This window comes from Spiroplasma endosymbiont of Atherix ibis, from assembly GCF_964020005.1.
Taxonomy (GTDB): Bacteria; Bacillota_I; Bacilli_A; order Mycoplasmatales; family Mycoplasmataceae; genus Spiroplasma_A.
The window spans coordinates 576,716-634,386 of sequence record NZ_OZ026474.1 but is presented as its reverse complement, the minus strand read 5'-3'; the positions used below and the strand labels follow the sequence as shown (position 1 = coordinate 634,386).

Here is a 57,671-nt window from a genome sequence, read left to right as displayed (position 1 = left end):
TTCTTTAAGATAATTTTTTCTAATAGTTTCTTTATATTTTTTAATTTCATGTTTAGTTTGTTTCTTAATATAATATGCAATATGATTAAATTTTTTAAATATACGTTCTAATTTTTTGTGATTTATCCTAAAAGGGTCAATATAATTCAATTTAAAATATAAAGATCATCTTTTAGCACTATAAGCACTAAGAAAATTATTTTTTTCAATTTCTGAAATCACTAAATTCATAATTCTTGTATCATTGAGGAAATTCATTAAAGTTTTATTTTCTTTATATGTTGATGTTCTATTGATATTTAAAATTTTGCAAATTATTGTTCGATTATATTTCGTATTTATTAATAATTCCTGAATTATTTCTTTTTGGTTTCGCCCTTGGAGGCTCATTGCTTTTTTAAAATATTATTCTCCTTAATTAATTCTTTATTATAGTCGAATAGAACTCCTATAAACAAATCATTTGCCTTTTGAGATATGCTGTAATCTATTTTATAAGGCAAGCGAGGTTTTGCTTCACTTATCTTTGCATTTTTATATTTGTTAATTATTGTTCCAATTGATCCAGTAGTTGAGTTAAATTTTAATGCTATTTCTTTTAGAGAATAGCAATTCAAACTTAATTCAATAATTTTTTCTTTTTCTTCTTTAGTTCATTTTCTAAACTTTTGTCCTTTTTTAGCCATATATTTTTTCCTTTCTATTATTATATAAAAGTGTCTCCTAAAATGGGGGAACCTTCCTTTTAAAAAAAGAAAAAAAACCTTGACTTTTTTTTTTTTTTTTAATATATAATGAATATGGGTTTTTCGATAAAGAATTGCTCACTTATTTGCCTTATCAAAAAATTTATAAAAAAGGAGAAAAATGAAAAAATTATTAAGTTTATTAGCAACTACAGGTCTAGTTGCAACAACAAGTTCAACAGTTGTTGCATGTGGAGATGGAGAGGCTGCAAAAAATAAAAATGTAACTTTAGATAAACAATCAATTGAAGTTACTCAGGGGGGAACTGGTGAAATTAGCATTACATCAACAAATGATCTAACAGGGGTTAAAATTGAAGGTCAAGTTGAAAATAAAGTAACAGCAACAGTTCAAGATAAAAAAATAAAAATTACAGTTTCAGAAACAGCTGAAGAAAAAGATTATATTTTAACAATTACTGGAGATAAAATAAATAGTAAACATTTTTTAGTTAAGGTTAAAGAAAAATCAGTTTCAAGTCTAACAACTGTTGTAAAAACTAATGTGATTTTATATTCAGAAATAGTAGAAGTTACTCAGGGGGGAACTGGTGAAATTAGCATTACATCAACAAATGATCTAACAGGGGTTAAAATTGAAGATCAAGTTGAAAATAAAGTAACAACAGCAATTAGTGGTAAAAAAATAATAATTACAGTTTCAGAAACAGCTGAAGAAAAAGATTATATTTTAAAAATTACTGGAAAAAACATAAATAGTAAAACTTTTAAAGTTATAGTTAAAGCAGAACCTGCTGTAAAAACTGATGTGATTTTAGATAAAGAAATAGTAGAAGTTACTAAAGGAGGAACTGGTGAAGTTAGCATTATATCAGAAAATGATTTAGCAGGTGTTAAAATCGGAATTCAAGTTGCAGGTAAAGTAACAACAGCAATTAGTGGTATAAAAATAACAATTACAGTTTCAAAAGCAGCTGAAGTAGGAGATTATACTTTAACAATTACTGGAAATAACATAAATAGTAAAACTTTTAAAGTTAGAGTTAAAGCAGAACCTGCTGTAAAAACTGATGTGATTTTAGATAAAGAAATAGTAGAAGTTACTAAAGGAGGAACTGGTGAAGTTAGCATTATATCAGAAAATGATTTAGCAGGTGTTAAAATCGGAATTCAAGTTGAAAATAAAGTAACAACAGCAATTAGTCGTAAAAAAATAATAATTACAGTTTCAGAAGAAGCTGAAGTAGGAGATTATACTTTAACAATTACTGGAAATAACATAAATAGTAAAACTTTTAAAGTTAAAGTTCTTGCAAAATAATAAATATAATTTTATTTAATAGAAACTAATTTATATTAAACTAATAATCATAATAAAATGTTTTTTTAAAAGTATTTTATTATGTAATTAATTTATAAATAGCTATTCATATATTAGTAAAAAATTTATAATGAATTTTATATAGAATTTAACCAAAATTTATTTTAATAAATCTATATAAAGAAATTTAAAAAATAAAAATAAGTGTATTTAGTACTTATTTTTATTTTTTAGAACAGGATCTGAAAATTTTAAAGTGAATAATTACCAATTTTAACTTCTATGAACTAAAGTGGGTTGAAGTGAGTAGGCGTACTTATGCTTATTTTTTTATTTATATAATTATTATTACAATTGATTCAATGATTAAGTTAAATTTTAATACTATTTCCTTTAGAGAATATCATTTTAAAGTTAATTAAATAATTTTTTATACTTTTTTAACCATATATTTTTTTGTTTCTATTATTATATAAAAGTGTCTCCTAAAATGGGGGAACCTTCCTTTTAAAAAAAGAAAAAAAACCTTGACTTTTTTTTTTTTTTTTATAATCATATATATCAATTTAAATTGTTTTATTTCCTTTTTAAAAGTTCTAAAAAGAAGCAAAATATGAAAACTTATTATGTGTATTGGTAAAAATTGATGTTGTTGCTTCATCAACTATTAGCGTAGTTTTATGTTGCTAAAAATATAGTATAAAAAAACTTTAAATCAAAAAGTGAATTAACTGAAGTTATTTAAGATTTTCAAAAGGATGTGATAAATTTATGAACATGACATTAAGAGGGCAAAAGGGGCGAGGGAAAAAGTAAGGGGGTAAGAAATACCCCAAGTAAATATTAAAAAACTGCTATAAAAAGCAGTTTTTATTTTGATTAAGAAAGTAAAGGTGATCTAAACTATCTGCAAATTCGCAGTTAATAAAATTTTTGCACATATATGTGCTCTAAACCTATATAAATAAAAATAAAAACGTCATGACAAAGCTAAAATTTAAAAAAGTTGCTAAAGCTATTAAATGCTTAACAAAATAAATGCAATTATTTTTTATAGTACCTAAATGACAAAAATAAATATAAATATCGAGATTATAATCTTAGATTGTATTCTAGAATTATTTATAAAAAATTATTTAAAAATAATCTTAATTAATTTAAACTTAAAAATTAACTTTAAATTAATTAATAATCTTTGATTATAATCGTTTGATTATAAAAAATTTAAAAACCAAATAAACAATAATAAATAAATTTTCCCCAGGGAAAAAATAGAAAGGACATCTATGGGGAGTGAAAATAAAAAAGTGTGGTTATTAAACCATTGATTTAAGGGTTGAAATAGTAATAAAACAGCATTTGCAATTCAAAGTCCTTGAAATAAAAATGGACTAATTTGAATTTACAAAAATTACTATTTATCTAGTAAATATAAGAATCGTTTTGGAATTGAAGTCAATATTATTAATTACAAAACTAAAGAAACTCATTTTTATCAAGAAATAATTTACTCTTTAGGAGAAAAACAAGTAAATCTGATTTCAGGAGAAATTTTAGCTAATTTCTTTGAAGAGTTAAATAATAAAAATTCTCAAGAGTATAGAGAATTTGTAACAAAATTTATGATTAAAACTAAATTCAATGTTGATCAAGATTTAGATTATATAAAATTTAATTCTTTATTTGAAAAAGTTAAACAAAAAGAAAATTTTAAAAATAATGTAATTTATATCTACGGTAAACCAGGAGTTGGTAAAACCACTTTTATTAATAAATTTGTTGAAAATTCAAAATCTAATTCTGAAATAGTTAATATCTCAAAGTGAATTAAATCACATCAACAAGCTTGATAAAATGGTTATGAAGGAATCTATGCACCAAGTCCTAGTCGCTTAGCTCAAAAACAAATTTTAATTATTGATGATTTAGGAAGTGAATTTATTCATAAATCAACACTTCCTTATATTTACAATTTATTAAATGAAAGATTTGAAAAGAGCGAACAAGATAATACTTTAATTACAATAATTACTTCAAATTATGATATAGATAAGTTAGAAAAAAACTATAGTACTAAATCTGATAATATATCTAGTTCAAGAATAATTTCTAGATTAAAAGGAATAATTAATTTAAATATAGAATTTGAAGGCATTGATAAAAGATACTCTAATGAAATTGAAAATAAAAATTTTGAATATATTGATTTTTAATTTTCCCCAGGGAAAAAAATGGATAAAATAATATTTTTAATTGGAGTAGGAGTCACTGGCGGTCTTCTTGCTGGAAAACTAGCAAAATTTTTATCAAATAATGATAATTTAGTATTAATTGATGGAGATAAAGTTGAATATAAAAACGTTATGCGACAATCTTTTCAAATTCATGATGTTTACAATTATAAAGCTGAAAGTTTAGCTAAAAAAATAAATAGTATAAGTAGATTTAAAAATTGTTATTCTATTAATAAATTTTTAAATAAAGAGAATTCTTTATTTAAAATAATTAAATCTTTTAACAATGCATTTAATAAAGCAATAATAATAAGTTGTGTTGATTATGACTTGGATGAAATCCAAAAGAAAACTTAGAACAAAGTAAATTAATTGAAAAAACTTTAGGAGATGGAAAACCCAACCCTGATTATGATTATTTAATTAATCCTCAAACAGGAATGAGAAATGAATATATCTACATTGAAAGAAATATGAAGTTTCCTTTCTATCAAAATCCACTTGATAAATATGGAAATAGAATAAAAGATTTTAAAGACTTAAATAAAGGAATTATTGCTGAAGCAATTGTCGCAAATAGTGGAGTTACACTTCTTGAGAAATTTGATATGTCAAAAGTTTATCAAGTTGACAGATTAAAATTAAATGAAAAACTTGAAACAATTGAAAGGCACGAAAATATAAGTTTAAATTTGAATGAACAATTGTCTATAGAAGGTTTATGACAGTATGTTATTTATTTAAAAGATTATGTTAAAAAAGAGGTAGATTCTTCTAATCCAGGTAATGAAAAATTTTTAGCTACAAAAGGAAGTACAATTCATAAACTCCTTTATATCTCTAATAAAGCAAAAGATTATACAAAATTTTCTAGTTTAGATTTTATTGCTAAAGATCAAAACATATTTAAATTTTGAGACTCATTACAAGGAGTTCATTTAAAAAATTATTTAATAGCTTATACAACAATTAATACTAGTCAAAAAATAGAGCAGTTAACTTATGAACAAGTAATTATGTATTGAAAAAAATATGTAAGTGATCAAATAAGTCAAAAAGTCGATGTTCCCCAAATTCCTGTAAGTTTTAAAGACTTAAATAATTTAAATATTAGTAGTTTAAAAATGAATGAAATAAATCCTATAGAAGTGAAGAATAAAATTATTGAACATGTTAAAAAATATATGAAAAAATTTAATGTAAATGTAGTTTCTTAGCAGATCCATATATGGAAATAGAAAAATATCAAAGAATATCATTTTCTTTAGAAAAAGAAATTCTTGAATCATTTAATAATGGTGAAAGTCATATTATAGTTTGAGAAAAAATTAAAAAATCAAATATTACAAAAAGAACAATATCAAATATTTTAAAACGAAATGCTAAATTTGATTTTAAAAATTTAGATGTATCTAATGAAGAATTTAAAAATGATTTACCTGTTTATGTGGATATTGATGATTGTTGAACAACAGTTAGATTTAAAAATAAAAAAAGATGATTTAGAGTTAGGGTTGCTGTTGCATATCAAGGAAAACAAAAAGAAGGTAAAAGAAATAAATTAATTAATAAAAAAGTATTTTTAAAAACTTTTTTAAAAGATAAGTCATGTAATACTTATGATTATTCATATTGATTAAAAAACGAAATAGAAAAAAATTATAGAAGTTTAACTAATAAAAAATTTGTAATTTGTGGAGATGGGGCAAATTGGATTTCAGAAATTGCAAATAATTTAGGAGCGGAATTTTTTTTAGATAAATTTCATTTATTTCAAAAAATATATTTTTGTTTTCCTTATAAAAGAAGTAAAAATAAAAGTAAATTAATGAAATTATATGAATTAGCTATTGATAAATATAAATCTAAAAATATTAAATCTTTAATTAATTTTTTATCTGAAAATATTGATTCAATTGGTTTAAAAAATGAAAGAATTAAGGAAACTATTAAATATATTTCAAATAATATTAAAGGAATTGAAAATCATTTTAAAGATTGATATATTGGATGTTTTGCTGAAAGTGCAGTAAGTCACCTAGTGAAATCCATTAAAGGTTATGGAGCTAAAATTTATAATAAAAAAACATTTGATTTACTTATTAATTTAAAAGCAACAAAAATTAATAATATTGATATTTTAGAAATAATTTATTTTAAGTTTAAAGAAAATTTAGAAGATCAAATATATTATAATTTAAAAATGTTTATTCCAAATAGGCATAATAATTTTGTAAAACGAAATTTAAAATTAGCTAAAATTCCTATTTTGGATTCTAAAAAATCTTCATATAATGAACTAATTAGAAAATTAATACATTAAATTTTTAAAATCTATTAAACTGCAAACTTGGCCTCCAAGTTCTTTTTGAGCTAGTATTTATGCTAGCACAAAAATTGCGAATGCTAGCATTTTTTTTGGTAAAAAACCCTTTAATAAAGGGTTTTCCAAAAAAAGTGATAGTATTCCTTATCCTGTTACCAAAAACTTCGTTTTTCGGTAAAAAAAGAAATTTATTTAGTTTTTTTAAATTATTTATGTTAATATTTTTGTGAAATAAAAAACTCGAAATTTGCAGTTTTTAAATATTTACTTGAATATGGTTTAAATTTGATTAATTCAAATTAATTAATATGGCCATCACCCCCTTAATATTTCCCACAGCCGGCAAAAGAAGAAAGTTGCAAAATATTTTTATTCTTTTATAATATACATATTGAGGATAAAAAAAATGAAGATAAGGGTTAAGAAAATAAAATGAGCAAATTGAATAATTTATAGTACAATTTTTATTTTATTTACAATTTTTTTCATTTTACCATCAATTAATTTTTTAAATGTAGAATTTCATAATTCATATGTTTTAATTTTTTTAAAATTATTAATTGGTCTTGCAGGAATTATAGCAATTTTAACAAAATATATTAAAGAATATACTCAATTTATTATAAATTTAGATATTAATAAAGATAATGTTATTTCTTTAAAATGAACTCTAAGAAAAAATAATTTAATAGCTTTTTTAAAAACAACTTTATCTATAACACCTTTTTTATTATTTGCAATTATTCAAGGTTCAAAATTAAATAGTAAAATTATAACTGAATTCATGGATAATATAAGTATTAATAGTGGAAAAACTTATACTACTATATCTGGATTAGCTCAAGAAGTATCAAAAACATTTATAGTTTTACTTTTTGAAAAAGTATTACATAATAGTCAGCAAATTTCTTTTATAGTTTCGTTATTTATAGTTGGTATGATTTTTTCATCATTTTTAATGGTTATTATTTATGGTATTTATAAAATATCAATGAATAATTATTTCAAAGAAATTAATAAACAATTTAATAAATTTTCAAAAAATTTAAATATTGAAAATAAAGATATAATAAAGCAAAATTTTGTTTTAATGGTTGAAGAAAAAGAAAATAAAGAAAAAACAATTCAAAATGAAAGATTAGTAAATTTGTATACAATTTTAAATAAAAAACAATCTGATTTTTGAAAAGAAGTTAAAAAATCAACTACACCTCCAAATTTTAACTAAAAAATATAATAATTTACTTAGTTAAAAACAAGTGTAGATACTTAATAAAATTTAAAACAAATATAAATAATAATACCTCTTAAAGGAGTCGGAATCTTTAAGAAACCAATAGCATTTTTATGCTATTTTTTTATTTGATTTGATATAATAATTTAGTAAATAACTTATAAGGAGTAAGCAAATGATATTTTTCAGAGATCTAGTGTTTGGTGTGAACTAGAATTTATCACTGTTGAATGTTGTATAAGCTAAAAAAATTAAAGATATTGAGTGGGCTTTATTTAAAAAGTCAATTAGGATGGTACCGCGTATTGTTAAACAATTCGTTCCTATTTTTTAATTTATTTATTAAAAAATAGGATTTTTTTTATTTAAAAAGGAGAAAAATATGAAAGAATTAGAAAAAAAATATAATCATTTGCAAGTTGAAAAAGATAAATATGAACTTTGATTAAAACAAGACTTATTTAAAGCTGAATTTAATAAAAATAAGCAACCATTTTCAATAGTAATTCCCCCTCCAAATGTTACAGGTAAATTACATTTAGGACATGCTTGAGATGGTGCTTTACAAGATATATTAATTAGATTTAAGAAATTAAATGGTTTTGATACTGTTTGAATTCCAGGAATGGATCATGCAGGTATTGCAACTCAAGCAAAGGTGGAAGAACGTTTAAGAGAACAAGGCATTTCAAGACATGATTTAGGAAGAGAAAAATTTATTGAAAAAGTTTGAGAGTGAAAAGAAGAGTATGCTAAAACTATTAGAAATCAATGAGCAAAATTAGGTCTTAGTTTAGACTATTCAAAAGAAAAATTTACATATTCAGAGCAGTTAAATGAAATTGTCAATTATGTTTTTGTCAATATGTATGAGAAGGGACTAATTTATAAAGGCAAAAGAATTATAAATTGAGATCCAAAGCAAAAAACAGCTATTTCAAATATTGAAGTAATTTATAAAGAAACAAAAGGGGCAATGTATCATTTTAAATATACATTAAGTAATGATGAATCACAGTTTTTACAAGTTGCAACAACTCGTCCAGAAACTATGTTTGGAGACGTTTGTTTAGTTGTTAATCCAAAAGACCAAAGATATATCAAGTATATTGGAAAAACAGTTGTAAACCCTTCAAATCAAGCTTTAATACCTGTTATAGCAGATGAATATGTGGAAATTGATTTTGGAACAGGGGTAATGAAATGTACTCCAGCTCATGATATTAATGATTTTGAACTTGGTTTAAAACATAACTTAGAACAAATTGTTGTTATGAACGATGATGCAACAATGAATGAAAAAGCATTAGAGTTTAGTGATTTAGATAGATTTAAAGCAAGAGAAAAACTTGTTGAAAAACTAATAAAAGAAGATAAATTTATTAAAAAAGAAGAAATAATTCATCAAGTTGGTTATTCTGAAAGAAGCAACACTATTGTTGAACCTTTTATTTCAGATCAGTGATTTGTTAAAATGGATCATTTAGCAAAACAAGTATTAAAATTACAAAGTTCAAAAGATGCAATTAACTTTTTTCCTAATAGATTTAATGAAACATTAAATAAATGAATGCAAAATAGTTATGATTGAACTATTTCTCGTCAATTGTGATGAGGACATCAAATTCCCGCTTGATATCATAATAAAACAAAAGAAATTTATGTAGGAGTTATTCCTCCTAGTGATGAAAGTAATTGAACAAGAGATTCAGATGTTTTAGATACTTGATTTTCAAGTGCTTTTTGACCATTTGCAACAATGGATTGAACAGCTAAGCAAGAATCAGAAATGATGAAAAGATATTTTCCAGTTTCAATAATGGTTACAGGTTATGATATTATTTTCTTTTGAGTAGCTAGAATGGTTTTTCAAAGTTTAGAATTTACAAAATCAAAACCATTTAAAGATGTTTTAATTCATGGACTTGTTCGTGATGCACAAGGAACAAAAATGTCAAAATCTCTTGGCAATGGTGTTGATCCAATGGATGTAATTGAAAAGTATGGTGCTGATTCATTACGTTATTTTTTATTGACTAATTCATCTCCAGGACAGGATTTAAGATACAATGAAGAGAAATTAACAAGTACATGAAATTTCATTAATAAAATTTGAAATGCTTCAAGATTTGTTATGATAAATATTGATAAAATTCCAACAAATAAGGAATTTGAAGAAAATTTTAAAAAAGTTGATGTAGCAAAAAATCAAATAGATTTATGAATTTTAAATAAATTAATTGAAACTCAAAAACAAGTTAAAGAAGCTATTGATAAATATGAGTTCACTATAGCAGGAAAAATTTTATATAACTTTATTTGAGATGATTATTGTTCTTGATATATTGAACTTGCAAAAGTTCAAATAGGAGAGAATGATTTATTAAATAAAGAACAAAAAGAATTTAGTAAATTAACTTTAGGATTTGTATTAAAAAATATTTTAATTATGTTACATCCTTTTGTGCCATTTGTTACAGAAGAAATTTATCAATCTTTTGATTTAGAATCATCTATTTTAAAAGAAAGATGATTAGAAAAAGAATTTAATATTAAAGTTGATTCAATTAAACATATTTTTGATATCATAACAGCTTTAAGAGAATTTAGAGCAAATCAAAATATTAAAAATTCAATCAATTTAAATGCTCATTTAAATATTGCAAAATCATCATTTAAAAATGTATTGGACAATGAAATTAATTATATTAAATTGTTTATTGAAAAAATAGTTAATTGTAGTTTAAAAATAAATGAAATTAATGATAAAGATTTTACTTCACTTCCAGTAAATGATTATTTTTTAGATATTCCAAATAAAGACTTTTTTGATAAAGAAAAAGTCTTAGAAGAAACTCAAGAAAAAGTAAATGAACTTTTAAAAGAAATTGAAAGAAGTGAAAAAATGCTTTCCAATGATAATTTCATTAAAAGAGCTGTTTTAGAAAAAGTTGAAGAAGAAAAAAGAAAATATGAAGATTATAAAAAACAATATACTCTATTATTGGAAAAACTTAAAGATTTAAAAAAATAAAAGTTGTAACTTTTATTTTTTTGTCGATAAATTTAATTGGGGTGTTATATGAAAAAAATTCGCTATATTTCAATATTAATGTTTTCTTTATTAATTGGTGCTAGTTTATTTTTTATAGTAAATACAAATTTTGAAAATAATTCAAATTATAAAGTAGCTTATGATAATTATGTTTACTTTAAAATGAAATTTGATATAACTTTACTAGATCAAGATATTTTACCTGTAAAAGTAAAAAATAAAAAAATACAAGTAAATCAAATGATTTTTTAAGAGAAAACAAGTTAATTTATTTGATATTGAAAATAATAAAAACTTGAAAAAAAATAATACTATTTTGTTTTATCCAAAACCTAATGTGGATGTTTTAAGAATTAGTAGATTTGAAGTTCAAAAAGATTTTTTTACATCTAGAGGTATAAGTGAAAATGTAGCAGAGAAAAGTGTAGATATATTTTTAAATACTAAAAATTCTTATGAACAGTGTATGATTAAACTGCAAGAAATTTATAAAGGAAGTTTTAATGCTTAATTTTATAAAAAAGCATTGCCTAAATTGATCTACTAAAATAAATTGATTTTTTTTAACATTTTTAACAGTTATATGTATTGCTATGACAAAAAATATAGACAATATTTATATATGTATTGTTTTTTATGTAATAATTTTGGCAGTATTTAGTTTTAATATTAAAAAATCTTATCCCTTTTTATTAGTTAATATTTTGTTTTTAACTTTATTTCTATTATTTTATAAATTTGATATTAATAAACTATTAAACTTTAGTTTTTATAAAGTAATTGAAGTAAAAGAAAATTATATTTTAATAAAACAATTGAATACTCTCTATTATTTAAAAGTAGGGGAGGTGAATATATCGATAGGGGAGTATATAACTTTAAAAGGCAACTTTGAGAAAATCAATGTTTATGGGAATTTTTGAGAATTTGACTTTAATGCTTATTTATTAAATAGAAATGTTAAATATAAAATAATTAATAGTTCAATTACCAAGTTAAATTTTTATTCAGTTCAATATTTTCTATTTAAAATAATAAACTCCTCTAATGATTTATCTAAATTATTACTTTTTCAACAAAAAAGCGATTATTCTATTTTTAATAATTTAAATTCTTATTCTCTTGGTTATTTAATTAATTTGAGTGGTTTAAATATTTATATTATTTCTAATTTTTTAAATAAAAAATTACTTGATAGATCTCAAATATATAGAAAATATAAAATAATTCTTATTATCTTATTTTTTTACTATAGTTATCTTTTGAATTTTAAATTATTTATACTAAAATCAGCTATTTTACTTATTGTTAATTGAATTGAGCTAAATTGAAAGTTTAAGTTTTCAAAAGTTACAAAGTTATCAATACTTTGAATTACATGTTTATTTATAAATCCTTTATTTATTTTTAATATAGGCTTTATTTTTACTATTATAGCTTTTTTATTTTTAAAAAAATATAAAGATAAAAAACCAATGACAAATATTTTATACAATTTTTTAATCATAAATGCTGTTTTTGCACCTGTTCAAATATTTTATTATTACAAAATATTTTGATTTAGTTCAATTTTTAAAATTCTTTTAATTCCCATGATAACTTTTAGTTTTATTAGTTCTTGCTTTTTTATGATTCCATTTGCAAAACCTATTCTTAATTTAATTTATGATCTACTTTACTTTTATTCCAAATCTTTAACATATATTAATGTAATAACAATTTGTGGAAGCTTTAGTTTTTTATTTTTAATAACTTATTTTATTTTACTTACTGTAATTATTTACTTTAAATTTAATAAAAGAGTCTTAAAAATATTCTTTTTGTTTTTATTTAGTTTAAATACATTTTTGATACTTGAATTAAATCAATTTTCACAAATAAGTCCTATTATTACAATGTTAAATGTTGGCAATGGAAATAGTTTTTTATTTCAATATAAGAAAAGAACTATTTTATTTGATGCTGGAAAAGGAACAGGGTTTAGTAAAAATAGCTTAGAACAATTTTTAGTTTATAAAGGTGTAAGAAAAATTAATGCAGTTTTTATAAGCCATAATCATAAAGATCACTATGATCAGCTTGAAAGTATAAAAAAACTTATAAATTAAATAATATATTTTTTAATTATAATTTAAAAACTAATTATAGTTTTAAAGACTTAAAAATTACAAATTTTATAGAATTAATCAACAATGATGAAAATGATAATTCTCAAATTTCTTTGGTTGAAATTCAAAAACATAAAATTTTATTTACAGGAGATACAACAAAGAAAAGAGAATATCGATTAATTAAAAATAAATTATTCTTAAATAAAATAAAAGAGGGTATAGATTTTTTACAAGTAGGACATCATGGAAGCAAAACAAGTACTTCTGAAAAATTTATAGAAATTATTAAACCTCAAACTTGTTATATATCTGGTCACAAATCTATGACTTTGGATTTTCCAAATAAAGAAACAATTGAAACACTAAATAAATATAACTGTAAAACTTATGTAACAAATGGTAAAACAAGTTATAAGTATATTATTAAAAATAAGCAAACAATTAAAATATAAAAAAACTCTTATTACTAAGAGTTTTTCTTATTATTTGTTTAATTAATTATTTCATTAATCTTGATTTTTCTCTTGCAGCTTTATTTGCTTTAAAAATTCCTTTAGTTACTGATTTGTCTAATAAACTTACAGCTTCATTAATTAAATCATCTTTTTCTTTTGATTCTTCTGCTTTTGCAAATAAAGCTTTTTTAACTGCAGTTTTAACTGAACTTCTAAAAGCTTTATTTGCTAGACGTGATTTTTCATTAGTTAAAATATGTTTTTCTTGTGACTTAATATTTGCCATTTTCAATTCACCCCTTTAAACAAGATATTTTATATACATATAGATTATATAGTAAAAAAATAAGTAATTCAAAATAAATTATTTTTTTTCTTTATTTTTAATGTTAAATTATATTATAAAGGTGATAAATATGTTCTTTGTATACTCAAATGATAATTTTTTAATAAAAAAACAAGTAGAAAAATTAATTCAAAAAATTAATACTAATAAAGAATATGAAATTTTTGATTATTCATTAATTGATGATTCAATTTCATCTATATTAGAAGAAATAAATACTTATTCAATATTTTCAACAAAAAAAATAATAATTATAAATGATTGTTGATTTGTTAGTGAAAGTAAAATTAAAATGCATAAAAATTATGACATAAAATTTGTTGAACAAATTTTAAACTCAGCAAATAAAGAAGTTCAAATAATTATGACTTTAAATTCAAATAAATTTTCAAAACGACTAAAAATTACTAAATTAGTTGAAGAAAAATGTAAACTTTTAAAATTAGAAGAACCAAATTCAGAGCAAAAAAAAGATATATTAGTCAAAAAACTTGAAAATGCTAAAATAGAGTATGAAAATGATGCTTTAGAATTGTTTATTGAAAAATTACCAAATGATATGCAAGTTTTTACAAATGAATTAGCAAAAATTATTTCTTTAAATAAAAAACTTACTTGTCAATTAGTAGAAGAAATAACTATGAAATATCATAATTTTGATACATTTCAAATTGCAAATTGTTTTCTTTCAAATGATGTAAAAATGTTTTTAAAACAATGATTAAGTTATTTAGAAATAAACAATGATATATTCTCATTTTTAATTTTATTGGCAAATAATTTAATTACTTTAAGAAATATATTAATTTATAAAGAAAAAAACATGAATAATTCAAAAATTGCTTCAATTTTATCAATAAATTTTTACAGAATTTCAAAACTATTAGAGCAAAATAAACTCAATATTGATAAAATAAATGATAAAATTAAAATATTATATGTTCTTGAAAAAAACATAAAAAATGGAATTTATGATAGTAAAATAATTCCAGAGATTGAACTATTAAAAATGTTTGATTTTTAGTAAGAATAGAGGTTAAAAAATGGAAGCTAAAAAGATATATCAAGATTCGATATTTTTATTAGCAAATTTAATTAAAAATGAGCAATTAAGAGTGGAATTATTAAATGATTCTGAATTAAAAAACCAGGCAATTGAATTAATTAATGATCTGTTAGTTTTAGAAATTAATGAAAAATGTACTTTTAAAGATCAAAAATGAAGTGCAGTTTTTGGAAAAGCTTTAGTAAATATTACAAAAGAAAAATTAAAATTTATAAAACCAGAAGATAAAAAAAATGATGATATTTTAAGTGATATTGCTTATCTTCAAACATATTTGTATAATAACTTACAAATATCAAGAGATTCATTAACTGATCAAAATTTTGAATTAAATGAACAATTTGTTAAAGAAAACTCAAAAATTACTGATGAAATTAAAGAAAAGTTTTTAAAAGTATCAGAAAAAAAACCAGAACCTGAAGTAGTAGACAAATCAAAAGAAGAGCCAAATACAAATAGTCAACAACAAAGTGGTTTTGGAGCAGGAGCATCAACTACACAAGGCAATCCGTTTATGGGTATGGGTGCAGGAATGAATTCAATTCCTCCAAGTCCACTACAAGATATAAGATTTTATCCTTATAATACAAAACCTAAATATACTAAATGATTAAAATTAGCTTTAGGTATAGTTTTAGGAATATCAGCTATATTTTTTATTTTAATATCTATTTTATTTCAAGTATTAAAGCCATATACAATTGATGAAAATTTAAATGGCTTAAATGGCTTAAATGGTTTTAGTGATCAATTTAAAACTGATTGAAGTAAAGTATTTAATGATAAAAAAATAACTAAAGTTAGTTGATATTTATCAAATTCAGTTGGAATACAAACAAATACATATTGAATAATAATGATGATTATTTTAGGATTAATGATGGGTTGAATAATTTTTTCAATAGTTCAACCGCCCAAAACTTATAGACAAAAATTTATTATACCTGCTATTAATTTAATTATTCCTGGAATGTTTTTAATTATGATGATATCTACTTTCAGTAAGGCAATTACTTATATTTTTGGAACAAATGTTTCTTATAATTTTTTAGGACAAGCTATAGCTGTTACTGGAAAAGGCCCAATGACTTTAGAAAATTATAATAAATGATTAGAAGAAAATAAAATTGGAGTGGAAAATTTATTAAATGAAATAAATAATTACTTTGATATGACAATGGCAAAAGTATTAATATGATTATTATTTATATCTATTTTATTGTCAGCAATTACTATAATTATTATTATTTTATTAAATCCAAGACTTGATAGAGATAAAATTGCAAAAGCAAACAATGAATATCAAATTATGATTTCAGAACTTATGCAAGGTAGAAGTTATGAAATAGATCCAAGTTTATATGAACCTCAAGAAGAAATTGATGCTTTCTTAAAATCACTTGAAGATAGAAAAAATAAAAAAGATAATAAGAATAAAGATAATGAAAATTAATAAATAATTTAAATATAATAAAACACAATAATTATTGTGTTTTATTATTATAATTAATTTGGGTGTATTGAATGAGAGAACAAAAAATTATTAAAGTTTTTAAAATTAATATTTTTGAAAATAAAATATTAAAAATCGGAATAATTGATGAAAAATTAAGTTATTTAGGTTTTGAAAAAGATAATATTTATCAATTTTATAAAGGTTATAAAGTTAGAAATGTTTTAAAAAATGATCAATTTGATAAATATATAGAAATTTTAAGAAAATTTGAAAATAAAGAAAAGATAGAGTTAAATTTTGAAGATTTATTTCTTCCTAATTTAACTGAAAAACAAATGGAAGTATTAAAAGAGTTAATTAAATTAAAATATGGTGAATATATGACTTATTCAGATTTTGCAAAACATATTAATAAACCAGATCACACACGTTTTATAGCAACTTGTATGGCTAAAAACCCAATATTATTAATAATTCCTTGTCATAGAATAATTTCAAGAAATAATGAAATTAAATATAGAAGTGGAATAGAAATTAAAAAATTTTTATTAAAAAATAAATATTAGACTTTTAAATTACACTTTAAAATATTGTTTATTTATTAGTTTTTTTACTCTTTATTAAGTTATAATTGTATTTTTACTTTATAATAGAGAAAAAAATGATTATAATTAAATAGTGAGGTGATTTGAGTGAGTTACTATTATAAACATGAATATAATTTTTCAACTCACTCAATTCAAAGAATAAGACAACGTCTTAATCTAGAAAATGAAGAAGAATTCAAATTAAAAGAAAAAATTTTAAAGTTAATAGGAAAATCAACTTATAGTTTTGAAACATCAAGAAATATTTATATTAGTACCCCAAAAAAAGATATTTATTTTGTAATTGATAGAGTAAATAAATTAATAATTACTGCTACACCAATTTCTCCAGAAAAACAAATGTGATTATTAGAAAATGATTAGAGAAAGGTGAATATATGAAAAGAAAAATTAAAAAAAATTTAATACTACCAAGTGAATTTTTAAATAATTGAAAAACTCAAAATAATGATGGAAGTTTTTGCTTTAAATACATTGATTTTGCAAGTGATCAAGTAGAAGAAATTGAAGTTGAAAATGTTCCTTTTATAGAACTTTTATTTAGTCATTATCAAAATTTTGATACTGAAAAAATTTTAAAACAATTTAATCAAATATCAAAAGTAGCAAAAGCTATAGTTGATAAAAGAATTAAAAAAAATGATGAATTTGTAGAAATGACAGGTAAAGAAGTATTATTTTTAAAATATTTTTATTTTTTAATAACATTAATTAATGGTGAATATAAATACTCATTTGGAGATTTAAATAAAAAGTATAGAATAATTGATGTTTTAAATTTTGAAATTGAACAATATTATAGAATGATAATTTTAAATATTGTAAGTTATTTATTGTTTGAAATGTATGATTATATTTTTAGCAAAAGAACATTTGAAAGTCTTTATGAATATGTAGAAACATCTTCAATAAACTTTAATTTACAAGAATATCAAAAAACTATTATTATTCCAAATGATATTTTAAAAACACAAAATTATAAATTTCTAGATGTTTATTTTCATAATGTAGTAAATAATACATTTTTAAAATTTTTCAAAATATCTGAATTAGATAAAGAAACTTTCTTATTAACAAATAAAACAATAGCTAATTTTATAGATGATAGAACTAAAATTAATATTTTAAGTTTATTTATAGTAGATCCAAAAGTTGCGCTAGGTTTAGTTAATTTAGGTCCAGGTAGAGGAGAGTATAGGCCATTGTTTAAATACCTTAATGAAAGTATGATAAATAAAGAGGTTCTTCCGTTTTGTTTAAAACCTGATCATAAATTAGAAGAGGATGGAATATATTTATCTGGAGAGCAAAGGTTTAAATTTTCAACTTTTGAATTAATTCAAAATCAAGTTAAATTAATCAATGATTGTTTAACTTATCGTGATTTAAAATCTGATTTTGAACAATTTATTAAATATTAATTTTTTAAAACCTTTTAAAGGTTTTTTTATTAAATAAATTAAAATATTTTTAAAATTATTTATTAATTAAAAATAAAGAATAAATTATAATAAATATAGACATTCGAATTTTAAAACAGTTTTAAAGATAAAACTAACTTTAATAAATATTAAATTTTAATTAATTTTATAAAAAATATACCTAATAAAATTAAAGTAACAATTGTAATTATATTAATAAAATAATTTATAATTAAAAATAGCATAAAAAAATATTTAAATATTTTTTTATAAAAGAAGGTGTTGAAATGAAAATTATAGGAGTAAGTGGTTTTATTGGTAGTGGTAAATCAACAATGTTACAATATTTAAATAAAAATCCTAAAATTAAAATAATTGAAGCAGATGAAATTGCAAAAAAAATTCTTTATGAAAAAGAAATACTAGTATTTATTAAACAAAAAATATCTAATGCTTTCATTAATGAAGAAATAGATAGATTAATTTTAAGAAAAGAATTATTTAATAATCATAAATTAAATGAAGAATTTACAAAAATAGCATGACCCTTAATAACCAAAGAAATTAAAAAACAAATTGAAAATGAAAAAAAAGCAGAATTAGTTTTCATTGAAGCTGCTGTTATAAGCGGCATAGATATTAAATTTGATAAAACAATTTTGCTTATAAAAAATTACATTCAAAGAATTAAAAGAGTAGAAAAAAGAGATAATAGAAAATATGAGGAAATAGATTCAATTACAAAATTTCAAGAAGAAAAATTAAAAAACTATAAATTCGATTATATTTTAGAAAATAATTTAGATAAAAAAACTTTTTATAAAAACATTGATAATTTAATTAAATTAATAGAAATAGATACTTAAAATAAAAATGAAATAAAGAATTCTTTAATAAAATTAGAAGTATGATTAAAGAGTAAAATGAAAAAGAAATCAATTAATATAATTAAATTATGAAATTGATTTTTTTAAATTTAGTAATTCGAGTAGTTCGTTAATTGTTATTTTATAATCTTTTGATTTAATAAAATTTATTTTTTCCTCTTTAAACATGCAATTTCTAATGAGACTAAAATTTTTTTAAACGATTCAAATTTTTCATTTAAATGTTCTAACTCAGATTTATTTTGTTTAGATTTTATATTAATTAATAGATTATTATCTGCTCTATATATAGAATCCCAAGTTCCAATTGTTCCCAATGAAATTTAATTTTTTTTATAAGCTTTTGTTACACCATTTTTATTTGCATAGAACATTACAGTTATTTTAATTTTTTTTGAAGAGCTTAATTATTTACAATTTGATTTGTTTGGGATAGTAAAAATGAATATTTATTTTGATAAAAAAATTATTGAAGGAACCTTTTTTTAAAAAATTCTTTATAAAATTTAAATAACTAAGTTAAAAATAGTAGAATTGATTTATTTAAATCTCTATCAAATTTCTTGCTTTTTTTATTTTTTTTATTATTATGATTATATGAATAAAAGAAAAAATATGAAAAAGAAAGTGAATTTAATTAATATATCAATTGTTTTTATTGTAGTTTTTTGTATAATTTTTAATTTTGCTACACCAAAACATAATTACGAAGTAAATAGAATTAATACAAATCAAAAAGTTGTTATGTTAACTTTTGATGATGGTCCTTCTACTTCTGCTGATGTTCAAATTATGAATATATTAGATAAATATGATGCCAAAGCTACATTTTTTGGTACAGGAATTAATTATCAAAAATATTTTACTGATCAAGGAAAAACAAAAGCAGTTATTGATAGAATGATAAAAGATGATCATACACTTGGAAATCATTCATATAATCATAATAATTATCATTTTAAAACAAAAGAAGCTTATGAAAAAGAGTTTTACAAAACAAGTGAACTTTTAGTTAAAATTTATGCTGAAAATGGTATAAAAAAGAACATTTCTGATATTCCAGTAAGAATGCCTTATCTTCAATATTATAGAGGTATGGGATATTTACAAGAAAAATTAGAGATTAAATATTTTGTAAGAGGATATTTAGGATGTGATTATAATGAAAAAATTTGTGGAAAAGAAAAAATTTTAAAACAATACAAATCTCATTTAAGTAAAGGACAAATTTTTGTTTGTCATACAAGAGATTATGCAACTCAATGATTACCTAATTTACTTGAATTTTTAAAAGAAAATAATTATACAACTACAAATTTTAACAATGAACAAAATTGAGGATACAAAAAATATGGAGGATTAATATTCTAATGTGATCAGCTATAGAAATAATTCAATTTATTACAATAAATCTTATATCAATATTTATTATATATTTTGCAAGTATTAATTTTATTAAAATTTCAACAAGTAAAAAAGTAAAATTTTTGTATATATCTTTTGCAGTATTAAACATTATTTGATTTATTTTAATTTATATATTAAATTTTGCTTTATGAAGAGGAACATCATGAGGAGCAGTAACAGGAATTAATCTTTCATTTATTATATTTGATATCATATCATTTGTTTTATTATTAATTTTTGATAAAAATTGTAAATTTAAATTAATTAAAAAATAATTTTTTAAAATAGGGGAGTTAAATATAAAATAAAAGAGAAAAGTGCTTGAGAAAGCACTTTTTTGTATTAATAATTATTGTTGGTTTAAATTATATAAAAAAAATTAAAATATATAGTACTAATTGATAAAGAATTAAATTTAAAAAAATGATTTAAAAATTAATTAAAGTATTGGAATCTATAGGGGGAGCCTTCAAAAACCCCTTGTCAAAAATAATTCTTGCTTTTTTTTTTTTTTTTATATATAATCATCGATATCAATTTGAATTGTTTATTTGCTTTTTTAAAGCTCTTAAAAAAGGAGGAAGAATGAAAAAAATATTAAGTGTATTGGCAACAGTAGGGGTTGTTGCATCATCAACTACAACAGTAATAGCATGTGGTACAAAAAAAGAGGATAAAAATTTTAAACCAGAATAACCAAAAAAAGATATTACTCAGGTTGTTCGAGATTTTTAACAGGATGTGACAAAAATATGAACAGAGCATTATGAAAAAGAAGTAGCTGGTAATTTGATTGGTGTTGAGAGTATGGAAGAAAATAATGAATTTTTAAATAAATACAATATTCAGAAATTCTCAAAATCAGAGAATAAAAGTAAATTAACTATTGAAAATAAAAAGCAATTGACAAATGATGTTGAAAAATTGTTTAAAGTAAAATTATTAAAAGAAAAAATGAATGAACTTAAAAAAATTAATAAATATAAAGTTATTTTAGATGAGGTGGATTCGGTTTTTGAACATGTCGAATTGGTTTTTAATGATAATTTTGAAATTAATTCAGGAGAAGTGGTTGAGGGAAGTTACATAGGAAATGTTATAATTGACTATAAAATTGTAGCTCAATATAAGGGACTTGTTGATGTTGAAAAATTTAAACAATCAGGAACATTGAAGTATACTTCAACTGAGAGTGAATCATTTAAAAAAGTTAGAGATGCAATGTATAAAAATATTGCAAAGGATATGTTTACTTCACAAGAAACACAAAAGTATGTTAATTTGAAGTGAAGTGATATTAAACAAAATAGTAAGGATTTTGATGCTTATTTAAGTTCGAATACTCAATTAAAAAAATATTATAATGAAAATAATAAATTTCATGAGTCTATGTTAAAAATTATTAATGACAAATATTTTAAACAACAGTTTCCTTTAATGGAAATTAGTTATGATAGAAAAAGTATTTATAAAACTGATAATTTTGCACAACAAAATCAAAAATATTTAGTTATAAATAATTTGTATAAAAATTACACTGAGTTTAAAAAAGTAATCATTAAATTAAAACCAAAATAGATCATTTGTTGGTCTATTTTTTGCATTTATATCTAATTACTAAAATTTTTGAACCATTTTCTAGTAACTAGATATAAATGCAAATTTAAAGGAGAAATTATGCCTGGCAAATTTATATCACAATTAATACGACACAGCTGAGAAACAATGACTTTAATACTTTTTAACAAACTTTGTAAATTACAAAAATAATAGTTAAAAAATAAAACATGAAAAAACCAGAATTTTATTACGCTAACTATGATAAAAATGGAGATTTAATTGGAGTTTATGATTCAGTACAAGAAGCTATTAAAAGAGTATGAGGTATTTCTATTGGAGAAAAAAGATATAAAATCTGTAGAAATTCGATTCATAATTCAATATATACAGGTAGAAGTATAAAAGGTATATGATATAAATTTCCTATAGATTATTAATTAGAAAGGACTAAAATAATGTTAAATAATAGAACTACAGAAAAACAATTTAGTTATATTAAACGTTTATATGAGCAATTAGATGAAAAAAACATTGTTTTAGAATCTAAACCAGATTTAAGAGCTGCACAAATGTTGAGTGAAGAAAACGCAAGTAACTTAATAAAAGACTTAAGATTACAATTAAATCTTTCTAATGTTAAGGTAATAAATCAATTTAATCCTTTAAAAACAATTAGTAATATAATGATTAAAAAGGAATGAATTGAGCAAGAAAATTATAAAGAAAACTCAATTTTAGTTTGAATACCTGATTATCAAAATAATCGTTATTTAGAGTGTTCTTTTCCTAAAGGTGGAAGAACAATTGAATGTGAAAATAAAAAAAGTGAATGAGTAACTAAAGAAATTGGGAGTTTAATTTATGAACAAAAATCAATTAATTTTTATCATGCAAAAATAGATTTATCAGAATGAATTAGTTGTGGAATTAGACTTGATTGAACTAAAAAAATGAGATGAATTTCTATGGATACTAAAGAACCAATTTGTGAAAAAGTAAATCAAAAATATGAAAATTTTGTTGACTTATTTGAAGCAATAATTTTAGACTTTAAAAGTAGTAAAATGCAACAAGAAGAAAAAATACTAAAAAGTAAGATAGAAGCAAAAAACAGAAAAGAAAAACTAGATTTTGAAAATGCACTAAATTCTCAAACAGTTAATTATAATGAAAAAGAAACTAATAAAAATCAAAAAATGAAAAAAATAAATGAAATAATTAATATTAATATTTGAGATCCACCTGAAACTGATTAAATTTAACACGACTTTTATTTATGTTATAAATACAAAATTTTAGAGTAGGATCCTAAATTTGTAAAACTATTTTTAATAAATCAGGCTTTTAGATAAAAGTCATTTTTTGCATTAAGTTAATTTTTTAGCCCTATTAAAATAGAGCACTATTTTTATTAACAAAAACTTACATAATAGACAATAAGAACAAAGTTAAATATTAAAACTATTCATTTAAAACACTCTCCTTTTTAAAAATCATAGGTTTTAATAAATAAGAGGTGTTTTTTAATGAAAGAGAAGTTTTTATCAATTGGAATAGATCCTTCAGGAATTGGTAAAACTGGAATTATTATGAAAAGCTATAATTCAATTTATCCGAAATCTTGGAAGATACAAATTGAAGCTGATTATCCAATTGAAGCTTTTGAAAAAATAATTGCTTGAATTCAAAATACTAAAAAAAATACCTCAGTTGAAGATTTTGAAATAAAACACGTTGCTGTCGAGTTATTACATAATGGTGAAGAGAAATTTAGAGAAGTTAAAGCAACACGTGAATTAATTGGTCTTTTAAGATATCATTTTAAGCAAAAATTTTGTGGTCACTATCCAAAAGATAAAAATATTGAAGCTAAAAAAGAGATGATTAAAAAATATGGTGGAAAAAATAATCATTGAATAGATGCTTATTGTATCTTACAAGCACATTTTAAAGAACAAAAATTAAATTTGAAAACACAAAATTATAAATGAGAGGAAACTAACTATGGCATTAAAAAAAATAAGTAAGCATGAACTTAAAGCAATTATTGAAGTTACTGGAAGAATATCATATATTGATTTTAAAACTGAATTACATGATGGAATAGAAGAAGAAATACTAGAATTAAGAATAAAATGAAGTAACTGCATAATTTTTGTATATGAAAGAAACCTTTCTATGATTAAACAACTACAAAAATACAAAGAAAATGATGTTGTTTTATTAAAGGGGTATTTTTTTGCTCGTTGATTTCCAGGTGCAAAAAGTTCTCTTCCTATAATTGAAAAAGTAATTGAACATAATCGTCTGGGGGTATTGACAAATTAAAAAAAGTTGCTATGTATAAGTACATAAGTTTTAGAAAGAAGAAAATTACATGAAAAGAAAAATTATTAAAATTGATGAAAATGGTAATGAAATTAAAAATGAAGATGGATCTTTTGAATTTGAAGAAATAGAATTTCCTGATACAAAAGCAGAACTTGAGCAAAAAGCATCTATAGTTCCAGAACCAGAAAAAATAAATTCTGAAGAAATAGTAAAACAAGCTACTGAACAAGTTCTAAAATCCTTAAATATTTCAGAACCACTTCCAAATATTGAATCAAAACCGAAAGAATATGAAGATAGTGTTGTTTCAAATCCAGGGTTTAATCCAGCTCTAATGAAGAAAGTAGGTAATTAATTATGGCATATACAACTGATCAATTAAAAACATATTGAAGTGAAAATTGAAGATTTGATAACTTTTTAGGATTATCAAAACTAGCAGTTTTATTTCCAAATGAATTAAGACAAGAAGGGGCTCAAATGAACTCTATTGTTAAAATTCCAGTTATGACTGAAGCTGTAACACAAAATGATTGAAGTCAAGAAACTGGATTTGTTGAAAATAACTCTCATGAAAAAATAGTTGAAATGAAATTAAGTGAAAACTTTACATCTTATACAAAAATAGCTGCAGTAAATATTCCAGGTCCTAATTGAGCTGCAAATAAAATGATGGTTATTGAAAGACAAGAAGCAAAAGCGTATGACGATCATGCTTTAAAAACAATTTATAATGGAGTAAAAGAAACTATTCCTTTTCAAGAAGTTACTAAAGATAATTTTATTGAAGTATTTAAAAAGATTGAAAAACAAGCTAAAAAAGATAAATGATTAATTAGTGATGGTTTATTATTGATTTCACCAAAAATAGCTACTTTAATAGCTAATTCAAAATTAAATCAATTAACTCAAAGTTTAGAAAATACATCAATAATTATTAATACAATATTAAATAAATATAATTGTGTTGAATGTGATGTTGATGATTATGGATATGACATTGTAGCATTATTACCTAGTGCATATGTTTGAGCATCATATGTTGAAACTCCACTACAATCAGGAGAATATACACAAGGACCATACTATGGACAAATATTTACTGTAATTAACAAATGATACAATGGTGAAATTATTCAAGCAGATAAAATTTTAGGATTTAAAAATGCTGATACCCCCACTCAACCTACAAATCCCAATATTGAAAATTAATAATGCCAAGAAAAATTCAACCTAATCAAGTTGTTACTTATAAAAAGAAAATAACTTACAGAGAACCTAATAATTCTAGTTTTTGATTAGAATTATTAAAAGTATTTGGAATTCAAGTTTTAGCCGTTCTTGCAGGATCATTAACAGCTGGAATTGGTACTGCAATAGTTGAAGGTTTGGGTTTTACTTCAGTTGGTATAGCTTTAACAAGTTCATTAATTCAAACTTCTATTAATTTTGCAATTACTGAAACTTTTGATTCTATTAATGGTAATTTATCTACTAAAAATACATTAATGAATTTACTTTTTTCAATTACAGGTTTTGGTCAATTAGGAAGAGCTTTTAAATACGATAAGTTGCTTAAGGTTTTAAATGAAAACAACCTTTTAAAATCATTTAAAATTCAAAGTCAGGTTAAAAATTTTTATGAGATTAAAACAGCATTAGCATTTAAAAAAATAATTTTAGATGATAAAACAGTTTTAACTTTTGGAAAAACAGTAACTGACGTAGAAATATTACATTCAATTGCAATAGTTTCTACATCTGAAATGAAAAAATCTATAAAATCTTTTACTTCAGAAGAAATTAAAAAATTTATAGAAATTCAAAGGACTTTATATAAAATAAGTCCTGAATTAGTTAAAAGTGTTAAAAATATAAATATATCTAAATATAATAACTATTTTAAACAAAAATCTGGTTACTCTATAAATGAATTTTTTAAAGCAGATGATTTAAAAGCTAGTGTAATAATAGAAACCTTATCTAAGACAAATTTAGGTTCTTCAACATTAATTGAATTTAGCATGTTAAGACTTAGATCTAAATTTCAAAGAACTTTAATTGAACAATTTAAACAGTTTAAAAAAAGTGCTAAAAAAATAGTTGATAAATGAAATCCATTTAAGATTATTCAAAAAACTATAAATGAGATTTTAGATTCTATTAAGAAAAGTATTAGTAAAATTACAAGTAAAGTAAATGTTTATATTGCAAAATTAAATAAAGCAAGCTCAAATTTACTTAAAAAGTATAATTTGATACCATGTCAAGCTGAATCATTTCTATTAGGTTTTAGATTTACACCTAGTGGCATATCAGGACAAGGATATTGTGAAATTTATAAGAAACCCTATGTTTGAAAAAAAACACCAGGAAGAATTAGTAACTATTCAAAAGTAATAGTTTTTACAGATATAACTACAATTGAAAAATTTGCTTTAGCAAAAGATCAAAATTTATTTTATAAAGAAAATTGAGAACTTGGTAGAGAATATAAACAAGCAGATATGAAAGTGCTTATGTTACTATCTCCAACATTGAGTAAAATTTACAAAAACTTTAACAGAACTTTAAAGAAAATTGAGGTTATTAGAAATTTAGTTGAAACAAATTTTGTTTCAAATTTAAAAAATTATTCAAAAACAAAATTAAGAAATTTATATAGTTCAAATTTAAAAAGAATGGCACAATTTCCTTTTAAAAAAATAACTGGTTTAAATATATTTTCATCAAATTTAGCAGATTTAATAATAAACCATCAGACAAGTCAAAAGGCATTATTTAATAATACTGTTAGAAAAAACGTTATGAAAAAAGTTAGAAAAGTGAGGGTGATTGCTTAATGTTTAAATTATGAGATTGTACATCATATGATGATTATTTAAAGAATTGACCTTCAATAGCTAATAAATTTGATACACTAACAAATTATCAAAAAAAACTTGGTTATAAAGATGCAAAGGATTTTTTTGAAAAAAATGCATTTGCTGCACAAGAACTTGCAAATAACAGAGTCGGAAACATTTTAGAGCGATTATTTTCTACTTCAGACTTACATGTTAATACACAAGAAGAATTAAAAAAATTTACTTATAAAGCTATAGATTATTTAAGAATGAATGATTTAATTGTTTATCAAAATACACGTACGTCACAAACTAGTTATAATAATGGTAGAAGTGATAGTTTACAAGCACCAACCTATAGTTCAATGGAATCATTAGTTGGTAGTTCAGCATGAAGAAGTTGAACCTTAGCAAACATTGAAAAGTTATATTTAATGTATTGTAATGAAAATGATATTCCTTTCTTATTAGATCCAGAGCAATTTTACAATAAAAAAGAAATAAATAATTTTTTAGCAGAATTAGATAATTCAATTCAAAATGAACATAATTACACAACTATTGAAGTTGAAAAATTACAAAAACAAATTAATAACAAACAAAATATTGAAAATCAGATTTTATTACAACAACAAACTGATGAAGATGGTAATGTAACAGGAGAGATTGAAAAATTAGGTTATTTTGACGAAGTATTAATTCAATCTTTTAGACCTAATAACACTATTGTAGATACAACAGAGGGTAAAAAAAGAGCAGTTATAAATTTAAATGAGACAATTGGAGAAATGATAAATGCTACTGTTTATCAAAATACTAGTGAAACAGACAAAATTAATGCCATGGGAAGAATTTGAGCTTGAGGAATAGAAAATACTATTAAAAAACTTGAAGAGAGTTTAATAGAAAAAATTAAATTAAGTATTAATAAAATTGATGAAAAAAAATTAAATATTATTGATCAATTAGTTATAAAAGAAATTGATGTTCAAGAAGATAAAATATATGAAGTTTTAGGAAAATTAAATCCTGAACAAATTGTTGGAGTTTTTTTTATAAAAGATAGTAATGAATACTATTTAAAATTTAATAGTATGAATATTCCATCCTCTTCTCTTTTGACAAGCAAAAATTTATTCTTTTCAAGCGTTCGTCCTATGACTATAGAAACGGTATGAATTTTTTATCAACATATCAAAGGACAATTTTTAGTAAATGAGATGAGTTGACAAGAAACAAACATTGCGAATGGAGAACGAACAAATAAATATCTTCCTGATGTTATAAAAATTAAATATTGAGATAAAAAAGAAAGTCAATTGCAAAAAATAAATTTTACAGTACCTCATTGAGAAAAAATGCAACAAGAATCTAAAGAAATTCAAAGAAAAAAAAGAGAATTAAATGAATTTGTTAAGAAAAAAGATATTCAGCCTATTGAACAAAATTTAAAGCAAATTAAACCAGTTGTTGAAACTTTAAAAGCTAAAGAAGATTATCGAATGAAAAAATTAGGATTAGATCCAAAAGATAAATATTGAGAGGATAATGGCAATGAATAAAATAGAAAAACCAGAATTTAGATGATATTTTGGATTACCACTTGCGAAATTATGAAATAAAGGAGCAAAAGATTATTATAAAGATAGAGAAAGATATGATTTATCATTTTTAAAAGAAAGTGAAAAAATTAGATATAATCAAGGAAAAATGATTTACTCTATAGATGCATTAGTATTTTTTATATTAACTTCATTATGAAGTGCTTTACCACAATTTATAGAATTACCTAATTTACTTACATTTATGAAATTAGGAATGGAAAATGTATCTTGACAATCTAATTGAGCAGGAGCAATTATGCTTACAATAGTTCCTGGTAGTTCAAGTTGATTAATTCACAAAGTACCTACATTTTTTCCAATGAAAAAAGTAAGAATTGCAATTGACAGTATTTTAAAAATATTGCCAATTATTTTATTAATATTATTTTATTATTTAATAAATACAGAAATGAAATATAAGTCTTATAAAAAATTAGAAAGAGAAAAATTATTAGCAGAAGTTATAGGGCAAAATACTGAATAGTATTTTTGACCCAGAAAGGAAAAATTAAAAAATGTTTAAATATTTAATAAAAAATCCAAAAAGAATTGTTAGAAATTTAACAATAATTTTAATAGGTTTTGTTGTAGCGTTACTTTTATTTACTGGAATTGCATTCTTTTTTGAATCTAAAATTAAGTCAATCCCATTATTTGTAATCGTTGGAGCAACAGGAATCGGCTTATTAATTGCAATATTTTTAACAATAGCTATATTAGGTTATTTTGCAAATATACGTGATGCAGGTTTAAGAAGAAGATATCAATCAGAAGTTAATTCTATTGATACATCAAAAATTGCTGAAGCAAATGGTATTATTAATCCAGAAATTATTAACACAACACGTAATGCTAAAGATATCAAAAAAGAATTAGTTAATCTACAAGTTGAGCTTTATCATGCACAAGAACGTGATAAAAACTTAAAATTAGCTAAAAAATTTTAAAAGATAACCCACTTTAGTGGGTCTTTTTTGATATAAAGTTATTGCAATGTCTATGGTATATGTTTAAAAGAAAATTAAAAAGTTAGTACAATAGCTTTAAAATTTGGAATTAATAGAAATACTATTAAATCTTGAATAAGAAGTTATAAATTTGGAAAATTAAATACTAAAGTTGGAAGACCACCAGGAAGTGAAGAAGATTTACTTGAATTTTGAAAAAATAAGTGTGAATTTATGAAAAAAGTCTCTTGCTTCTGTAAAGAAAAAATAAGAAAAAAAATTGAAATCATTAATAAATGAAGAAAAAAATATAAGATTAATTTATTACTTGAAGCACTTGAAGTAAAAAGATCAACTTGATTAAAGTACAGAAATTTTGAATTTATAAAATCAAAACAGTTTAAAAAAGATATTAAATTTATTGAAAAAGTTAAACAAGTATTTTTATGATCAAGATGCCAATTTGGTTATCGAAGAATAGCTAAATATTTATGAATATTAATAAATATAAAAGCATCAGAAACTAAAGTTAAAAGAATTATGAAAATAGCTAAATTAAAATCTAAATATGCAATAAGAGCAGAACGTAGAATGAAAAGAAGAGCAAGCATTAAAAATAATCCAAGATTTAAATCAATTGACCATGTTAATCGTCAATTTAATAAATGGACTGCAGAAAATCAATGTTGATATACAGATATCAGTGTACACGTTTATAAGGGTAACAAATTTTACCAATCTACAATTATAGATGCTTATACTTTAAATATTATTGATTATAAATTAAGTATGAAAGAAGATACAAATTTAGTAATTTCTAATTTGGAAGATGCATTGAAAAAAACAAAAAATCCGAATGAAATAATAATTCATTCGGATAACGGACTTCAATACTTTTCAAAACTCTTCATAGAAAAATGTAAAAGTACCAATTTAATTATATCAAAAGGAAACGCATATACATGTGCAGATAATGTAATAATTGAAATTTTTCATTCACATTTGAAAAAAGGTACTATACACAATAATGATTATGAGTCTGTTGAAGAATATTGAAAAGATGTTGAAGAATGAAATGAATGGTATATACAATATAAGAATCTAGAAAATAGCTGTAGTATTTATTAAAAAACTTTAAAAAAACAAAAAAATTATTAAATTATTGAAAAAAAATTCAAAACCATTGCAAATAAAAACAAAACCTGGTTTTGTAATTTTTTACGTTACTTTGAAATTTATGTGCTATTATAAATTTAACGAATGGTTTTGGTTTTAATTTAATGATTACCAATTTAAAACTCTGTCTAAATGATGAAGATATTTTAACTTTAAAGCAAGATTGAAAATTTAAAAAGTTGCTCTTATCAGATAAAGAAGAACTAAAAAGTTTTTTAATAAATGATCAATTTAATTTTTTAAAGTGAAGCCAAATTAGAAATAATTATAAAGTTATTCAAAACCATTTTTTAGATACTTTTTTAAGTAATAGGGAAATAACTGAATATCAAAAAACTAATAGTTATAAATTTGCAATAGCTATGGGATATGCTGATTTTGTTGGACCTAGTATTAAAATAGGTACAGGTGAGTTAACATATAATCATCAAATGACTGATTTTAAGTTCGCGATTTCTTATTCAATGAACGGAATAACTGATGAGAATTATAAAACTCTTGTAGACTTTTCATTTAATTTATTTGAAGTCTACAAAAAGCTTTATCTGCCAGTAGAATAAAAAAGAGAAAATAATTTTAAATATTATTTTGATATGACATTTGATAAAAATAATGAAAATCTTTGAATAAGAGATAATAAAGGTTTACATCCATGGGGGATTAATAATTTAAATAATTTTGAAATTAATAATTTATTAAAAAATTTTAGTTAGGGTTACTATATTAAGAAATTAAAATTATTAAATGAGTTAAAAATATATAATAAAACATTAATAGATGAGAATATATACTTCTCATTGAAATATATTAATGAATCTCAAAAAAATAAATATGCCTATATAAATAATAGAATAGGTAATTCATATTTTTGATTAATTCGTAGTATAAATAATAATAATGGGGGAGCAAGTGAAACTCCTTTAGAAAATATGGATTTTATAACTTTAAATTTATTTGGAATTATTAAAGTTAAATTTAAATTTAGTAGCTATATAACTTTATATGGTAATTATGTATTTTTTTAAATAATTTTTATATGAATTAAAAAAAAATAATACAAATCTCAATCTTTGTATATAACTTTTGCAATATTAAATATTATTTGATTTATCTTAATTTATATATTAACTTTTGCTTTATGAAGAAAAACATAATAAGGAGAAATAACAGGAATTAATCTTTCATTTATTATATTTGATATCATATCATTTGTTTTATTATTAATTTTTGATAAAAATTGTAAATTTAAATTAATTAAAGAATAATTTTTTAAAATAGGGGAGTTAAATATAAAATAAAAGAGAAAATTCTATTTTCTCTTTTATTTTTGAATATTTTTAATATTACTATTTTGATTTAATTTTACTATTTGAACTGTCTTTTTTAAGATTAGTTATATTTCTACTATTTGTAGTTATTTTTTTGTCTTATTATTAGATTCTAGTTTTTCAAGAATACCAACTTGTTTTAAAGCTTCTTTTACAGCAATTTGAATTAATTCTTCTGCTTCTTCTTGAGAAAAGATTTTTACAGAAGCTTCTTTTTTTGTTGAATTAACTTCCTTTTTTTCTAAAACAATATTTTTAACTTTAGTATTATTTAATTTTAATTATTTTGAGACTTTAGAAGGTCTATTATCTTTTAAAGTAGTATTATCTTGCTTTTCACCAGTTTTTGCTCTCTGAGGGGCTTTAAAATTTTCTTGTGGATTATCTTTTTGATGATTTTTTGCGTTTTTAATAATGTTTTCAAGTCCTGTTTCTTCAACATTGCTTATTTGTGAATTATTAGAAGTAGGGGAAGAAGAGGGGGATTGATTCATTTTTGCTCTTAAAGCAGCCATTCTATCTCCTATTTCTTCTTCACTTGGTGGAGTTTTATTTTCCACATCATTTTTAGCTAAAGCTTTTTTTTCTGCTTTAATTTTTTTCTTAGCTTTGGATAAAATATCTCCTAAAGTACTTTTTTTATTTTTTCTTTTTGATTGTTCTTTTGCAAGTTCTTCTTCTGTTTGAGTTCCATGAAGTCTTCTAACTTTAGCACTAAGATCATCTTCAATTGTTTTGTTTTTTTCAAATACATTTTGTAATTCACAAACATGTATTTGAAAATGAGTAGGGCAAAACTTTGGTGCAAATCCTGACATAGAACCTCCTAAAATTATATATATTTTAATAATGATAAAATAATTTTAACATTATAGAGTATTTAAAATAAATAAATATACATATATTTTTCAAATAGTGTATATTGCAATATGCACTATTTTATTTTTTCAAAGATATTATTACAATCCATACACATTATTTTTAATGGTCTTTCAGTTACTCCAAGATTACTTCCTATATGACCGTTATTCTTATTTACAAAGTCATTTAAAAATTTTCTAATATCTTGTGCTAATTCTGTTAAATTTTCATTATCTTTTATATTATATAGTTATTTAAAATTAGTTATTTGTGATAATTTCATTTATTTTACCATTTATATTTTACAATATTGAGAATAAAAAACCCAATTAATTTAGGTTTATTACTATTTTTCTTGTATTCAGTTTTTCTGAGTTTTTTTGTTCTTTTATTAGAAAACTTAGAAAAAATATTCATATTCCTAAAAACAATACAGTAAATGAACATGATATATATCATTTCTTTTTTTCTATACATTCAAAAGTCTACAAGTAATAGATTAAATTATTAAAAAATCTATTGTTGAAGGTGCTTTTTAATTATTATTAACTTTACATTTTTATTATATTAAAAATTTGTAGTTTCATTATTATCTAAAAATTTTTTTAATTCTCCTTCAAGATTTGTTAATTTTTCTTTTGCCTCTTTAATTAATTCTGTTCCTTTTTTAAATAATTCAATTGATTCTTCCATTGAAGTATTTGAATCATTTAATTTATCAGATATATTTTTTACTTCATTTAATAAGTCATTAAAGTTTTTTCTATTAATATTTTTAATTTTCCTCTTCTAATTTAAATTTAACTTCTCCATCATTTAAGATAGCTGTAATTGATTTATTTTTTATTATATTTTTTTTAGATCTAATTATTTGATTATTCTGTTTCAAAATTGAGTAGCCATTAGACAAAGGTAAATATGGATTTTGCAAATTAATTTTCTCTTCATAGTTTTTTAAATTCTCTAAATTTTTATTTAATTTATTATTTAAATTTATTTTTCAGTTTTGAATACTATTTTTAAAATTATTATTCATAATAATTATTTTATTACTAATTAATGAAGTAAATAAATTTGAAATATTTTTAAAATTATTATTTAAGTATACAAATTTATTTTGAATAAAATTTCTCAATGTATAAGATAAGTTATTAATTTCTATATGTAACTTTTCAATTTTATTATTTAAAGCTTGTAAAACATTTTCAGTATCTGGAGTTGCTTTTTCTCCCGCTGCAGTTGGTGTTGATGCTCTAAAATCAGCAACATAATCTGTAAGTGTTATATCTGTCTCTTGAATTATTTATAATTGTATTAAAACTATTGCAAATATATCTACTACTTCTATTATAACCTTTGGGTCTATATTCTAATGCATCTTTGTGAATCATTTTTTTAAAAACATCTTTATTAAAATCAAGTTTTTTTTCAATAAAGTCTATTAGTTCTGATGAAGGTGTTTTAAAAGCAAAACCAAGTCTAGAGTTAGTCTTAACAATATTTAATTTAGCCATATTTTCTGCAATTTTTTTAAATTGCTTATTATGTCTTTGATTATTTTCAACGTCTTTAATATCATGTTCATTCTCTTATTTTAAAAATATTATTTTCATTTAAAATTTTTTCAGTTGCAGGACCAATCATAAACATTTTCTTAATATTCATTGGTCAAAGTTTTTTTTCAATTTCCTCTTATAATAAAATTTAAATACCTTTTGGTTTATTAAAATCTACACAAGTTTTTGCTAGAAATTTATTTGTACTTATTCCAATTGAAGCTCAAAGACCTGTTTCATTGTAAATCATATCAATCAATGCTTTTGCAGTTTTTTTAACTGATCCATATTTTTTTCAAACTTTTGTCATATCAATATAGCATTCATCAATTGAAGCTACTTCAAATTCTTTTGTAAAATTATTATAAATAATATCAAATACTTTTTCTGAATACTTTATATATAAACTAAAATCTGAATTTGCAATATAAAGATTAGGACATAATTCTTTTGCTTTAAAAACAGAAGTGCCTGCTCTAATTCCAAATTTTCTTGCATTATAACTAGCTGTTGTAACTATAGCTCTTCTATTGGGAGAAGCTACTACAAGATTCTCATTTATTAAAGTTGAATCTTCTGCTATATGACAACCTGCAAAAAAAGCATCCATGTCTAAAAGAGAAATAACTTTTTTATTTTTCATAGTTATTCTCAAAAAACTTTCAACAATTATTTACAAGATTTGGAATTTCATTCGAATTAAATTCATTTTTAATTTGATTTGTTTTTTTTATAAAACAAATGTATTCAATATTTTTCTTTTTATTTCCAAGAATTGGTGATCAATTAATATCAATTATTGAAAAATTATATTTATTACAGTAATTTATAACTCTGTTTATAGATTTTATATGTCCTTCTTTAGAATTTATTTTTCCATTTTTAATATCTTCTTTATCAGATTCAAACTGTGGCTTAATTAAAATTATTCCCAAAACATTTTCATTTATAATCTCTTTTAAAGGAATTAATATTTTTTCTATTGAAATAAAACTTACATCACAACAAAAAAAATCAATTTTTCTATCAAAAAAATCTTTAGTAACATTTCTAAAGTTTGTTTTTTCCATTGATTTTACTTTAATATTATTTCTAATTTTTCAATCAAGTTGATTAGTTCCAACATCAACTGCATAAACAAATTTTGCTTTATGTTGTAAACAACAATCAGTAAAACCTCCAGTTGATGCACCAATATCTAAACAAACTTTATCTTCTAAATTTATATTTCAAAAGTTAATAGCTTTAAAAAGTTTTTTTCCAGATCTGCTTACAAATTCATTTTCTTGTTTTAATAATTTTATGTTTATTTTTTTTTGATCAAATAATGTTCCAGGTTTAGTAATTTTGTCATTGTTTACTAAAACTTTTCCATCTATTATAAGACTTCTTGCTTTATTTCTATTATCTGTTAACTTTTGCTCTAATAATATTTGATCAAGTCTTTGCTTCATAAAAAATCTCCTTAAGCTTTATTTTATTATTTTTTATTTAGTAATTTATTTTTTTGTTTTGATAGTTTATCAATTTTTTGTACTCTATCCATATTTTCAAACATTGCTTCTTCTTCATGAACTCAGTTACTAATTTTTTTAAATAATTCTCCTCCATAACTTTTAATAATACCTTTTTTAAGTGAATCTATTTTTTTCATATATCTTGTTATTGAAAGCGATAATGGTTTTGTTAAATTTAGTTTTCCATAATTTCCGTTTACTAAATTACTTTTAATATTTGAAATCATTTTTTCTTTATCTTCAATTGATTTAACATAAATTTGTTCACTGCTTTTAACTACATCAAAAGAGTTATCATTGTCATTTAAAAGATTATTAATATAATCATTATTATCATTTGACTTTGAATTATTGTTAAATAATTCTTCAAAATTATTAATTGTTTTTTCTATATAAGGATCTAATTCTTTAATTTCTTGTTCATCAAATTCAATTGATGAATCTTGTATAAAAGGATTTGAAAGATTTAAAATATTTTTTTTATAATCTTTTTTTATGTTTTCTGAACTATTTTTAATATTAACATTATTATCATAATTAATAATATAATGCTCTGGTAAATTATTATACATTTCTTTATTAAACTTATTAAGTTCTTCAATCAAAGTATCTTCTGAACCTGTTGGAATTGTAATCAACTTTTCATATTCATTTAAAATTTTTTTATCTGTTTGATTTTTTAAATGTAATATGTCTTTTATTTTTTTTAAGTTTTCAAAAAAACTAATATTTTGCTTATCAGATTGTTTAGAAATTAAATCACTAATTTCTTTATCTTTAGAAAGTTTATTTATAAAATAATTTTTATCTAATACATCTTTCATTTTCTATACCTCAACTATCTTATTTATAATATCTTTAACATCCATATCTAAATCTTTTAAAATTAAATCTTTATTTCCATGTTCAATATTTATTTTATTAAAAGCAAATCCAGAAATATTTAAATTATTAAACTTACTTTTAATATTTGTTAATAAATTATTTTTATCAATAACTTGTTCATATACATAAATTCTATTTTTTGAATGTTTTATTAACATTTCCTTATCAATAGGATTTATATATCTTGCATTAATTAAATTTATTTCTAAATTATTTTTTTTAATATAATCAAAAAAATCTTTTAAAACTTTTCCATAACTTATCAAAGTTATTTTATTATTTTCATTAAAAATTAATTCTTGTCATTCTCCAATTTTAAATTTTGAAGTTAAATTATCATTTACAGCTTCTAAATTTTCATATCTTAAAAAGAATTGTTTATCTTTATTAAGATATGCATGTTCAAATAAAACTTTTACATCATTTATACTGTAAGGTTGGCAAATAATAGCATTTGAGAAGTTATTTATAAGAGAAATATCATAAATTCCATGATGACTTACTCCCCCACTAAAATTTAAACCTCCCCTATCAATAAGAAAAGTAATAGCTAAGTTATTTCTAAAAACATCATGAACTAATTGATCAAAAACTCTTTGAAAAAACGTTGAATATATTGAAACAAAAGTTTTTTTATTACAATTTGAAATTGCACTTGCTACTAAAATACTAAATTCTTCATTTATTCCTACATCAATTACATTTTTATTAAATTTGTTTTTTAAATTTAATAAATTAGATGAATTTAGCATTGCAGGACAAATTAAATAATCATTTTGTGTAAATTTCTTTTCAACTTCTAAAGCTATTATTTTAGAATAACTATTATTTATTTCACTTTCAACTGAATGATTTGAAAATAATTGTTTTTCTCCATTATAACCTAATGCTTTTTTAGTAATACAATGAATAAAAACATGATTTTTTACTTTTTTAGCTTTATCAAAAGATTTAAATAATTTTTCAAAATTATGACCATTATCACATTTAATATATTTAATATCTAATGATTCAACATACATTTTTATATCTTTAATTTTTAATGAATTAACACCAATTGCTTCATTATTATCATTTAATATTGTTATAGTTTTTTTATTTGAATTTCTTAAATTAATTAAACCTGGTAAAGTATACGATCCAAAAAAAGCAGCATCTCCTATTATTGAAATTATATTTTCCTTATCGCTTACAAGTGAATAACCAAACTGATAAGCTAGCGCAGTTGAACTGTGTCCTGTACTTATTCAATCATAATCTGATTCTTTTATTTCCTGAAAATTGCTTAAACATTTAAATTGCTTTATTGTATTAAATTTATTAACCCCATGAATTAAAAGTTTATATACGTGTGATTGGTGACCTGTATCAAATAAAACTATAGTTTTATCTAAATCAAAATATGAAAAAATAGATAATGTTAATTCAGTTACTCCAAGATTACTTCCTATATGACCGTTATTCTTATTTACAAAGTCATTTAAAAATTTTCTAATATCTTGTGCTAATTCTGTTAAATTTTCATTATCTTTTATATTATATAGTTCTTTAAAATTAGTTATTTGTGATAATTTCATTTATTTCACCATTTATATTTTACAATATTGAGAATAAAAAACCCAATTAATTTAGGTTTATTACTATTTTTTTTTTATTCAGTTTTTCTGAGTTTTTTTGTTCTTTTATTAGAAAACTTAGAAAAAATATTCATATTCCTACAAACAATACAGTAAATGAACATGATATATATCATTTCTTTTTTTCTATACATTCAAAAGTCTACAAGTAATAGATTAAATTATTAAAAAATCTATTGTTGAAGGTGCTTTTTAATTATTATTAACTTTACATTTTTATTATATTAAAAATTTGTAGTTTCATTATTATCTAAAACTTTTTTTACTTCTCCTTCAAGATTTGTTAATTTTTCTTTTGCCTCTTTAATTAATTCTGTTCCTTTTTTAAATAATTCAATTGATTCTTCCATTGAAGTATTTGAATCATTTAATTTATCAGATATATTTTTTACTTCATTTAATAAGTCATTAAAGTTTTTTCTATTCATATTTTTAATTTTCCTCTTCTAATTTAAATTTAACTTCTCCATCATTTAAGATAGCTGTAATTGATTTATTTTTTATTATATTTTTTTTAGATCTAATTATTTGATTATTCTGTTTCAAAATTGAGTAGCCCTTAGACAAAGGTAAATATGGATTTTGCAAATTAATTTTCTCTTCATAGTTTTTTAAATTCTCTAAATTTTTATTTAATTTATTATTTAAATTTATTTTTCAGTTTTGAATACTATTTTTAAAATTATTATTCATAATAATTATTTTATTACTAATTAATGAAGTAAATAAATTTGAAATATTTTTAAAATTATTATTTAAGTATACAAATTTATTTTGAATAAAATTTCTCAATGTATAAGATAAGTTATTAATTTCTATATGTAACTTTTCAATTTTATTATTTAAAACTTTTGAAAATTCCTGAATTTTAGTATTTAAAGCTTGTAAAACATTTTCAGTATCTGGAGTTGCTTTTTCTCCCGCTGCAGTTGGTGTTGATGCTCTAAAATCAGCAACATAATCTGTAAGTGTTATATCTGGTTCATGCCCTACACCACTTATTATTGGTATTCTACTATCTTTAATAGCTTGAAGAACTTCCATTTCATTAAAAGATCAAAGATCTTCATAACTTCCACCACCACGCCCTACAATTAATGTATCAATTTTAATTTCAAAATTATTAGCTTGTTTTATTTTTTTTGCAATATCTTTTGATGCTTCTTCTCCTTGAACTAATGAAGGAAACAAAAATATATTAACTGATGAGTATCTTCTTTTAATAGTTGTTATTAAATCTCTCACTGCATCTCCTGTTGTTGCAGTTACAATTCCAATATTTGTTGGAAATTTTGGAATAGGTTTTTTAAACTCATCTAAAAATCAACCTTGCTCTTGTAGTTCTTTGAAACGCCTATCATAAATAATTGCTAACTCACCAATTCCATCAACTCTAATATCATAAATTGTAAAAGTTAATTTACCTGTTGGTTTATAATATGATATTGATCCTTTTGCTATTACTTCAGTTCCCTCTTTAATATTTAAATTTATAAACTTATTAGCATTTGTTTTTCAAATAGCACAATCAATTTTTGCTTGACTATCTTTAAGAGAAAAATAAATATGACCACTTTTATTATGAGTTAAATTTGCAATTTCACCTTTTACATTAATATTTTTTAAAGTATTTGATTCTTCTACATAATTTTTTAGTATATCTGCAAAATCAGCTATTTTAAAAATCATTTCACTCATATTATTTACCTCCTTTATTTTAATTATTTTAATTTTAAAAATTTCATTTCAGAAAGACAACTTTTTACTTTTATATACAATGTATAATAATTCATTATATTTTGCTTTGTCATTTTTTTACTTTTAAACTTAGCAAACAAATTATCATTTTTATTAGTTAAAAATTCAAAAATTTCCTTTATATTTTTTTGATTAATTATTTTTTTAAAATTAAGATATTTATCTTTATTATAATGTTTAGTTGTTAATTCAATATTATTTATTTCTTTTTCAAATAATTTTATAAAATTACTAAATTCTTTATTAACTTTTTTAGATAACTCAAAACTTAATATCATATTTTCTTGAGTAACTTCTAAAAGAAGATCATCAATATTATTATTAAACTCATCAGATTCATGTTCTTTTAATATTTGATTTAAATTTGAATGTTCGTTAAATGTAACAGTCTTCTCTAAATCTATTTCTTTAAATATTTTATCTTTTTTTCATTTCTTATTCTCACTAAGTAAAACAGATTTTTCTATATCTTTATTTTTTATTTTTGTACTAGGTTTATTTTCGTTTAAAATTTTTTTTGAATTTTCTGCATTATCTTCATTTTCTAAAATTTTATTTCAGTATCAATTTAATGGATCTGAATTTTTTGAATTTTCTATTTTTAATTTTTTAGGTTTATTTTTTTTAGATATTTTAATAAAAAAATTTGAAATATCATTAAAAGTTTTAAAATTGCCAAATGATAAAATATTTAATAAACTAAAAAAATTACTATTATTTTCAATTGTAAAAATTGGATTATTATAATTAATTATTTCTGAAAATAATTTTATATCATTTAATAAAGTAGTTTTATATTTTGAGTTTACTTTAACATTATTTACAAAAATAAATAATGTATTTTCTGTCACTAATTCAGATAACTTATTAATTTTTTTCTTATAGTTATCTTTATCATAATTAATCGGTGTAAAAATAAATTTTTCTAAACTATATGAAACTTTTTTTTCTAAGAAAAAATTTCAGTCTTCTTTAAAATTTAATTTTGTTGAACTAAATTTATTATTTGAAACTAAATCAAATAATTCCTTATTATAATTTTTTATAATTTTAAAAAGCTCTTCTTTATATTCTTTTAGTTTTTTAGTTAATTTAACTTCTTGTAAAAAATGTTCATTATTATATCAATTAAGATTTCTTATTCAAACATTTACTTTCAAAGTATCTGTTAAAATTTTTATAAAATTATTTAATTGATTATCTTCTTTTGATAATTTATATGGACTTACTATGACAACATTTTCAAATTTCATTTTTAAAAAATTTTCTTTAGATATTTTAGAATAATTACTAATTAAATTAGAATTATAATTTTCTAAATAACAGTATGTTGCAAGTTCACAAAAAGCTTTTGTAAAGAAACTTTTTTCAAATTCATTGTGAGAATTTAATTTAGTATTAAAAATATAATTTTTAAATTCTTTATAAATTAGAAGTTTTATATCATTTCTTAAAGATTTGAGATAATTTTTTAAATCTTCTTTATAACTTACAAAAATATCTGTACTCATTTTTTAATCCTCTAAATTTTCTATTAAATATTATCTAGTAAACCATTAATAAATGAAGTTTCAAAACTTGGTAAATATTCTCTTGTTAATTCTATACTTTCATTAATAATTATTGCTTTTGGTGTTATTTCTTTTTTTATTTCAAAAACACCATTTACTAAAATAGATTGAATTATTTTTGGTAACCTATTTCAATTTCATAATTCAGGAAGTAAATTCGATATCATTTTCTTGTATTCTAAAGTATTATTCAATATTTCAAAAATATAGTCAATTAATTCTTCATCAACTGTTTCTAATTGAAAGCCATCTAATAGTTCTTGCTTTATTTTATCGATGTTTTCATTTAATAAAAAAAAGCGATATAAAATTTGAATAACTTTTTTTCTTCTGTTTTTTAATTGACTTATTGTTTGAATCATTTTTTTATTACCTATTCTATTTTATTTAGTTTTTAAAGATCTACTAATTGTTAATTTGAAACTTTACTAAAGGAATTAAAATTCCTTTTTTTTTTGTATCTTCTTTTGAAGGTAAACCTAATCAATTACTAAATGCAGAAGAACTATTGCTATCACATAATTCATTTATAAAAAATATAAAATCTTCTATAGAATCACTATTTTTTATAAATAATAATCTTAATAATTGCTTTTCTGGAGTTAGTCTTATTCACTCTTCTTTTTTATTATGAAGATTTTCATTATCTATATACTGTAAATCATCAAAAAGTTTAATACTTGTTGTTTTTTCAATAGAAGATAATATCCCTCTAATGAACAGTGACACATATTTTTTATTATCCTTCAATAACTCAGCAGTAATTTTACCATTACTTTGTGCTTTTGCTATTGATTTTAAATTTGCAATAAAAGAATTTCCAATATCTATGTAATTAGTATTTTTAAATTTAAATGAAAATAAAATGTTTGAAAATACTTCTTTTTGCATTTTTGGTACATTTGTTACTTTTAATTTTAAATAATTTTTATCTTCATCTAATGCTGAAAATTTATATGTAAAGTAAATTTCAACTGTTTTTGGTTCTTGTACATCTTTAAACTCAGTTTCTAAATAATCTTCTAAACTAGAAATAGGAACTTTAGGAGCTGAATAATATTTAAATGTTATATTATCATTTGATTCATCTCGCCCTATTCCAAGAAGTTTATTTACCTCTTCTTGATTTTTAAAATTATTAGCTATAAGTTCTTTTAAATTTGTTTCAAAATTCTTTTGTTTTTCTGCAAAATATTTAGCTTTTTGTTTAGAAGTATATCCTACACTTATTGTATTAAAATATTTAAAATTTCAAAATTTAGCTATATCTGATGGATTTTTATATGTATTGTCTGTTGCTATATTACAACTCACTATATGATTAGCTGGAGTAACAATAATTGATAGTCCAGTTAAAATTGTAAGCATTTTTTTCATTTTTTCACCTTAATTCTTTATTATTTTACATTAATAATATATTAATGTAAGTAGCAATTTCTTATTCAAAAATGTTTTTTAAGATAATAGTGTTTATTTTATTCTTTTAAAGAAATATATTGAATAGAATAATTCAATTTAAATCAAGAAAATTTTAAAATATATAATGAAAAAATAGGCATAAATATGCCTACTCACTTTAAGAGGTTTAAATACTTTTTTCATTTTTCTATTTTAAATCCTTATTATTAAATGGATTTGTAAATTTCTTATTTTTAATCATTTCAATTTCAACTTTATAAGGACTTATTTTTTTATTAATTCAAGGTGTTTCTAATACAATTGGTATTTCTTTAAATAAAGGATTGTGAACTATATTTGCTAAAGTATCAAATCCAATATATCCATAGCCTATATTTTCATGTCTATCTTTGTGATTTGCTATTGGATTTTTACTATCATTTAAGTGAATTGCCATTAATTTATCTAAACCTATAATTTGATCAAATTGTTGAACAACCTTATCAAAGTTATTTTTAATATCATAGCCTGCATCATGCATATGACATGTATCAAAACAAACTCCTACTTTATCTTTTGCTTCAACTAAATCTAAAACTTTTTTTATTTCTTCAAAAGTTATGCAAATTTCAGTTCCTTTTCCAGACATTATTTCTAAAGCAACTCTTACTGGTGTATTTGGCAATTTTTTATAAACCATATTTAACCCTTTTGCAACACTTTCTAAAGCTAAATCTCTTGGAGCACCAACTGCAGCACCAGGGTGTAATACAACAGTATAAACTCCTATTTTTTCTAATCTTAACAATTCTTCTTCTAAGAGTCTTACACCAAGTTCAAAAGTTTCAGGTTTTACTGTATTTGCTAAATTAATTGTGTAAGGTCCATGACAAATTACTTTATTAATATCAATATTATTGTCAATTAAAAGTGTTTTAAATTCATCAATATTTAATTTGCTTGTTTCAGTTCTTCTTGTATTTTGAGGAGCTCCTGTAAAAAACATTAAAGTATTTGCACCATTATTAATTGTTTCTTTGGCACTTCCTATTAAATAATCATTTACAGAATTCATTCCTACATGACTTCCTAAATAAAATTTTGGTTTTTCCATATTATCTTTCTCTTTTCGTTTCAATTGTATTTTAGCATAAAAAAATAAAGTTAATTTTTGTTAACTTTATTTTAAATTATTTTTTAAATTTTAAAGTTGCTTTTACATCCTTTGTTAATAATTCTTTAAGTTCTTCTAAATTATTAACTTTAATATTCTCTCTTAATTTTTCAATTGGTGAAACACTAACTTTTCAACCATAAATTTCCTTATCAAAATCAATTAAAAAAATCTCAAAAACATCTTGGTTTAATTCGTTTTTTCAATAACAACCTGCTCCTAAAAAATTTTCTTTTAAGTGATCAATATAAACATTACATGCATAAACACCATATGATAAAGCTATTTTTTCTTCTGTAATTAAATTAATTGTTGGAAATCCTATAGTTCTTCCTAATTTTTTTCCTTCACTAACTCTTGCATCAAATTGATATTTTAATTTATTAAGTTCTTCAAATTTTTTAAATTTACTTTCTTTTAATAAATTTAAATTAGTTTCAAGATCCTTAGTTACTGTTGTTTCTATTATAATTGCATTTTCTTTTCAATTTTGTTGAATAAAGTTTGTTGTAAATCTTGAATCATTTGAATCAATATAATCTTTTGAAATTATCATTTTTCTTACACTTAAAAAATCTTCAATATTATTATATAAATCAAAATCAGTTATTTGTTTTATCATTGGATTAGCACAATAAAAAATTACATAATCTATTTCTTTTTCATCTGCTTTTTGAATAATATTGTTTGAATTTCATAATCCATAATTCATTTCTTTGTTTGTAATAATAAATAAAGTTGATTTAAGTTTACTTTCTTTTGCTATTTTTTTTAATTTTTCAACTTGTCTATCTTCATTTTCACTTCAATTTTCAAAATTTGCTATTAATCCTATTGAATCTTCAAGATTTATCATAATCATAGTTAAATTATTATAAAAAAAAGCTAATGTTCTATTTGTCATATTGATTTACCATTTTTTTTCCTTTAATTCTTCTTTTTAGCTCAATTTCTGTTTTTTCAAAATTATATTCTTTTAAAATTCTACTACTAAATTTATTCAATTGTTTTTGATTAATAAAAGAAAATATCATAAAGCAATTTGTACATTTAAATTTATTATCTCTTTCATCATTTGCTATTTTTTCATGAGAACAAGAACCAATACCTTGATTGTAAAAAACATATTCATAAGTATATTCTAAATTTTAATTTAAATAAAATATCTTTTTTTTCATATTGTTTTCATTTTATTAATTTTAGCATAACCAATAAAAAATTTATAGCAATTAAAATTCTTAGAATTGATTCTCCTTTTAAAGACTCCAATTGATATTTTTTTAATAAAAAAGAAAAAAATGCAATATTTATTAGTTAAATCTTGCATTTTGGGAAATAATCGCTTATTATTTACATTTTTTCTAATTTTGATTGTAAAAATTGAATTTCTAATTCAACATAAATTATATCTTTTTTCTTATTTTTAATTACATAATAATTTTTATCATTTTCTTTTCTTTTCTTTAAATGAATTTGATAAAAAAGTAATCCTAGTAATGGAAAAAGAAATCAAATTCATAAATTTTTTCTTACTTTTTTATCGATTTTTTTCTCTTCTTCTAAAAGTTGTTTATATTGTTTTTCTATTTCTTCAAGATTTTTTTCTATATCTTGTTTATTCATATTTTCATATTTTTCAAACATATCTATTTACCTCTTTTTTAAACAACAATAATCTCTTTTAAAATTTCATTTATTAAATGATTTAAAGATTGATAAATTATTTTTAGTTCATTTGTATGAGCTAAAAATTGTTGTTTTTCATTTTCAACACCAACTGATTCTAAACTCGAATAAATATTTTTTGTATCTTGTAAGAATAAAATCATTTTTTCACAATTTTGTAATTTATCTTGAAAATTGCTTGAATTACTTATATTTTTTAAAAGTTTATTAATATCAGATGAAAAATTTTTATTTCATTTTTCAATATTAAATTCTTCAACTATTTCTAAATAGCTATTATTATACAAATCTATTTGATCATCAAAAAATTTACTTATATAAATTAAAAAAAATTCTCCTGGATTTTTTTGTTCAATATTTTCAAAATTTTTACAATATTCTTTTCATTGCAATTCAGTTTTATAAAAGTAATTATATCTTTGCAATATTAAAGTTAACATTAAACTTAATTCTAAAGGATCATTGTTTATATTCTTTTCAAAGAAATTATTTATTCCTTCAAATAAAATTTTACATTCATTTGTTTGTCCTAAAATTATTAATTCGTTTTTTTGTTCATCATTAAGATTAAAATGTTTATTATTTATTAATCCATTTAAATCTTTTTTATACAAATTAAAAATAATTTTGTTTAAATTTATTTTTTCATTTAATTTCATATTCTAAAAAAACTCCTATAACTATTACATTGCTTAAATTTGCTATTTAGTTATTTTAACCTATTTTCTTGCATATTGCCATATCTTTATAGTAAGATAAAATATGTATTTAATTTTTTAAAAGGAGTATTAATCATATGGTTTGAGAAATAATTGCAGGTACTTTTATTGTATCTGTTATTAGTTATTTAATAGGAAGTTACTCTTTTTCAATAACAATAGTTAAATTAAAAACTAATAAAGATGTTAGAGAAGAAGGAAGCAAAAATGCTGGTGCAACCAATGCAAGTAGAATTATTGGTAAAAAATGAGGAATCGTTATCATGTTTCTTGATGCTTTTAAAATCTTACTTGCAGTTTTTATAGCATTATCAATAAGTCAAATTCACGCAAATATTTTTAAAAATGTAATTTTAATTATTCCAGGATTATTTGCTCTAATTGGTCACTGTTGACCAATTTATTACAAATTTAAAGGTGGAAAAGCAGTTAGTTGTTTTATGGGTTTAATATTTACAATTAATTGAATAGCTGGAATTGTTATGTTTGGAACTTGAATAATATTGGTATTAATTTCAAGAAAAGTAAGTATTGGATCAATTATTGCTTCTTTATTAACAGCAATTTTAATGTGAATTCCTCAAATGTCAGGGTTAAATACTTTTGATATTGATGGAAGTGCTTTTGCTCAAATTTATAGTAATAATGAGTTTACAGCTGTTTGATATAACCAATTGCACACTTTAAATCAAGGTAATCAATTTGATAGTTTTTTAATAATTAATTTAGTAACAACCTTTTCTATGTTGATATTATTGGAAAGACATTGACAAAATATTGAACGTTTAATTAAAGGAACTGAACCCTATTTTATTAAAAAAATGACTTTTAAAAATAAAGATCAAAAACAAAAAAAATAAATTTAAATTAAAAAATTCTCTTTTAAAAGAGAATTTTTTAATTTATTTTATTAAGCAATATTTTTATTAATTAAAATAATGATAGATCACTTACTCAAGAAAATATTGTTGCAAATAATCCAATTGTAGCAAACGCTGCTGGGACAGCTCATGATGAAGATGAAACTGTTGTTTGTGAAACAATTAATATAGGATAAACAATTTCTTTAAAAGCTGAAGCAATAGTTCTAATATCAAGTGCTCAGGAAGCTGCTTTTAAAGCACTTGAATTTAGATTATTTTTATTTCTATAAAATCCTATTGCTGCTGCTGCAATTGCTCATGGAATACTAATTCAAAAAAATCCAGCTGCAGCTATTCCTGCAACCACTGTTAATGTTAAAAGAGTATTCTGCGCAATTGAAAGACTTTTTTCAAAACCAGATAATAATCTTTTTGCCTCTTTGTAATTTCGATTATTTCGATTATTTCCAACATTAGAAACAATTAAAATATCACCAATTGAATATTCAAACATTATTTTTTTATCTTTTTTTTGTAAAGTTTCTATTTCATTTTGATATTTATTCTCATATTTTTTTGTTATCTCTAATAAACTTGCATTTATTTGCTCAAATGATAAGTTATTTTTTTTAAAAGTATAAAAATAATTCATTGATTCTTGATAAGATTTTTCTATCATTTCAATTGTTTTATCAGAATAAGAAAATGCTTCATAAAATATTTTTGATAAACTATTTTCAATTTGATTTCAATTGATATTAGTATTAGTATTTAATGATTTTTTTCCATAGTTTTTTTATGCTGATTTGCTAACGTTACTGAACTTATACCTGATATTCCTAATAATACTGTTAATATAATACTAATTAATTTTTTCATATTTTTTTTCCTTTCAATAATAAGTAATCATATAAATATAATTATTTTTAATTAATAAATTTTTAAAACCAAATTTTCATTTGTAGAAAAATCGTTCTTTTTATTAAGCAATATCTTTTAATCAATTTCTTGTTCTTTTAACTGCTTCTTTTCAACCTTTTAATTCTTTTGACATATCTTTTTGTGGTTTTACTTTAACATCAACTTTTCAATTTTCTTTAATTTCTTCTATATTTTTTCAATATCCTACAGCAAGTCCTGCTAAATATGCAGCTCCCATTGCTGTAGTTTCAACATTTTTAGGTCTTATTATTTCTCTTTTTGAAATATTTGCTTGAAACTGAATTAAGTAATTGTTTTTACTTGCTCCTCCATCAAGTTTTATAGTTTTAATATCTATTTTTGAATCTTTTTGCATTACATCAAAAACATCATTTGATTGATAGGCAATAGAGTCAAGTGCAGCTTTAATAATATGCTCTTTTCTAACTCCCCTATCAAGTCCAAATATACCACCTCTTGAGTAAGGATCTCAATATGGTGAACCTAACCCAGAAAAACTTGGAACAAAATATACTTGTCTTGAATCTTTAACAGATTTTGAATAGTATTCACTTAACGGAGTTTGATAAATCATTCTCAAATCATCTCTTAATCATTGAAGAGTCGCTCCTGCCATCATTATTGAACCTTCTAAACCATAAACAAATTTATTATTAATTGAATATCCAATTACTGTTAAAAGTCCATTTTTACTCTCTACTTTTTCTTCTCCAGTATTCATAAGTATAAAAGCACCAGTTCCAAAAGTAGTTTTAATATCTCCTTTTTCTAAGCACATTTGTCCAAATAAAGCAGATTGTTGATCTCCAATCGAACTTGCTATTGGAATTTTATATTGAGAATTTTTTGAAAGCAATTCTGCAAAAGTATATCCATAAATTTCACTATTACTTTTAATTTCTGGCAATAAACTTTTAGGAATATCAAATATTTCTAAAAGTTCTTCATCTCAATTATGAGATGAAATATTGTAAAGCATTGTTCTAGATGCATTTGTATGATCTGTACAAAATACTTTACCCCCACTTAGTCTTCAAATTAATCATGTGTTAACATTACCAAAATATAATTCCCCTTTTTGTGCTTTTTCTTTTGATCCTTTTACATTATCTAAGATTCATTTAATTTTACTTGCAGAAAAATAAGCATCAATAATTAATCCTGTTTTCTTTTGAATTTTTTCTTTATATTTTTTTGCAAGTTCAATACAATAATCATCTGTTCTTCTATCTTGTCAAACAATTGCATTATAAATTGGATTTCCTGTATTTTTATCTCAAATTATAACTGTCTCTCTTTGATTTGTAATTCCTATAGCTGCAACTTGTTCTGGTAAAATTTCTTTTGAGTTTAAAGCTTTAAGTAAAGTTGTTCTTTGAGTATTTCAAATTTCAATAGCATCTTGTTCAACTCATCCTTCTTCAGGATAATATTGACTAAATTCTTTTTGATTTGAAACAACTATTTCACCTTTTTTATTTACAACTAATGTTCTAGCACTTGTTGTACCTTCATCTAAAGTTACAATATATTTTTCCATAATTATTTCACCTTTTCTAATTTTTCAATAATATATTTTCCTCTTTTGAAATTCAATTTTCTTTTTCTTTCAAAGTCATTACTTCTTTTACTTTTTCTATTACATATTCTGCAATAGCTGGTGCTGCAGCTATTGCAGGTGATTTCATTCCAGCTACATTTAAAAAGTTTTTATTATTTTTAGCAAATTCAATATAAAAATCATTTGTTTTTTTATAAATTGGTCTTGATCCTGAAAATCTTTTTGTCATTTTTGAATAATCAAGTCCTGGCATAATTTTTTTACCTATATCCATAATTAATTTTTCTTTTTCATCAGTAATTAGACTTGTTTCATCTTTTCCTACACCTTCTTGTGAAGTAGGACCAATAAGAATATTTCCATCTATAGTAGGTGCTACAATAACACCTTTACCTCAAATTGTTGGCACTAAAAATACAATATTGTCTACATAATTGTCTTTTGATTTTTTTAGAACAATATATTCTCCTCTTCTTGTATCTAATTTATATTCATCATATCCTGCCATTTTACTTATTACATCTGCAAAATGACCTGCACAATTAATAATCATTTTTGAATTATATTTATTATTATTTGTTTCAACAATAAATTCATCATTTTGATTTTGAATATTTATAACTTTTTGATTAAACTTAATTTCACATGAATTTCTTTTTGCGTTTTTTAATAAAACTCCAGTTAATTCAACTGCATCAATTGCAATTGAACTGTTACACAAAAGTGCTTTTCTTACTTTATTGCTAATATTTGGTTGTAATTTTAATATTTCATCTTTTTCAATTAATTTAATTTCATCTTTTTCTAAGCCATTTATAAAGCCATTTTCATATAAAATTTCTAAATGTTTTTCTTCTTCTTCATTGAATGCAATAACTAATGAATTTATTGGTAAATATCTAAAATCCAATTCTTTAAATCATTTTTCTTTGTAAAGTTTTTTACCTCTTTGATTTAATTTGGCATTTAGTTTTCCAGGAGTAGGATCAAATCCACCATGAATAACACCAGAATTTCCTGTTGTTGTTTCTAAACCATATGAAACATTTGATTCTAAAACTAAAATATTTAAATTATATTTTGATAACTCTCTTGCAATTGATGCTCCTATAATACCTGCACCAATTATACAAATATCATATTTTTGATTACTCATTTAATTTCCTCTTTTTTTTCTTTAGTTTACTCATTTTCTATTTTATTAAATTAAAAATAATAGTCCTACAATTACACCTGCAAATAATGGTGCTACAACTGGTATTCATGAATACTGTCAATCAGCTTTAACTTTATTTTTAACTGGTAAAAATTGATAAACAACTCTTGGTATTAAATCTCTTACTGGATTAATTGCATAACCAGTAGTTCCACCTAATGCTAAACCAATTCCTAAAACTGTTATTCCAACAAATATTGGTCCCATAAAATTATAAAATTTAAATCAATTTATTGTTGCAAATATTGCCAATACTAAAACTACTGTACCAATAAATTCTGAAAAAAAGTTTAAAATTATATTTCTATATGTTGGTCCAGTACTGTGCATTGCCAAAACGTTTTCTGGTTGCTTTTCTGAAATTGTGTGTGTTATATGTTTGATATAAAAAATGTCTAATATAACTTGTGCTAAAATAGCTCCTATTATTTGACCAACAAAAAATAATGGTAGTAGACCAAAACTTCCAACATTTTTTTCTCATCCATTTGAAAGCATTGCTAATGTTACAGCTGGATTTAAATGAGCTTTCCCCCCCATTGCAGAAGAAATAGTTGCTCCTAAAATTACTGCAACTGCTCATCCAATTGTTATAGATAAGAACCCTCCATTATTTCCTTTTGTATTTTTTAAAAAAACATTGGCAACTACTCCGTTACCAAGTAAAATTAAAATCATTGTTCCAATTAATTCCGTTCCAAAATTCATAAATCAATCATTCATTTTTTGATTTCCTTTCCTTTAAGGTATCTAACCTTATTTATAGTATATAAAAAAAATTTATATTTTAATAAAAATTTTTTGGAAATTAGTAAACAATTTTATTAAGTTTTTATTATAAATAGAGTATAAGTTAAAAAAATACAGCTTTTGCTGTACTTTATTATTAATAATTTAATTAACTTTATTAATGAATTTTATTAATAATTTACCTTCTTCTTTTTCTAAAATATCTCTAATTTTAAAACCATATTCATAATGACCTGGAAAAACCGAAAAATTTTTGTCAAAACTATTAATAAATCATTTAAATATATCTTTTGCATTTTTTTCTAACTTATGATCTATATTCATTAAATCTTCCATTAAATAACTTTCATCTTTAAAAATAAAATCTCCTACAAAAATAAACTTTTTTTCTGGAATTGAAACTATCATTGATCCATCAGTATGTATTTTCTTTCCATATATTTCTAAATTATATCCATTTACTTCTATTTTAGTATCTTTTGATATAACTTTTAAATTTTTAATAGGTTGCAAGATATATTCTCCTACACCTTCAAAAAAATAACTAGTATTTTTAACACAATCAAAAAGATTTAATAAATCATCTTTTCCTATAAATACATTTGGGTTATCTTGGCTTTTGCATATTTCATTTACTCCATAGAAATGAGCAAAATGTCCATGTGTGATAAAAATATCTGTAATTTTGATATTATTTTCTTCTACAAATTTTATTATATCTTTATAAACTAAATATCCTGTATCAAATAATATAGCTTTTTTATTCTCATTATGTAATAAAAAGGCATTAACCTTTTTAAACTCTCTACAAGTAAATACTTGTATCATTTTTGACCACCGCCCTAATAATTTATATATTGTATTTCATTCTTTTCTTTTAATTTTTTTTATTGTTGAATTCCTAAGTTATTATATATCATAGTTTTTTTTTTTTTTTTAAAAAAAAAAAAAAACATTTTTATAAAAATAAAAATGTTTTTACAAAAATAAAATATTATTTTCCTCTTTTAACAGCATTCATTGTTTTTTTAATATCAGTTTCAGTAGGTTTTCTTCCCATACTTCTATACATAGCTCTTATTTGATTCTCATTAATTGGTGGATTTTCTCTAAGTTGCTTTTGTATAACTTTTCTTGTTATTATAAAACCAATAACTCCCCCTAAAACAGCTGCACCTAATGCAATTAGTAGAGCTCCTCATCAAACAATTGTCATATTTTATATTCTCCTTTTAATGATTTCATTACTAATAATATCATATTTTTTTATTTTAAATGATTTAAAATGTCTTTTGATATTTCACTACTTGTAAATTTGATTTCTTTAATAACATCTTGTGCTGGAGCAGAATAGCCAAAAGTATCAATTCCATATGCTTTTCCACTATCTCCCAAAAATCTATGTCATCCATAAGTTGATAATAATTCTATTGAAAATCTAATTGTATTTTTATCAATAATTGAATCTTGATAATCTTTAGATTGCTTTAAAAATTCATTCATATTCGGCATAGAAACCACATTTACTTTTTGATTATTTTTTTCTAACTCATTTTTAACTTCTAAAGCAAGTGAAGTTTCACTTCCTGATGCTATTAAAGTAATATTTGCTTTATTAGTTTTGCTTAAAATATAAGCTCCTTTTTTTACATCATCAATAATAGTTTTTGAGTGATTTAATTCTTTTAAATTTTGACGAGTTGCTACAATTACACTTGGATTATTTTTATTATTTAAAGCATTATAATAACTTGCAATAGTTTCTAACATATCACAAGGTCTATAAACGCTCATATTTGGTATACTTCTTAACATCGCAAGTTGCTCGATTGGTTGATGAGTTGGTCCATCTTCTCCAACAGCAATTGAATCATGAGTAAATACACTTAGAGTTTGTAAATTCATAATTGAACTCATCCTTAAAGCTGGTTTTAAGTAATCTGCAAAAACAAAAAATCCTGATGCCATTGGTAATAATCCACCATGAAGTGCAATACCATTGTTTATTGAACTCATTGCAAATTCTCTAACTCCATACATTATATTTCTTCCTTTTTTATTGTCAAAATCATAATTTCCATCAGTACCTTTAATTTTTGTAGATTCACATAAATCAGCACTTCCCCCAATTATTCCAGGAATATTTTTACTTAATAAGTTAAATACTTCTCCACTACTTACTCTTGTTGCTTGTTCTGTGCCTTTATTTAATGCTTCTAATTCTTTTAAATCAATATCTCATTCTTTATTAATTGATTTTAAAAGTTGCTCTGCTAATTGAGGATTTTCTTTTTTATAAGCTGCAAACATTTTATCTCATTGATCATTTAAAGCAACTCCCCTATTTAAAACATTGATTTTTCAAAAGTCATAAACTTCTTTTGGAATTGTAAAGTCTTGTTCATTTCAATTAAAGTATTTTTTAACTGTTGCTATATCTGAACCTAATGGAGCTCCGTGAACTTTTGTTGTTCCTTGATTTGTAGAACCTATTCCAATAATAGTTTTTACTTCAATATATGTTGGTTTTTCACTTTTTTGAGCAGTTTCAATTGCTTTTTCAATTGCTTGTAAATCTTCGCCATTTTCAATTTTTAAAGTATTTCACCCTGCTGCTTTGAATTTTGCTTGAATATCTTCACTTTGTGCTACTTCAACACGTGCATCAAGTTGAATATCATTTGAATCGTGTAAAACAATTAATTTATTAAGTTTATATCTTCCAGCAAAACTTATTGCCTCTTGACAAACTCCTTCTTGCAAATCACCATCACCACACAATACATATGTAAAGTGGTTTATAACTTCATGTTTATCAGTGTTATATTTACTTGCTAAATGACTTTCAGCAAGTGCCATACCAACTCCCATTGCAAATCCTTGACCTAATGGACCTGTTGTTGCTTCAACTCCTTGTGTGTGACCAAATTCTGGGTGTCCTGGAGTTTTTGAGTTTAATTGTCTAAATTTTTGCATTTCTTCAATTGAAAGATCAAATCCTGATAAATGCAAAGCACTATAAAGTAAAGCACTACCATGACCTGCACTTAGTACAAATCTATCTCTATTAAATCAAGATGGATTTTTAGGGTTTAAATTCATTAATTTAGTAAATAATGTATAAACTATTGGACTTGCTCCTAAAACTATTCCTGGATGTCCTGAATTAGCTTTGTTAACAGCTTCTATACCCAAAATTCTTAAGGCATTTAAATTTTTGTTATCTTTATTCATTTTTTTGAAAACCTCTCTTATTTATTCAAAGTAATTATATCTATAAAAACAACAAAAAACTTTATCTATTAAGGTTTTTTTATGATTTTCATTAGTAAAAACTAAATATTATTTTCTAATTATTTTAATAGAAAATATATTAAATTCACAAAGTAAAGCTACTCATATTAATAAAATAAATAAAAAAGCAATTTTTTATGCAAAATCTAAATTTTTCTTTTTTATATTCTTAAAAATATTTGAAGGTTCCCCCTATAGAGGGAACGTTTTTTTTTTTTTTTATCATTTTTTATTTATTCTAATTCTATCATTATTATAAAAATCTAATCATGCTCATGCTATTTTTAAGCATTGATTGATGTTTTCAATATGACATGTTCTTATAGTTTCATCTTTTAAACGACTATGAAAACTTTCATGCTTGCCATTATGATGAGGTGTTCCTGGTTTTGAATAACTTCTAATGATTTGCAAATCATTACATAAATTTATGTAGTTTTCAGAAGTATATTGATTTCCATTATCTGAATGTAATAATATTGGACCTAAATATTTTTTATTTCTATATGCCATTTTTACAGCTTCAAGCACAAAATTTGTTTTTTGATTATCTATTCTTTTAGATTTTCCTATTATTTCTCTAGTTAAATTATCTTGAACTGTGCAAATATAACCTTTTTTGTTTTAACTGAAAATTGAGTTATGTCACTAGTTCAAATGTTTTAAAATCCCATTTCTTTTGCTTCTTTAAGATAATTTTTTCTAATAGTTTCTTTATATTTTTTAATTTCATGTTTAGTTTGTTTCTTAATATAATATGCAATATGATTAAATTTTTTAAATATACGTTCTAATTTTTTGTGATTTATCCTAAAAGGGTCAATATAATTCAATTTAAAATATAAAGATCATCTTTTAGCACTATAAGCACTAAGAAAATTATTTTTTTCAATTTCTGAAATCACTAAATTCATAATTCTTGTATCATTGAGGAAATTCATTAAAGTTTTATTTTCTTTATATGTTGATGTTCTATTGATATTTAAAATTTTGCAAATTATTGTTCGATTATATTTCGTATTTATTAATAATTCCTGAATTATTTCTTTTTGGTTTCGCCCTTGGAGGCTCATTGCTTTTTTAAAATATTATTCTCCTTAATTAATTCTTTATTATAGTCGAATAGAACTCCTATAAACAAATCATTTGCCTTTTGAGATATGCTGTAATCTATTTTATAAGGCAAGCGAGTTTTTGCTTCACTTATCTTTGCATTTTTATATTTGTTAATTATTGTTCCAATTGATCCAGTAGTTGAGTTAAATTTTAATGCTATTTCTTTTAGAGAATAGCAATTCAAACTTAATTCAATAATTTTTTCTTTTTCTTCTTGAGTTCATTTTATAAACTTTTGTCCTTTTTTAGACATATATTTTTTCCTTTCTATTATTATATAAAAGTGTCTCCTAAAATGGGGGAAGGTTCTATTCTTTCATTTTTTCTCAAACTTGATTTTTTTTTTTTTTTATATAAAATAACTATGAGTTTTTCAACAAAAATTGTTCAGTTATTTATCCCCTTTCAAAGTTTAATTAAAAAGGAGAAAATTATGAAAAAATTATTAAGTTTACTAGGTACAGTAACTTTAATTGCTACATCAACTACAACAGTAATAGCATGTGGCACAAAATCAGAAAATAAGCCTGAAGAACCAAAAGAGGATTTAAATGAAATAATAAAGGATTTTCAAGAAGAAGCTACAAATATTTATATTGAGCATATGAAAAATGAAGTTAATCAAAATCTTATTGGTATACAAGAAAATGAAAAAAAATATTTATTCATTAAAAAAGATAACATAAAACTTTTTTCAAATAAAGCAAAAGAATTAACTTTAAAAGATAAAAAAGATATTGA

68 protein-coding genes (2 of these 68 running past the window's edge) are annotated in these 57,671 nt (G+C 21.9%); 36 read left to right on the top strand and 32 right to left on the bottom strand.

Going from position 1 to position 57,671, the window contains the following annotated elements:
- Both AACK92_RS03485 and AACK92_RS03480 read right to left on the bottom strand, forming a co-directional pair.
- Positions 1 to 390, bottom strand: the 5' portion of a protein-coding gene (locus tag AACK92_RS03485) for a hypothetical protein (protein ID WP_339020238.1). Its footprint begins 195 nt before the window's first position; the window shows 390 of its 585 coding nt (coding positions 1–390); its start codon is at positions 388 to 390; its stop codon lies off the left edge, out of view.
- Complete coding sequence (locus AACK92_RS03480) at positions 357 to 686, bottom strand: helix-turn-helix domain-containing protein (RefSeq protein WP_339020237.1); 330 nt, start codon at positions 684 to 686, stop codon at positions 357 to 359. The genes AACK92_RS03485 and AACK92_RS03480 overlap by 34 nt, the downstream gene beginning before the upstream one ends.
- 181 nt (positions 687 to 867) lie before the next feature.
- Between AACK92_RS03480 and AACK92_RS03475 the strand changes: the two genes are divergently transcribed.
- From AACK92_RS03475 to AACK92_RS03425, 11 genes are all read left to right on the top strand, one after another.
- Positions 868 to 2,028 carry a lipoprotein gene (locus tag AACK92_RS03475; RefSeq protein ID WP_339020236.1) on the top strand — a complete coding sequence of 387 codons (1,161 nt, stop codon included), beginning with the start codon at positions 868 to 870 and terminating at the stop codon, positions 2,026 to 2,028.
- A gap of 1,286 nt (positions 2,029 to 3,314) precedes the next feature.
- The gene (locus tag AACK92_RS03470; RefSeq protein ID WP_339020235.1) at positions 3,315 to 3,881 is read left to right on the top strand and encodes a P-loop NTPase fold protein; all 567 of its coding nucleotides are present in this window, start codon (positions 3,315 to 3,317) and stop codon (positions 3,879 to 3,881) included.
- Between the two features lie 378 nt (positions 3,882 to 4,259).
- Positions 4,260 to 4,619, top strand: a complete 360-nt coding sequence (locus tag AACK92_RS03465) for a ThiF family adenylyltransferase (RefSeq protein WP_339020234.1) — start codon at positions 4,260 to 4,262, stop codon at positions 4,617 to 4,619.
- Positions 4,577 to 5,479 (top strand): hypothetical protein, encoded by a 903-nt coding sequence (locus AACK92_RS03460; protein WP_339020233.1) that lies wholly within the window; start codon positions 4,577 to 4,579, stop codon positions 5,477 to 5,479. The genes AACK92_RS03465 and AACK92_RS03460 overlap by 43 nt, the downstream gene beginning before the upstream one ends.
- A gap of 11 nt (positions 5,480 to 5,490) precedes the next feature.
- Complete coding sequence (locus AACK92_RS03455; protein ID WP_339020232.1) at positions 5,491 to 6,585, top strand: Mbov_0401 family ICE element transposase-like protein; 1,095 nt, start codon at positions 5,491 to 5,493, stop codon at positions 6,583 to 6,585.
- A gap of 409 nt (positions 6,586 to 6,994) precedes the next feature.
- Positions 6,995 to 7,816 carry a hypothetical protein gene (locus tag AACK92_RS03450; protein WP_339020230.1) on the top strand — a complete coding sequence of 274 codons (822 nt, stop codon included), beginning with the start codon at positions 6,995 to 6,997 and terminating at the stop codon, positions 7,814 to 7,816.
- A gap of 388 nt (positions 7,817 to 8,204) precedes the next feature.
- Entirely contained in the window at positions 8,205 to 10,856 is a 2,652-nt protein-coding gene (locus AACK92_RS03445) for a valine--tRNA ligase (protein ID WP_339020228.1), read from the top strand.
- Between the two features lie 48 nt (positions 10,857 to 10,904).
- Positions 10,905 to 11,129: a hypothetical protein gene (locus AACK92_RS03440; protein WP_339020226.1), complete on the top strand. Its 225-nt coding sequence runs from the start codon at positions 10,905 to 10,907 to the stop codon at positions 11,127 to 11,129.
- A 43-nt stretch (positions 11,130 to 11,172) separates the two neighbouring features.
- Complete coding sequence (locus tag AACK92_RS03435) at positions 11,173 to 11,388, top strand: hypothetical protein (RefSeq protein WP_339020225.1); 216 nt, start codon at positions 11,173 to 11,175, stop codon at positions 11,386 to 11,388.
- An 82-nt stretch (positions 11,389 to 11,470) separates the two neighbouring features.
- Positions 11,471 to 12,985 carry a ComEC/Rec2 family competence protein gene (locus tag AACK92_RS03430; RefSeq protein ID WP_339020224.1) on the top strand — a complete coding sequence of 505 codons (1,515 nt, stop codon included), beginning with the start codon at positions 11,471 to 11,473 and terminating at the stop codon, positions 12,983 to 12,985.
- Positions 12,986 to 13,098: 113 nt separating this feature from the next.
- Positions 13,099 to 13,440, top strand: a complete 342-nt coding sequence (locus tag AACK92_RS03425; protein WP_339020223.1) for a hypothetical protein — start codon at positions 13,099 to 13,101, stop codon at positions 13,438 to 13,440.
- Between the two features lie 46 nt (positions 13,441 to 13,486).
- Here the strand turns inward: AACK92_RS03425 and rpsT are convergent, their stop codons facing one another.
- Positions 13,487 to 13,729, bottom strand: a complete 243-nt coding sequence (rpsT, locus tag AACK92_RS03420; RefSeq protein WP_339020222.1) for a 30S ribosomal protein S20 — start codon at positions 13,727 to 13,729, stop codon at positions 13,487 to 13,489.
- A gap of 130 nt (positions 13,730 to 13,859) precedes the next feature.
- Here rpsT and holA point away from each other — a divergent pair, with 130 nt between their 5' ends.
- From holA to AACK92_RS03305, 23 genes are all read left to right on the top strand, one after another.
- Positions 13,860 to 14,813, top strand: coding sequence for a DNA polymerase III subunit delta (gene holA, locus AACK92_RS03415; RefSeq protein ID WP_339020221.1), 954 nt, complete (start codon positions 13,860 to 13,862; stop codon positions 14,811 to 14,813).
- A gap of 19 nt (positions 14,814 to 14,832) precedes the next feature.
- Complete coding sequence (locus AACK92_RS03410; RefSeq protein WP_339020220.1) at positions 14,833 to 16,308, top strand: hypothetical protein; 1,476 nt, start codon at positions 14,833 to 14,835, stop codon at positions 16,306 to 16,308.
- A gap of 71 nt (positions 16,309 to 16,379) precedes the next feature.
- Positions 16,380 to 16,877, top strand: a complete 498-nt coding sequence (locus AACK92_RS03405; protein ID WP_339020219.1) for a methylated-DNA--[protein]-cysteine S-methyltransferase — start codon at positions 16,380 to 16,382, stop codon at positions 16,875 to 16,877.
- A 126-nt stretch (positions 16,878 to 17,003) separates the two neighbouring features.
- Positions 17,004 to 17,282 carry a hypothetical protein gene (locus AACK92_RS03400; protein ID WP_339020218.1) on the top strand — a complete coding sequence of 93 codons (279 nt, stop codon included), beginning with the start codon at positions 17,004 to 17,006 and terminating at the stop codon, positions 17,280 to 17,282.
- Positions 17,283 to 17,296: 14 nt separating this feature from the next.
- Positions 17,297 to 18,340: a hypothetical protein gene (locus AACK92_RS03395; protein ID WP_339020217.1), complete on the top strand. Its 1,044-nt coding sequence runs from the start codon at positions 17,297 to 17,299 to the stop codon at positions 18,338 to 18,340.
- A 287-nt stretch (positions 18,341 to 18,627) separates the two neighbouring features.
- Complete coding sequence (gene coaE / locus AACK92_RS03390; RefSeq protein WP_339020216.1) at positions 18,628 to 19,206, top strand: dephospho-CoA kinase; 579 nt, start codon at positions 18,628 to 18,630, stop codon at positions 19,204 to 19,206.
- 636 nt (positions 19,207 to 19,842) lie between these two features.
- On the top strand, positions 19,843 to 20,598 hold the full coding sequence (locus AACK92_RS03385) for a polysaccharide deacetylase family protein (RefSeq protein WP_339020215.1): 756 nt from the start codon (positions 19,843 to 19,845) through the stop codon (positions 20,596 to 20,598).
- Positions 20,598 to 20,909: a hypothetical protein gene (locus AACK92_RS03380; RefSeq protein ID WP_339020214.1), complete on the top strand. Its 312-nt coding sequence runs from the start codon at positions 20,598 to 20,600 to the stop codon at positions 20,907 to 20,909. Before AACK92_RS03385 ends, AACK92_RS03380 begins: the two co-directional genes overlap by 1 nt.
- A gap of 310 nt (positions 20,910 to 21,219) precedes the next feature.
- Positions 21,220 to 21,330 (top strand): lipoprotein, encoded by a 111-nt coding sequence (locus AACK92_RS03375; RefSeq protein WP_339020213.1) that lies wholly within the window; start codon positions 21,220 to 21,222, stop codon positions 21,328 to 21,330.
- 45 nt (positions 21,331 to 21,375) lie between these two features.
- The gene (locus AACK92_RS03370; protein ID WP_339020212.1) at positions 21,376 to 22,212 is read left to right on the top strand and encodes a hypothetical protein; all 837 of its coding nucleotides are present in this window, start codon (positions 21,376 to 21,378) and stop codon (positions 22,210 to 22,212) included.
- A 209-nt stretch (positions 22,213 to 22,421) separates the two neighbouring features.
- Positions 22,422 to 22,631 (top strand): hypothetical protein, encoded by a 210-nt coding sequence (locus AACK92_RS03365; RefSeq protein WP_339020211.1) that lies wholly within the window; start codon positions 22,422 to 22,424, stop codon positions 22,629 to 22,631.
- 18 nt (positions 22,632 to 22,649) lie between these two features.
- Positions 22,650 to 23,450 (top strand): hypothetical protein, encoded by an 801-nt coding sequence (locus AACK92_RS03360; RefSeq protein WP_339020210.1) that lies wholly within the window; start codon positions 22,650 to 22,652, stop codon positions 23,448 to 23,450.
- Between the two features lie 270 nt (positions 23,451 to 23,720).
- Positions 23,721 to 24,221 carry a hypothetical protein gene (locus AACK92_RS03355; protein ID WP_339020209.1) on the top strand — a complete coding sequence of 167 codons (501 nt, stop codon included), beginning with the start codon at positions 23,721 to 23,723 and terminating at the stop codon, positions 24,219 to 24,221.
- Positions 24,199 to 24,522 carry a hypothetical protein gene (locus AACK92_RS03350; RefSeq protein ID WP_339020208.1) on the top strand — a complete coding sequence of 108 codons (324 nt, stop codon included), beginning with the start codon at positions 24,199 to 24,201 and terminating at the stop codon, positions 24,520 to 24,522. Before AACK92_RS03355 ends, AACK92_RS03350 begins: the two co-directional genes overlap by 23 nt.
- Positions 24,523 to 24,571: 49 nt before the next feature.
- Positions 24,572 to 24,880, top strand: a complete 309-nt coding sequence (locus AACK92_RS03345) for a hypothetical protein (protein WP_339020207.1) — start codon at positions 24,572 to 24,574, stop codon at positions 24,878 to 24,880.
- Between the two features lie 2 nt (positions 24,881 to 24,882).
- Entirely contained in the window at positions 24,883 to 25,737 is an 855-nt protein-coding gene (locus AACK92_RS03340; RefSeq protein ID WP_339020206.1) for a hypothetical protein, read from the top strand.
- A gap of 2 nt (positions 25,738 to 25,739) precedes the next feature.
- Positions 25,740 to 27,368: a hypothetical protein gene (locus tag AACK92_RS03335; protein WP_339020205.1), complete on the top strand. Its 1,629-nt coding sequence runs from the start codon at positions 25,740 to 25,742 to the stop codon at positions 27,366 to 27,368.
- Positions 27,368 to 28,933, top strand: a complete 1,566-nt coding sequence (locus tag AACK92_RS03330; RefSeq protein ID WP_339020204.1) for a hypothetical protein — start codon at positions 27,368 to 27,370, stop codon at positions 28,931 to 28,933. The genes AACK92_RS03335 and AACK92_RS03330 overlap by 1 nt, the downstream gene beginning before the upstream one ends.
- Complete coding sequence (locus AACK92_RS03325; protein WP_339020203.1) at positions 28,926 to 29,459, top strand: hypothetical protein; 534 nt, start codon at positions 28,926 to 28,928, stop codon at positions 29,457 to 29,459. The genes AACK92_RS03330 and AACK92_RS03325 overlap by 8 nt, the downstream gene beginning before the upstream one ends.
- Positions 29,460 to 29,490: 31 nt before the next feature.
- Complete coding sequence (locus AACK92_RS03320; protein WP_339020202.1) at positions 29,491 to 29,922, top strand: hypothetical protein; 432 nt, start codon at positions 29,491 to 29,493, stop codon at positions 29,920 to 29,922.
- A 234-nt stretch (positions 29,923 to 30,156) separates the two neighbouring features.
- Positions 30,157 to 31,050 carry an IS3 family transposase gene (locus AACK92_RS03315; RefSeq protein WP_339020201.1) on the top strand — a complete coding sequence of 298 codons (894 nt, stop codon included), beginning with the start codon at positions 30,157 to 30,159 and terminating at the stop codon, positions 31,048 to 31,050.
- Between the two features lie 152 nt (positions 31,051 to 31,202).
- Positions 31,203 to 31,658 carry a hypothetical protein gene (locus AACK92_RS03310; RefSeq protein WP_339020200.1) on the top strand — a complete coding sequence of 152 codons (456 nt, stop codon included), beginning with the start codon at positions 31,203 to 31,205 and terminating at the stop codon, positions 31,656 to 31,658.
- Between the two features lie 237 nt (positions 31,659 to 31,895).
- Positions 31,896 to 32,123: a hypothetical protein gene (locus AACK92_RS03305; protein ID WP_339020199.1), complete on the top strand. Its 228-nt coding sequence runs from the start codon at positions 31,896 to 31,898 to the stop codon at positions 32,121 to 32,123.
- 584 nt (positions 32,124 to 32,707) lie between these two features.
- Here the strand turns inward: AACK92_RS03305 and AACK92_RS03300 are convergent.
- The 19 genes from AACK92_RS03300 to AACK92_RS03215 all read right to left on the bottom strand — a co-directional run bounded on the left by AACK92_RS03300 (position 32,708) and on the right by AACK92_RS03215 (position 47,128).
- Positions 32,708 to 33,244: a hypothetical protein gene (locus AACK92_RS03300; protein WP_339020198.1), complete on the bottom strand. Its 537-nt coding sequence runs from the start codon at positions 33,242 to 33,244 to the stop codon at positions 32,708 to 32,710.
- Positions 33,245 to 33,360: 116 nt separating this feature from the next.
- Entirely contained in the window at positions 33,361 to 33,510 is a 150-nt protein-coding gene (locus AACK92_RS05825) for a 1-deoxy-D-xylulose-5-phosphate synthase N-terminal domain-containing protein (protein WP_422397888.1), read from the bottom strand.
- 344 nt (positions 33,511 to 33,854) lie between these two features.
- Entirely contained in the window at positions 33,855 to 34,034 is a 180-nt protein-coding gene (gene xseB / locus AACK92_RS03295; RefSeq protein ID WP_339021758.1) for an exodeoxyribonuclease VII small subunit, read from the bottom strand.
- 28 nt (positions 34,035 to 34,062) lie between these two features.
- Positions 34,063 to 34,572: an exodeoxyribonuclease VII large subunit gene (locus tag AACK92_RS03290; protein ID WP_422397887.1), complete on the bottom strand. Its 510-nt coding sequence runs from the start codon at positions 34,570 to 34,572 to the stop codon at positions 34,063 to 34,065.
- Complete coding sequence (locus tag AACK92_RS03285) at positions 34,541 to 34,801, bottom strand: hypothetical protein (RefSeq protein ID WP_339020196.1); 261 nt, start codon at positions 34,799 to 34,801, stop codon at positions 34,541 to 34,543. The genes AACK92_RS03290 and AACK92_RS03285 overlap by 32 nt, the downstream gene beginning before the upstream one ends.
- Before the next feature lie 190 nt (positions 34,802 to 34,991).
- Complete coding sequence (locus AACK92_RS03280) at positions 34,992 to 35,486, bottom strand: hypothetical protein (RefSeq protein WP_339020195.1); 495 nt, start codon at positions 35,484 to 35,486, stop codon at positions 34,992 to 34,994.
- Positions 35,476 to 36,297 (bottom strand): TlyA family RNA methyltransferase, encoded by an 822-nt coding sequence (locus AACK92_RS03275; RefSeq protein ID WP_339020194.1) that lies wholly within the window; start codon positions 36,295 to 36,297, stop codon positions 35,476 to 35,478. The genes AACK92_RS03280 and AACK92_RS03275 overlap by 11 nt, the downstream gene beginning before the upstream one ends.
- Before the next feature lie 26 nt (positions 36,298 to 36,323).
- Positions 36,324 to 37,184, bottom strand: a complete 861-nt coding sequence (locus tag AACK92_RS03270) for a hypothetical protein (RefSeq protein WP_339020193.1) — start codon at positions 37,182 to 37,184, stop codon at positions 36,324 to 36,326.
- A 3-nt stretch (positions 37,185 to 37,187) separates the two neighbouring features.
- On the bottom strand, positions 37,188 to 38,822 hold the full coding sequence (locus AACK92_RS03265) for a 1-deoxy-D-xylulose-5-phosphate synthase N-terminal domain-containing protein (protein WP_339020192.1): 1,635 nt from the start codon (positions 38,820 to 38,822) through the stop codon (positions 37,188 to 37,190).
- 284 nt (positions 38,823 to 39,106) lie between these two features.
- Entirely contained in the window at positions 39,107 to 39,310 is a 204-nt protein-coding gene (xseB, locus tag AACK92_RS03260) for an exodeoxyribonuclease VII small subunit (protein WP_339020191.1), read from the bottom strand.
- Between the two features lie 4 nt (positions 39,311 to 39,314).
- Positions 39,315 to 40,580 (bottom strand): exodeoxyribonuclease VII large subunit, encoded by a 1,266-nt coding sequence (gene xseA / locus AACK92_RS03255; RefSeq protein WP_339020190.1) that lies wholly within the window; start codon positions 40,578 to 40,580, stop codon positions 39,315 to 39,317.
- A 23-nt stretch (positions 40,581 to 40,603) separates the two neighbouring features.
- Positions 40,604 to 42,151, bottom strand: coding sequence for a hypothetical protein (locus AACK92_RS03250; protein ID WP_339020189.1), 1,548 nt, complete (start codon positions 42,149 to 42,151; stop codon positions 40,604 to 40,606).
- A 23-nt stretch (positions 42,152 to 42,174) separates the two neighbouring features.
- Complete coding sequence (locus AACK92_RS03245; protein ID WP_339020188.1) at positions 42,175 to 42,573, bottom strand: transcription antitermination protein NusB; 399 nt, start codon at positions 42,571 to 42,573, stop codon at positions 42,175 to 42,177.
- Positions 42,574 to 42,616: 43 nt separating this feature from the next.
- Entirely contained in the window at positions 42,617 to 43,588 is a 972-nt protein-coding gene (locus AACK92_RS03240; RefSeq protein WP_339020187.1) for a lipoprotein, read from the bottom strand.
- Between the two features lie 229 nt (positions 43,589 to 43,817).
- A complete protein-coding gene (locus tag AACK92_RS03235; protein WP_339020186.1) occupies positions 43,818 to 44,723 on the bottom strand; it encodes a deoxyribonuclease IV in 906 nt (301 codons plus the stop codon).
- Positions 44,724 to 44,799: 76 nt separating this feature from the next.
- Complete coding sequence (locus AACK92_RS03230; protein WP_339020185.1) at positions 44,800 to 45,687, bottom strand: riboflavin kinase; 888 nt, start codon at positions 45,685 to 45,687, stop codon at positions 44,800 to 44,802.
- Complete coding sequence (locus AACK92_RS03225) at positions 45,677 to 45,817, bottom strand: hypothetical protein (protein WP_339020184.1); 141 nt, start codon at positions 45,815 to 45,817, stop codon at positions 45,677 to 45,679. Before AACK92_RS03225 ends, AACK92_RS03230 begins: the two co-directional genes overlap by 11 nt.
- A gap of 316 nt (positions 45,818 to 46,133) precedes the next feature.
- The gene (locus AACK92_RS03220; RefSeq protein WP_339020183.1) at positions 46,134 to 46,427 is read right to left on the bottom strand and encodes a hypothetical protein; all 294 of its coding nucleotides are present in this window, start codon (positions 46,425 to 46,427) and stop codon (positions 46,134 to 46,136) included.
- A gap of 17 nt (positions 46,428 to 46,444) precedes the next feature.
- On the bottom strand, positions 46,445 to 47,128 hold the full coding sequence (locus tag AACK92_RS03215; protein WP_339020182.1) for a hypothetical protein: 684 nt from the start codon (positions 47,126 to 47,128) through the stop codon (positions 46,445 to 46,447).
- A gap of 137 nt (positions 47,129 to 47,265) precedes the next feature.
- On the opposite strand from AACK92_RS03215, the gene plsY reads away from it, so the two are divergent.
- On the top strand, positions 47,266 to 48,048 hold the full coding sequence (plsY, locus tag AACK92_RS03210) for a glycerol-3-phosphate 1-O-acyltransferase PlsY (protein ID WP_339020181.1): 783 nt from the start codon (positions 47,266 to 47,268) through the stop codon (positions 48,046 to 48,048).
- Positions 48,049 to 48,118: 70 nt separating this feature from the next.
- Here the strand turns inward: plsY and AACK92_RS03205 are convergent, their stop codons facing one another.
- The 10 genes from AACK92_RS03205 to AACK92_RS03160 all read right to left on the bottom strand — a co-directional run bounded on the left by AACK92_RS03205 (position 48,119) and on the right by AACK92_RS03160 (position 57,183).
- Positions 48,119 to 48,730, bottom strand: a complete 612-nt coding sequence (locus AACK92_RS03205) for a hypothetical protein (protein ID WP_339020180.1) — start codon at positions 48,728 to 48,730, stop codon at positions 48,119 to 48,121.
- Positions 48,731 to 49,033: 303 nt separating this feature from the next.
- On the bottom strand, positions 49,034 to 50,533 hold the full coding sequence (gene glpK, locus AACK92_RS03200) for a glycerol kinase GlpK (RefSeq protein WP_339020179.1): 1,500 nt from the start codon (positions 50,531 to 50,533) through the stop codon (positions 49,034 to 49,036).
- 16 nt (positions 50,534 to 50,549) lie between these two features.
- Positions 50,550 to 51,710, bottom strand: a complete 1,161-nt coding sequence (gene glpO / locus AACK92_RS03195; RefSeq protein WP_339020178.1) for a type 2 glycerol-3-phosphate oxidase — start codon at positions 51,708 to 51,710, stop codon at positions 50,550 to 50,552.
- Positions 51,711 to 51,755: 45 nt separating this feature from the next.
- A complete protein-coding gene (locus AACK92_RS03190) occupies positions 51,756 to 52,493 on the bottom strand; it encodes an MIP/aquaporin family protein (RefSeq protein WP_339020177.1) in 738 nt (245 codons plus the stop codon).
- Between the two features lie 171 nt (positions 52,494 to 52,664).
- A complete protein-coding gene (locus AACK92_RS03185; RefSeq protein ID WP_339020176.1) occupies positions 52,665 to 53,348 on the bottom strand; it encodes an MBL fold metallo-hydrolase in 684 nt (227 codons plus the stop codon).
- Between the two features lie 166 nt (positions 53,349 to 53,514).
- Entirely contained in the window at positions 53,515 to 53,736 is a 222-nt protein-coding gene (locus AACK92_RS03180; protein WP_339020175.1) for a YneF family protein, read from the bottom strand.
- Positions 53,737 to 53,786: 50 nt separating this feature from the next.
- Complete coding sequence (gene tkt, locus AACK92_RS03175; RefSeq protein ID WP_339020174.1) at positions 53,787 to 55,754, bottom strand: transketolase; 1,968 nt, start codon at positions 55,752 to 55,754, stop codon at positions 53,787 to 53,789.
- 279 nt (positions 55,755 to 56,033) lie between these two features.
- A complete protein-coding gene (locus AACK92_RS03170) occupies positions 56,034 to 56,423 on the bottom strand; it encodes a DDE-type integrase/transposase/recombinase (protein WP_339021757.1) in 390 nt (129 codons plus the stop codon).
- 53 nt (positions 56,424 to 56,476) lie between these two features.
- Complete coding sequence (locus AACK92_RS03165) at positions 56,477 to 56,887, bottom strand: hypothetical protein (protein ID WP_339020173.1); 411 nt, start codon at positions 56,885 to 56,887, stop codon at positions 56,477 to 56,479.
- Complete coding sequence (locus AACK92_RS03160) at positions 56,854 to 57,183, bottom strand: hypothetical protein (protein ID WP_339020172.1); 330 nt, start codon at positions 57,181 to 57,183, stop codon at positions 56,854 to 56,856. The genes AACK92_RS03165 and AACK92_RS03160 overlap by 34 nt, the downstream gene beginning before the upstream one ends.
- A 180-nt stretch (positions 57,184 to 57,363) precedes the next feature.
- Between AACK92_RS03160 and AACK92_RS03155 the strand changes: the two genes are divergently transcribed.
- A protein-coding gene (locus AACK92_RS03155) for a lipoprotein (protein ID WP_339020171.1) crosses the window boundary here: on the top strand, positions 57,364 to 57,671 show its start. It continues 1,561 nt past the right edge of the window; only the first 308 of its 1,869 coding nucleotides appear in the window; its start codon is at positions 57,364 to 57,366; its stop codon lies beyond the right edge, outside the window.